Source organism: Sphingobium sp. VMM, assembly GCF_056790315.1.
On record NZ_JBXGSI010000016.1, the window covers coordinates 56447 to 112526 of the forward strand.

General features: G+C 58.8%; 57 protein-coding genes and 1 pseudogene (1 of these 58 only partly in view). 25 read left to right on the forward strand and 33 right to left on the reverse strand.

Translation table 11 applies throughout. From position 1 onward, the window contains the following. The first annotated feature begins 276 nt into the window (after nt 1–276). The 4 genes from ACUCV3_RS19240 (at nt 277) to ACUCV3_RS19255 (ending at nt 6374) form a co-directional block, all read left to right on the forward strand. Complete coding sequence (locus tag ACUCV3_RS19240) at nt 277–777, forward strand: RNA polymerase sigma factor (RefSeq protein ID WP_081215309.1); 501 nt, start codon at nt 277–279, stop codon at nt 775–777. Then, complete coding sequence (locus ACUCV3_RS19245; RefSeq protein ID WP_063141907.1) at nt 761–1699, forward strand: FecR family protein; 939 nt, start codon at nt 761–763, stop codon at nt 1697–1699. The genes ACUCV3_RS19240 and ACUCV3_RS19245 overlap by 17 nt, the downstream gene beginning before the upstream one ends. Before the next feature lie 128 nt (nt 1700–1827). Then, nucleotides 1828–4737, forward strand: a complete 2910-nt coding sequence (locus ACUCV3_RS19250) for a TonB-dependent receptor (RefSeq protein WP_482240993.1) — start codon at nt 1828–1830, stop codon at nt 4735–4737. Between the two features lie 29 nt (nt 4738–4766). After that, nucleotides 4767–6374, forward strand: a complete 1608-nt coding sequence (locus ACUCV3_RS19255; RefSeq protein ID WP_482240994.1) for an FAD-dependent oxidoreductase — start codon at nt 4767–4769, stop codon at nt 6372–6374. A gap of 71 nt (nt 6375–6445) precedes the next feature. Here the strand turns inward: ACUCV3_RS19255 and ACUCV3_RS19260 are convergent, their stop codons facing one another. Then, nucleotides 6446–7933 (reverse strand): phytoene desaturase, encoded by a 1488-nt coding sequence (locus ACUCV3_RS19260; protein ID WP_482241009.1) that lies wholly within the window; start codon nt 7931–7933, stop codon nt 6446–6448. A gap of 136 nt (nt 7934–8069) precedes the next feature. Here ACUCV3_RS19260 and ispH point away from each other — a divergent pair, with 136 nt between their 5' ends. Further along, nucleotides 8070–9938: a 4-hydroxy-3-methylbut-2-enyl diphosphate reductase gene (gene ispH, locus ACUCV3_RS19265; RefSeq protein WP_482240995.1), complete on the forward strand. Its 1869-nt coding sequence runs from the start codon at nt 8070–8072 to the stop codon at nt 9936–9938. Here ispH and ACUCV3_RS19270 read toward each other — a convergent pair. Continuing rightward, complete coding sequence (locus tag ACUCV3_RS19270; protein WP_434404213.1) at nt 9935–10549, reverse strand: response regulator transcription factor; 615 nt, start codon at nt 10547–10549, stop codon at nt 9935–9937. The genes ispH and ACUCV3_RS19270 overlap by 4 nt on opposite strands. Before the next feature lie 83 nt (nt 10550–10632). On the opposite strand from ACUCV3_RS19270, the gene folE reads away from it, so the two are divergent. The 7 genes and pseudogenes from folE (at nt 10633) to ACUCV3_RS19305 (ending at nt 14663) form a co-directional block, all read left to right on the forward strand. Next, the gene (gene folE, locus ACUCV3_RS19275) at nt 10633–11265 is read left to right on the forward strand and encodes a GTP cyclohydrolase I FolE (protein ID WP_287003281.1); all 633 of its coding nucleotides are present in this window, start codon (nt 10633–10635) and stop codon (nt 11263–11265) included. Between the two features lies 1 nt (nt 11266). Continuing rightward, nucleotides 11267–11455, forward strand: a pseudogene (locus ACUCV3_RS19280) (NAD(P)-binding protein); the annotation flags it as partial. An 87-nt stretch (nt 11456–11542) separates the two neighbouring features. Then, a complete protein-coding gene (locus ACUCV3_RS19285; RefSeq protein ID WP_235654631.1) occupies nt 11543–12226 on the forward strand; it encodes an NAD(P)/FAD-dependent oxidoreductase in 684 nt (227 codons plus the stop codon). Next, nucleotides 12223–12981 carry an SDR family NAD(P)-dependent oxidoreductase gene (locus ACUCV3_RS19290; RefSeq protein ID WP_434404211.1) on the forward strand — a complete coding sequence of 253 codons (759 nt, stop codon included), beginning with the start codon at nt 12223–12225 and terminating at the stop codon, nt 12979–12981. Before ACUCV3_RS19285 ends, ACUCV3_RS19290 begins: the two co-directional genes overlap by 4 nt. Before the next feature lie 91 nt (nt 12982–13072). Next, nucleotides 13073–13612, forward strand: a complete 540-nt coding sequence (locus ACUCV3_RS19295) for a lipocalin family protein (protein ID WP_080993714.1) — start codon at nt 13073–13075, stop codon at nt 13610–13612. Nucleotides 13613–13738: 126 nt separating this feature from the next. After that, entirely contained in the window at nt 13739–14140 is a 402-nt protein-coding gene (gene uraH / locus ACUCV3_RS19300; protein ID WP_063141890.1) for a hydroxyisourate hydrolase, read from the forward strand. A 355-nt stretch (nt 14141–14495) separates the two neighbouring features. Then, the gene (locus ACUCV3_RS19305) at nt 14496–14663 is read left to right on the forward strand and encodes a DUF6771 family protein (RefSeq protein ID WP_163000302.1); all 168 of its coding nucleotides are present in this window, start codon (nt 14496–14498) and stop codon (nt 14661–14663) included. Between the two features lie 15 nt (nt 14664–14678). Here the strand turns inward: ACUCV3_RS19305 and ACUCV3_RS19310 are convergent, their stop codons facing one another. From ACUCV3_RS19310 to ACUCV3_RS19335, 6 genes are all read right to left on the reverse strand, one after another. Continuing rightward, nucleotides 14679–15608 carry a HEPN domain-containing protein gene (locus ACUCV3_RS19310; protein WP_037509646.1) on the reverse strand — a complete coding sequence of 310 codons (930 nt, stop codon included), beginning with the start codon at nt 15606–15608 and terminating at the stop codon, nt 14679–14681. 54 nt (nt 15609–15662) lie between these two features. Further along, complete coding sequence (locus ACUCV3_RS19315; RefSeq protein ID WP_482240996.1) at nt 15663–16010, reverse strand: MarR family transcriptional regulator; 348 nt, start codon at nt 16008–16010, stop codon at nt 15663–15665. 88 nt (nt 16011–16098) lie between these two features. Further along, on the reverse strand, nt 16099–16668 hold the full coding sequence (locus ACUCV3_RS19320; protein WP_313039207.1) for a helix-turn-helix domain-containing protein: 570 nt from the start codon (nt 16666–16668) through the stop codon (nt 16099–16101). Nucleotides 16669–16827: 159 nt separating this feature from the next. Continuing rightward, nucleotides 16828–17250: a hypothetical protein gene (locus tag ACUCV3_RS19325; RefSeq protein WP_482240997.1), complete on the reverse strand. Its 423-nt coding sequence runs from the start codon at nt 17248–17250 to the stop codon at nt 16828–16830. Further along, nucleotides 17247–17873, reverse strand: a complete 627-nt coding sequence (locus ACUCV3_RS19330; protein ID WP_097385148.1) for an acyl-homoserine-lactone synthase — start codon at nt 17871–17873, stop codon at nt 17247–17249. Before ACUCV3_RS19330 ends, ACUCV3_RS19325 begins: the two co-directional genes overlap by 4 nt. Nucleotides 17874–17987: 114 nt before the next feature. Further along, on the reverse strand, nt 17988–18665 hold the full coding sequence (locus ACUCV3_RS19335; protein WP_235654842.1) for a helix-turn-helix transcriptional regulator: 678 nt from the start codon (nt 18663–18665) through the stop codon (nt 17988–17990). Here ACUCV3_RS19335 and ACUCV3_RS19340 point away from each other — a divergent pair. Then, complete coding sequence (locus ACUCV3_RS19340) at nt 18594–18902, forward strand: hypothetical protein (RefSeq protein WP_482241010.1); 309 nt, start codon at nt 18594–18596, stop codon at nt 18900–18902. The two genes, ACUCV3_RS19335 and ACUCV3_RS19340, sit on opposite strands and share 72 nt — an antisense overlap. Nucleotides 18903–20064: 1162 nt before the next feature. Here ACUCV3_RS19340 and ACUCV3_RS19345 read toward each other — a convergent pair. The 3 genes from ACUCV3_RS19345 to ACUCV3_RS19355 all read right to left on the reverse strand — a co-directional run bounded on the left by ACUCV3_RS19345 (nt 20065) and on the right by ACUCV3_RS19355 (nt 21297). Further along, nucleotides 20065–20382, reverse strand: a complete 318-nt coding sequence (locus ACUCV3_RS19345) for an HU family DNA-binding protein (RefSeq protein WP_164488933.1) — start codon at nt 20380–20382, stop codon at nt 20065–20067. Between the two features lie 54 nt (nt 20383–20436). Next, nucleotides 20437–20616: a hypothetical protein gene (locus ACUCV3_RS19350; protein ID WP_235654630.1), complete on the reverse strand. Its 180-nt coding sequence runs from the start codon at nt 20614–20616 to the stop codon at nt 20437–20439. Nucleotides 20617–20862: 246 nt separating this feature from the next. After that, a complete protein-coding gene (locus tag ACUCV3_RS19355) occupies nt 20863–21297 on the reverse strand; it encodes a DUF488 domain-containing protein (protein ID WP_482240998.1) in 435 nt (144 codons plus the stop codon). Between the two features lie 432 nt (nt 21298–21729). On the opposite strand from ACUCV3_RS19355, the gene ACUCV3_RS19360 reads away from it, so the two are divergent. Further along, entirely contained in the window at nt 21730–22338 is a 609-nt protein-coding gene (locus ACUCV3_RS19360; protein WP_063141878.1) for a DUF4142 domain-containing protein, read from the forward strand. Between the two features lie 291 nt (nt 22339–22629). Here the strand turns inward: ACUCV3_RS19360 and trxC are convergent, their stop codons facing one another. Together trxC and ACUCV3_RS19370 are read right to left on the reverse strand one after the other, a co-directional pair. Further along, nucleotides 22630–23085 (reverse strand): thioredoxin TrxC, encoded by a 456-nt coding sequence (gene trxC, locus ACUCV3_RS19365; protein ID WP_080604481.1) that lies wholly within the window; start codon nt 23083–23085, stop codon nt 22630–22632. Between the two features lie 2 nt (nt 23086–23087). Further along, on the reverse strand, nt 23088–23270 hold the full coding sequence (locus ACUCV3_RS19370) for a DUF3008 family protein (RefSeq protein WP_004209625.1): 183 nt from the start codon (nt 23268–23270) through the stop codon (nt 23088–23090). Between the two features lie 354 nt (nt 23271–23624). On the opposite strand from ACUCV3_RS19370, the gene ACUCV3_RS19375 reads away from it, so the two are divergent. The 3 genes from ACUCV3_RS19375 (at nt 23625) to ACUCV3_RS19385 (ending at nt 27114) form a co-directional block, all read left to right on the forward strand. After that, entirely contained in the window at nt 23625–24002 is a 378-nt protein-coding gene (locus ACUCV3_RS19375; RefSeq protein ID WP_482240999.1) for a DUF736 domain-containing protein, read from the forward strand. After that, complete coding sequence (locus ACUCV3_RS19380) at nt 23999–25735, forward strand: ATP-dependent DNA helicase (protein WP_482241000.1); 1737 nt, start codon at nt 23999–24001, stop codon at nt 25733–25735. The genes ACUCV3_RS19375 and ACUCV3_RS19380 overlap by 4 nt, the downstream gene beginning before the upstream one ends. Nucleotides 25736–26430: 695 nt before the next feature. After that, complete coding sequence (locus ACUCV3_RS19385; RefSeq protein WP_063141852.1) at nt 26431–27114, forward strand: CDP-alcohol phosphatidyltransferase family protein; 684 nt, start codon at nt 26431–26433, stop codon at nt 27112–27114. A 183-nt stretch (nt 27115–27297) separates the two neighbouring features. Here the strand turns inward: ACUCV3_RS19385 and ACUCV3_RS19390 are convergent, their stop codons facing one another. Then, nucleotides 27298–28191: an SDR family oxidoreductase gene (locus ACUCV3_RS19390; RefSeq protein ID WP_063141850.1), complete on the reverse strand. Its 894-nt coding sequence runs from the start codon at nt 28189–28191 to the stop codon at nt 27298–27300. 394 nt (nt 28192–28585) lie between these two features. Here ACUCV3_RS19390 and ACUCV3_RS19395 point away from each other — a divergent pair, with 394 nt between their 5' ends. Further along, a complete protein-coding gene (locus ACUCV3_RS19395; RefSeq protein ID WP_072895469.1) occupies nt 28586–30277 on the forward strand; it encodes an FAD/NAD(P)-binding protein in 1692 nt (563 codons plus the stop codon). Nucleotides 30278–30294: 17 nt separating this feature from the next. Then, nucleotides 30295–30774 carry a DUF1543 domain-containing protein gene (locus ACUCV3_RS19400; protein WP_234831485.1) on the forward strand — a complete coding sequence of 160 codons (480 nt, stop codon included), beginning with the start codon at nt 30295–30297 and terminating at the stop codon, nt 30772–30774. Between the two features lie 60 nt (nt 30775–30834). On the opposite strand, the gene ACUCV3_RS19405 is transcribed toward ACUCV3_RS19400, so the two are convergent. The 3 genes from ACUCV3_RS19405 to ACUCV3_RS19415 form a co-directional block, all read right to left on the reverse strand. Further along, nucleotides 30835–31011 carry a hypothetical protein gene (locus ACUCV3_RS19405; protein WP_482241001.1) on the reverse strand — a complete coding sequence of 59 codons (177 nt, stop codon included), beginning with the start codon at nt 31009–31011 and terminating at the stop codon, nt 30835–30837. A 169-nt stretch (nt 31012–31180) separates the two neighbouring features. Next, complete coding sequence (locus ACUCV3_RS19410; protein WP_072895472.1) at nt 31181–32377, reverse strand: DUF2252 family protein; 1197 nt, start codon at nt 32375–32377, stop codon at nt 31181–31183. Nucleotides 32378–32567: 190 nt separating this feature from the next. Further along, nucleotides 32568–32822 carry a hypothetical protein gene (locus ACUCV3_RS19415; RefSeq protein WP_063141512.1) on the reverse strand — a complete coding sequence of 85 codons (255 nt, stop codon included), beginning with the start codon at nt 32820–32822 and terminating at the stop codon, nt 32568–32570. 201 nt (nt 32823–33023) lie between these two features. On the opposite strand from ACUCV3_RS19415, the gene ACUCV3_RS19420 reads away from it, so the two are divergent. The 4 genes from ACUCV3_RS19420 (at nt 33024) to ACUCV3_RS19435 (ending at nt 37998) form a co-directional block, all read left to right on the forward strand. Beyond that, a complete protein-coding gene (locus tag ACUCV3_RS19420; protein WP_201038990.1) occupies nt 33024–33299 on the forward strand; it encodes a PadR family transcriptional regulator in 276 nt (91 codons plus the stop codon). Between the two features lie 20 nt (nt 33300–33319). Continuing rightward, nucleotides 33320–34474 carry a hypothetical protein gene (locus ACUCV3_RS19425; RefSeq protein ID WP_313336540.1) on the forward strand — a complete coding sequence of 385 codons (1155 nt, stop codon included), beginning with the start codon at nt 33320–33322 and terminating at the stop codon, nt 34472–34474. Between the two features lie 177 nt (nt 34475–34651). Next, nucleotides 34652–36361: a thiamine pyrophosphate-dependent enzyme gene (locus tag ACUCV3_RS19430; RefSeq protein ID WP_072895478.1), complete on the forward strand. Its 1710-nt coding sequence runs from the start codon at nt 34652–34654 to the stop codon at nt 36359–36361. Then, nucleotides 36358–37998, forward strand: a complete 1641-nt coding sequence (locus tag ACUCV3_RS19435) for an FMN-binding glutamate synthase family protein (RefSeq protein WP_482241002.1) — start codon at nt 36358–36360, stop codon at nt 37996–37998. The genes ACUCV3_RS19430 and ACUCV3_RS19435 overlap by 4 nt, the downstream gene beginning before the upstream one ends. Before the next feature lie 868 nt (nt 37999–38866). On the opposite strand, the gene ACUCV3_RS19440 is transcribed toward ACUCV3_RS19435, so the two are convergent. The 10 genes from ACUCV3_RS19440 to ACUCV3_RS19485 all read right to left on the reverse strand — a co-directional run bounded on the left by ACUCV3_RS19440 (nt 38867) and on the right by ACUCV3_RS19485 (nt 47393). Beyond that, complete coding sequence (locus tag ACUCV3_RS19440; protein ID WP_004209597.1) at nt 38867–39013, reverse strand: lmo0937 family membrane protein; 147 nt, start codon at nt 39011–39013, stop codon at nt 38867–38869. Between the two features lie 396 nt (nt 39014–39409). Next, entirely contained in the window at nt 39410–39895 is a 486-nt protein-coding gene (locus tag ACUCV3_RS19445; protein ID WP_004209592.1) for a hypothetical protein, read from the reverse strand. A 268-nt stretch (nt 39896–40163) separates the two neighbouring features. Next, nucleotides 40164–40352, reverse strand: a complete 189-nt coding sequence (locus ACUCV3_RS19450; protein ID WP_234780521.1) for a hypothetical protein — start codon at nt 40350–40352, stop codon at nt 40164–40166. Nucleotides 40353–40467: 115 nt separating this feature from the next. Further along, entirely contained in the window at nt 40468–41532 is a 1065-nt protein-coding gene (locus ACUCV3_RS19455) for an AI-2E family transporter (RefSeq protein WP_063141498.1), read from the reverse strand. Nucleotides 41533–41647: 115 nt separating this feature from the next. Then, nucleotides 41648–43867 carry an amylo-alpha-1,6-glucosidase gene (locus ACUCV3_RS19460; protein ID WP_482241003.1) on the reverse strand — a complete coding sequence of 740 codons (2220 nt, stop codon included), beginning with the start codon at nt 43865–43867 and terminating at the stop codon, nt 41648–41650. A gap of 8 nt (nt 43868–43875) precedes the next feature. Beyond that, entirely contained in the window at nt 43876–44970 is a 1095-nt protein-coding gene (locus ACUCV3_RS19465; RefSeq protein ID WP_313039196.1) for a glycosyltransferase family 4 protein, read from the reverse strand. Nucleotides 44971–45130: 160 nt separating this feature from the next. Beyond that, on the reverse strand, nt 45131–45331 hold the full coding sequence (locus ACUCV3_RS19470; RefSeq protein ID WP_072894357.1) for a hypothetical protein: 201 nt from the start codon (nt 45329–45331) through the stop codon (nt 45131–45133). Nucleotides 45332–45388: 57 nt separating this feature from the next. Continuing rightward, the gene (locus tag ACUCV3_RS19475; protein ID WP_010337907.1) at nt 45389–46105 is read right to left on the reverse strand and encodes a Crp/Fnr family transcriptional regulator; all 717 of its coding nucleotides are present in this window, start codon (nt 46103–46105) and stop codon (nt 45389–45391) included. A gap of 387 nt (nt 46106–46492) precedes the next feature. Beyond that, nucleotides 46493–46783, reverse strand: a complete 291-nt coding sequence (locus ACUCV3_RS19480) for a hypothetical protein (RefSeq protein WP_010337908.1) — start codon at nt 46781–46783, stop codon at nt 46493–46495. Between the two features lie 58 nt (nt 46784–46841). Beyond that, complete coding sequence (locus ACUCV3_RS19485) at nt 46842–47393, reverse strand: type 1 glutamine amidotransferase domain-containing protein (RefSeq protein ID WP_010337909.1); 552 nt, start codon at nt 47391–47393, stop codon at nt 46842–46844. A gap of 229 nt (nt 47394–47622) precedes the next feature. Between ACUCV3_RS19485 and ACUCV3_RS19490 the strand changes: the two genes are divergently transcribed. Then, nucleotides 47623–48273 carry a sigma-70 family RNA polymerase sigma factor gene (locus tag ACUCV3_RS19490; RefSeq protein ID WP_010337910.1) on the forward strand — a complete coding sequence of 217 codons (651 nt, stop codon included), beginning with the start codon at nt 47623–47625 and terminating at the stop codon, nt 48271–48273. 204 nt (nt 48274–48477) lie between these two features. Here the strand turns inward: ACUCV3_RS19490 and amyA are convergent, their stop codons facing one another. Beyond that, on the reverse strand, nt 48478–49956 hold the full coding sequence (gene amyA, locus ACUCV3_RS19495; protein WP_029547756.1) for an alpha-amylase: 1479 nt from the start codon (nt 49954–49956) through the stop codon (nt 48478–48480). Nucleotides 49957–50198: 242 nt separating this feature from the next. Between amyA and ACUCV3_RS19500 the strand changes: the two genes are divergently transcribed. Then, nucleotides 50199–50459, forward strand: a complete 261-nt coding sequence (locus ACUCV3_RS19500) for a hypothetical protein (RefSeq protein WP_004209582.1) — start codon at nt 50199–50201, stop codon at nt 50457–50459. Nucleotides 50460–50553: 94 nt separating this feature from the next. On the opposite strand, the gene ACUCV3_RS19505 is transcribed toward ACUCV3_RS19500, so the two are convergent. The 5 genes from ACUCV3_RS19505 to ACUCV3_RS19525 all read right to left on the reverse strand — a co-directional run. Continuing rightward, nucleotides 50554–50907 carry a response regulator gene (locus ACUCV3_RS19505; RefSeq protein ID WP_004209581.1) on the reverse strand — a complete coding sequence of 118 codons (354 nt, stop codon included), beginning with the start codon at nt 50905–50907 and terminating at the stop codon, nt 50554–50556. Continuing rightward, nucleotides 50900–54325, reverse strand: coding sequence for a chemotaxis protein CheB (locus tag ACUCV3_RS19510; RefSeq protein ID WP_268801464.1), 3426 nt, complete (start codon nt 54323–54325; stop codon nt 50900–50902). The genes ACUCV3_RS19505 and ACUCV3_RS19510 overlap by 8 nt, the downstream gene beginning before the upstream one ends. Then, nucleotides 54322–54879, reverse strand: coding sequence for a PAS domain-containing protein (locus ACUCV3_RS19515; protein WP_010336618.1), 558 nt, complete (start codon nt 54877–54879; stop codon nt 54322–54324). Before ACUCV3_RS19515 ends, ACUCV3_RS19510 begins: the two co-directional genes overlap by 4 nt. 130 nt (nt 54880–55009) lie before the next feature. Further along, nucleotides 55010–55504, reverse strand: coding sequence for a nucleoside deaminase (locus ACUCV3_RS19520; protein WP_004209576.1), 495 nt, complete (start codon nt 55502–55504; stop codon nt 55010–55012). A gap of 182 nt (nt 55505–55686) precedes the next feature. Beyond that, nucleotides 55687–56080 carry the 3' portion of a catalase gene (locus ACUCV3_RS19525; RefSeq protein ID WP_029547549.1) on the reverse strand. 1751 nt of this gene lie beyond the right edge of the window, so the window shows 394 of its 2145 coding nt (coding positions 1752–2145); the start codon falls outside the window, past its right edge; it ends in the stop codon at nt 55687–55689.

Consider the following 56080-nt stretch of genomic DNA (forward strand, 5'->3'; position numbering starts at 1 on the left):
ATCTCACATGAGCGTTTGGAACCTACAATCCGCTGAAAGAAGCGAAAAAATCCCATCGGGTGGCAGCGAAGGATCGGGATAGTCAGTCAGTTTTTGCGGAGATTGTTCGAGTATGTGCACCTATCGGCGCGTATCCGTTTCTCCGCCACAAAATTGCTTTAACCGTGACGGAAATGCCTCTTCCATGGCTCTTGGCAACGAGAGAGGAGAGAAATTACGGAACGCGACGCGCTTGCCAGATGGGTAGCACGGGAAATTCTGCCCCATGAACGTGACCTGCGGAGCTGGTTGCGGCGGCGTGTGCTTGCGGCGGCCGATGTGGAGGATATCGTGCAGGAATGCTATTGTCGTCTGGCCCAACTGCCTGATGTCGCGCATGTTGCCGTGCCTCGCGCCTATCTTTTCACGGTGGCGCGACACATATTGCAACGACAGGTGGAGCGGGCGCGGGTGGTTCGCATCGAGACTGCGTCCGGCATTGATGGTTGGGAAGAGGAAGGTGATCCTCTGACGCCCGAGCGCTTCGTGCAGGGACGCCAGGAATTGGCCAGGGTACAGGCGGCGCTCGCACAGCTGTCCGATCGTGCCCGCCGTATCTTCATCATGCGCAGGGTCGAGGGCTTGAGCCAGAAGATGATTGCCCAGACGCTGGGCGTCAGCGAAACCATTGTCGAGAATGAGGCGAGCCGCGGCTTGAGAACCATTCTTCGCACATTGACCGAGCCCGAACAGGAACAGCCTTCGAGCAGCGGAGGTGTCCATGCGCGAAAGCATTGACGAGGCAGCTGCCAACTGGGCCATGCGCCATCCCTTGGATGCGCATCAGCAGGCCGCTCTTGACGCATGGCTCGCACAGGACCGGCTCCATGCCGGGGCGCTGCTGCGTGCGCAGGCTGCCCTGGCCCTGGTGGAGGAAGCGCTTGTTGCCGACGCCAGGCCGGAGCACGGCTCCCATTGGACGCGGCGTCGATGGATGGCGGCCGGGGTCGGTGGTGCCATGGCGGCGGCGATTGCAGGCATGGTCGGGTTTTCGCGCTGGACGGGGGAGCATATCGCGACCGAGCGCGGTGAAATTCGGCGTCTTCCGCTCGAGGATGGTTCGGTCGCAACGATCGACAGTGGTAGCGACCTGCGGGTTGCCCTTGACGAGGAAAGCCGGCGCGTCACGCTGGCAAAAGGCCAGGCCTGGTTTCAGGTTGCAAAGGACCGGCGGCGTCCCTTCATCGTTGATGCCGGCATCGCGCAGGCAAGGGCGATCGGCACGGCCTTTTCCGTCAGTCGGACAGAAAATGGCGTGCAGATTGCCGTGACCGAGGGGATCGTGGCAACCTGGGCCCGTAACGGGGCAGGGGCGATGACCATCCTCAAGGCCGGGGATTTTGCGACCTTCGAGCGGGGTGCGCTGGTTCCCGCCACTGGCAATTCACCGCAGGCGATAGAGAGGTCGCTCGCCTGGCGAGCGGGTGAAATCGCGCTCGAAGGGGACACATTGTCTGACGCCATTGCCCGGTTCAACCGCTACAACAAGCAGCAACTGGTGCTGTCCGACCCGAGCCTGGCCAATGAGAAGCTGGTCGGCCTGTTCCGGATCGATAATCCGGCAGGTTTTGCGCGGACCCTGGCCATTTCCCTCGATATTTCGGTAAGTATGACGGCCGAGGAAATTCGCCTTTCGCGAAAAAAGATCGCAGGCAGCTGACGGAAAACCGACCGGGCCGTCTCTTGATGGTCGAGAGCGCACCAGAAAACAGGGCGCCAGACAGGGGAGGATGTATGAGAGCTTCGCGCGCCCATTTTCTGTTGGCTTCAGCCAGCCTGGCGTGGACCATGGCTTCGCCTGCGGAGGCGGCGGCCCAGGTCCGGCGATTCGATATCCCGGCGCAACCGGCGCGCACCGGCATCCCGCTCTTTGCCAGACAGGCGGGGATCGAAATATTGGTGTCGGCCCCCACAGCTGAGGGGGTTACCATTTCCGGCGTCAAAGGCGCGATGGATGTGTCGCAGGCGCTTGAGCGCCTGCTTGCAGGCACGGATCTCGTCATGGTGAGGGTCGGCAGCGCCATCGTGCTCAAGCGAGGCAAGGTCGGTCCGACCCCGGCAGCCGCTTTCACCATGATGCCGGCCGGTGAGCCCGATCCACAGGAGCATGAAACGGCGAGCGCTGCACCAGATGACATTGTCTCTTCCGACAATCAGGCGGCGCAGGACATCATCGTCACCGGCATTCGCGGCTCGCTGCAGCAGTCGATCAATGTGAAGCGTCGCGCCAGCAACATCGTAGATGTCATCACGGCGCAGGATATCGGCAAGCTGCCTGACCAGAATGTCGCCGAATCCATGAGCCGCATCACCGGCGTCCAGATCACCCGGCGCGAAGGCGACGGTTCCAACTTCACCGTCCGCGGCATTTCCCAGAACCGTCTGGAAATCAACGGCCGCACCTTCCTGGGGCCGGGTGCAGGTGGCAGTGCGTCGCTTGAATCGATCAGTCCGGAAATCATCGGCAGCATCGTCGTCTCTAAGTCTCCCACCGCCGACATGCCCGAAGGGGCGCTCGGCGCCACCGTGAACCTCAAGACCAAGCGTCCGCTCGACCTTGACGACCTTGTCATCAGCGGGCGGCTGCAGGGTGCCTATACCGACCAGGCCGATCATCTTGGCTACCGAGGCTCTGCCCTTGTCTCGAAGAATTTCGACGATCGCTTCGGCGTCCTTGCCAGCATCGCCTATTCCAACACGCATACCCAGGGACAGTCATTCGATTCCGGCGGCTGGACCCGTACCGATGCCATCGACGGCGATGGTGACGGCGTCGACGATCCCGGCCTCTTCCGGCCGAATCGTTTCATGGCGCGCATCTATGATCGGCGGGAGCAGCGCCTGACGCTCAACAGTTCGCTGCAGTTTCGTCCTGCCGACAATTGGGAGATCATTCTCGACGGCACTTATTCCCGGCTGAAACGGGAACGCAACAGCGCCAATTACCAGATTCTCTTCAATAATAATGACGTCGATGCCGTTGCTGACGAACATGGCACCGTCGTCAGCGGCACCTTCACCGGCGTGACGCTGCGGCCGCTCATCTATGACGAGCCGACCGAGTTCCGATCCACCAATCTTGGTTTCTCGACCAAATATGATGGTGATGTCGTGACGATGTCGGCGGACGCTTCCTACAGCAAGGGCAAGGGCACGGATGGTGGCCCTGGCGCATCTTTCACCTATGTGGTGGTCCCGCGTGCCGGCAATGTCACCAACGCAAGCTATGATTTCTCGAGTGGTGGCCCGGTGCCCAACCTCTCGCTCGACACCAATTTCGACCGTAATGATCCGGCGCAATATCAGCTGGCATCGATCTTCGATGGCGACAATATCACTAACAACAGCGGCTATGACGGCCGTGTCGATTTCGACATCCGCACCGATTGGGGCTTGCTCAGCTCGATCCAGGTTGGCTCGCGCTACGAGAAGATCAAATTTTATTCGGAATCGCCACAGAGCGTCCCCTCTGCGGCAAGCCTGCTGGCCGTTGGTGACAAGAATGGCGATGGCATCATCACCGTCGATGAGATGCCGGGGCTCAATTATGACAATAGCATGAGCAGCTTCTTTCCCGGAGCCTCGGGCGATTTTCCACGCGACTTGCTGACCGGGACCGTGGACAAGGATGTTGCACGCGATGCATTTGGCCTGCCGATCCCTCGTGCCGACACGATCCCGCTTGGTCGCGTGTCGATCCGCGACGTGGATCAGGACACGCTCGCCTTCTATGTCCGGGCAAATTTCAAGAGCGAGGTCGGATCAATGCCGATCACCGGCAATGCGGGGGTGCGCTATATCAGTATCGAGCGCATATCCTCGGGCTATCTGTCGGATACACAGGCAACCGCGTCGAAATCGCGCTTCGACTATTGGTTGCCGAGCGCCAACCTCTCGCTCGAGCTGTCTCCCAGCCTCATGTTCCGCGCTGCCGCTGCCAAGGTGGTCGCGCGTCCCAGCCTCAACGATGTCGGGGTGAGCTTCATTCCATTCATCGTCGCCCGCACGGGATCGCGTGGCAATCCCGCCCTGCGGCCGTTCCAGGCAACGCAATATGATGCGACACTGGAATGGTATTTTGCGCCGTCCAGTGCGCTGACGCTGGCGGGATTCTACAAGGACGTCAGTTCCTTCACCATCAACACGACCCGGCCCGAATTCGTGCCCGGCCTGTCGACGGGGCCGGACGACCTGTTCCAGATTACCCAGCCGGTCAATGGCAAGTCGGGTACCATCAAGGGATTCGAACTGGCCTATCAGCACGCGCTGCGTTTCCTGCCGGCGCCCTTCGACAATCTCGGCATCCAGGCCAATTATACCTTCGTCGACAGCAAGACGCCGCTGGTAGACGAGGCGACCCAACTCGGCCTGCCATTGCCGGGCCTGTCGAAGCATAGCTATAATCTCATCGGCTATTATGAGGACGAGTTGCTGTCCTTCCGGGTCGCCTATATCCACCGAAGCAAATATCTGCAGGGGCAGGGCAGCGCCGCATCGGGCGGCAGTTCCTATATGCAGGCCAGGGGGCAACTCGACGCTTCGGCCCAGATCAACCTCACCAAGACCGTCCGCCTGACGGCTGAGGCCATCAATCTCACCCGGTCCGTCGAACGGCAATATCTCCAGGATCCGGCGCGCCTGCTCAGTTCGCTGCGAGAGGACCGCCGTTTCTTCTTCGGCGTGGCGGCGACTTTCTGATGGCTGGCAGGATCAAGGCGCTTCGCCCCATGCTCGCCGCGGCCCTTCTGCTGGCCGGCGCGGCCGACGCCAGCACGGTTGCACAAACACCGGCGGATATCGTGATATATGGCTGCACCTCGGCCGGCGTCATTGCGGCGGTCGAGGCACGGCGGCTGGGCCGGTCGGTGCTTCTCGTCTGTCGCGACGCCTATGTCGGCGGCATGACGACCAATGGCCTGGGCTGGTCCGACACCGGCAATCATCGCGCCATTGGTGGCCTCTCGCTCGAATTTTATCGGCGGGTGAAGCGTCATTATGATGATCCGGCTGCCTGGACCTTTGCCAGGCGTCCGGAGAACGCCGAGAATTTCGTCAATGACGATGCGATGTGGCAATTCGAGCCCAAGGTGGCTGAGGAGATTTACGAGGCCTGGCTGAAGGAGGCCGGTGTTAATGTCGTTCGATCCCAGCCGATCGATCGGCGGGACGGGGCCGTGGAGGTGCGAGCCGGTCGGGTTGTCGCCTTCCGTTCCGGGACCGGTCGTCGTTTTGCCGGGCATGTCTTTATTGATGCCAGCTATGAAGGCGATCTGATGGCAGGGGCAGGGGTGGGCTTTGCGGTCGGGCGCGAAGCCAATGCCACCTATGGCGAGACGCTGAACGGTGTCCAGATGGCCAACACGACCAACCATCAATTCACCCTGGACGTCGATCCCTATGTCGTCCCCGGCAAGCCCGACAGCGGCCTGTTGCCGCGGGTAACGGCAGATCAGATCGCACCGGACGGCACGGGCGACCATCGCATACAGGCCTATACATTCCGTATGTGCCTGACCGACGTGCCAGCCAACCGCACGCCTTTTCCCAGGCCGCGCCATTATGATCCGCGCCAATATGCGTTGCTCAAACGCTATATGGATGCGGGCTATCGGGATTTCTTCCGCAAATTCGACCGCATCCCAAACGGCAAGACCGACACCAACAATTTCGGTGCCTTCTCCTTCGATGATATCGGCATGAATTACCGCTATCCCGAGGGGACCGACACCGAACGGGCTGCCATCATCCAGGAGCATGTGGACTATCAGCAGGGACTGCTGTGGTTCATGGCAAACGATCCTGGCGTGCCGGCCGAGACGCGCACGGAAATGTCGCGCTGGGGCCTGTGCAAGGATGAATTCACGGCCAATGGCAACTGGCCGCGGGAAGTTTATGTGCGCGAAGCGCGGCGCATGGTTTCGGACTTTGTCATGGCCGAACCGCATCTGCGCGGCACGAAGGCGACGCCCCGGCCGGTCGGCATGGGATCATATAATATGGACTCGCACAATGTCCGGCGGATCGTCGATGCAAGAGGCTTTGCGCGCAACGAAGGGAATATCGAGGTCAGCCCGGAACGCGCCTATCCGATCAGCTATGATGCGATCATCCCGAAGCGCCAGGAAGCGACCAATCTACTGGTCCCGGTCGCCTTGTCGGCATCGCACATTGCCTATGGCTCGATCCGAATGGAGCCCGTCTTCATGATCCTTGGCCAATCGGCCGCTGCTGCGGCATCCATCGCGATCCGGGAGGGCAGGAACGTGCAGGATGTCGATTACGGGATGCTGAAACAGCAATTATTGTCCGAGCAGCAGATCTTGGCGCTGGACTGATAACGGATCATCCATAGAGCCTGAGCGATAGAGCTCTGTAGGCCTATAGAACAGCAATGTTCATACGGGCCTCAGGGCCTCCCGGTTTGCATCATGAGCCCTGCAGTCGCTTTGGCACTTCCGACAACGCCCGGGATGCCCGCGCCGGGATGGGTACCTGCTCCTACCAGGAAAAGATTTTCAAATCGGTCATCACGATTATGTGCTCGAAACCAGGCGCTCTGCGTCAGCACCGGTTCCAGACTGAACGCGCTACCAAGATGAGCGTCCAAATCCCTTTGGAAATCTTCCGGCGTATAGTGAAAGCAGATTTCGATCCGATCCTCGATATCGGGGATCAACAGGTCGCGAATGCGGCCTATGATGATTTGGCGATAGCGGTCGCCCTCCTCCGCCCAATCGACTGGCGCAGCGCCCAAATGAGGCACAGGGGCGAGCGCGTACAAGACCGATTTGCCGGCAGGAGCCACGCTTGCGTCACTGCCTCCGGGATTATGCAAATAGATTGACGGGTCCTTCGGCAAGCGGCCCCCCTTGTAAATGTCGTCCAATAAGGGACCGTAGCGATCGGAAAATAGAATCGAGTGGTGCGCGATTTTCGGAAAATTTCCCTTAATTCCCATATGTAAAACAAAAAGACTGGGAGAAAATCGCTTAGCTTCGAGTGAATGCCTTTTCCTCAATGCGTGAGAAGACCCGACGATCATTTTATAGGTGCTGACAACATCCGCGTTGGAGGCGATCTGATCTGCATGAATGCGACGTCCAGCCTGCGTGATCACGCCAGTTACGCGACGCCCTTCATGTAAAATTTCCCGTACCGGTTCATTCAGCATGAGCGTTCCGCCCAATCGCTCAAAAAGCGCCACCATCCCATCGACGAGTGCGTTGGTGCCGCCAGTCGTCCACCATATTCCTCCCTCCCGCTCCAAGTGGTGGATGAGGGCGTAGATGCCACTCGTGCTCATCGGATTTCCCCCGACCAGCAAAGTGTGGAATGACAGGGCCTGGCGTAGCTTTTCGTTCCCCACGAAGCTCGATACGATTGCATAGACAGACCGCCATGCTTTGTGCCGGGCAAGGGCGGGTGCCGCTTTCAACATGCTCTTGAAATCAAGAAATGGGACAGCACCCAGCTTTACGTAGCCCTCCTGGTAAACTGACCGCGCATAGTCCAGAAACCGGCGGTAGCCTTCGATGTCTTTCGCATCGAGCTTGGCAATCTCTTTTTCCAACAGCGCGTCATCATTGGAATAATCGAACTGTGTGCCATCGTTCCAGACAAGCCTATAAAAGGGGCTCACCGGCTTGAGGGTCACATCCTCATCCATTCGATTGCCTGAAAGCATCCATAATTCTTCCAGGCAGGCCGGATCGGTAATCACGGTCGGACCGGCGTCGAATATGTAACCTTCTCTTTCCCAGCGATAGGCTCGCCCGCCTGGGCGATCGCGTGCCTCAATAAGCGTCGTGCCGATACCGGCACTTTGCAAGCGGATTGCAAGCGCAAGTCCCCCAAAGCCTGATCCGATGACGATTGCAGAAGGCTTTGATGACATCATGTATCGCCTTGGTTTGAGGAATGCTGGTTCAAGGCATCGCTATGGAATTGGTGGAGTGCCACAACCTGTCCAAAGGGGAGTATGGTATTCAAAGCCAAAAACTGAAAATATGTCAGATAGATAGGATGAGGCGATGATCAGCGCACCAGACGATAGAGAAGATCAGGCTTTTTCTCCTGGCCCCAGACGGGTGCTGTTGGCCAATCCGCGTGGCTTTTGCGCTGGCGTACGACGTGCGATTGCAGCCGTTGAGGACGCGCTGCATGTCCATGGTGCTCCTGTCTATGTGCGCCATGCGATCGTGCACAACCGAAGGGTGCTAAAGCAGCTTGAGGAATTAGGCGCCGTTTTTGTCGAGGATGTGAGCGAAATCCCTCAAGGCGCGGTCACGATATTGTCCGCGCATGGAAGTGCAGCCGCCGTGAAAGCGCAGGCGGATCAACGTGGTTTGCGCGTCGTGGATGCCATTTGCCCTTTGGTCGCAAAAATTCATTCCGAGGTCGCTCAGTGGAATTCGCAAGGCCGCCACGTCTTGCTCATCGGCCATGCGGACCATCCCGAGATAATCGGAACCACTGGACAATTGCCCCGTGACGCCATTTCGATAGTAGCGGATCTGGCCAGTGTCAGCGCCCTCCCCCTGCCAGATGAAACGCCAGTAGCTTACGCCGTCCAGACGACCTTTTCAGTCGCCGATTCAGCACGATTGATCGAGGCGATAGAGGCTCGATTCTCCAATTGCGTCGGTCCGCGTTCAAGCGATATCTGCTATGCAACCACAAACCGGCAATCTGCTGTGACGCAAATAGCGCCGCGTTGCGATATCATGTTGATTGTTGGAGATCCCACATCTTCGAATGCGCGCCGACTGGTCGAAGCGGCGCTGGCGGCTGATTGTCCGCAGGCATTTCTGATCGAAAATGCTGAAGATTTGGCTCATATTCCTCTGGCGAAAGCCTCTACAATAGGGTTGAGCGCAGCCGCATCCGCCCCGGACGAGGCGATTGAAGAAATATGTTCCTGGCTCGATGGCCTTGGCTTCTTGCGCGAGGAAATGGCTGGACCGGAAGAATCAATCCGATTTCGACCCATTTCAGTGGTAACGACCGAGCAAGCCCCTCCGCATCTGCCCAAGATTCTGGCTGATGATCGTGCAGCAGTCGACACGGTGCTGATGGATGCGATCGGTGACTGTCCCACACGCAATATTCGTCTCGCCGACGCGATGCGCTACGCTGCTACGGCAGGAGGAAAGCGTTTTAGAGCCGCTCTTGCCCTGGCTGTGGCTGAAATGTTGGGGGGTGACCGGGGTTCGGCACTGCGTGTCGCTGCGGCAATTGAGTGCGTACATGCTCAGTCCCTTGTCCACGACGATTTGCCCTGCATGGACGATGACGATCTTCGGCGAGGACGACCTACCGTTCATCGTCGGTTCGACGAGGCCACAGCGGTCCTGGCGGGCGATGCTCTGCTGGCACTGGCCTTTGAAATTCTCTCTGATCCGCGCACCCATGCCGATGCGGCTGTGCGCAGCGAACTTGTTCTGGGCCTTGCGAAATGCATCGGTCAGGATGGACTTGCCGGCGGTCAGATGATGGATCTGTACCCCGAAGCAGATCTTTCACGAGAAGGGCTCATCGATTGCCTCAATCGGAAAACTGGCGCACTTGTGCAGTTCGCAGTGGAAGCAGGCATGTTGCTAAGCCGAAGCAATGCGCAAACGCGCAGCGCGTTAAAGTCCTATGCTACTGACCTCGGCCTTCTTTTCCAGCTCAGGGACGACCTCCTCGATTCTGAGGGCGATGCAGCCATTGTCGGAAAGGCCGTAAACAAGGACAAAGATAAAAGCCGGGAGACCGGCGTCACGGTCCTGGGGGCAGAAACTACAGCTCTTGAAGTGGAAGCGCTCCTGCGCGCATGCGATAGCGCTCTGGAGCCGTTTGGCATAAGCGCTGCCCGATTGAGGACTTTGGCCCGGTTCGCTGCGCGGCGCGACCTCTAGAGGCCAGCTTCTATCGCAATCCGGATTGCCTCTGCCACCGACCGCACTTCCAAAGTTCGAAGAACGGCAGCGCGGTGCATCTTAACCGTCCGCTCGGTAACCCCCAGCTCGAACGCGATTTGTTTATTGAGGCGCCCTTGGGCAAGCGCCTCGATTATTTGACGCTGACGGCCACTAAGATTTTCAATTCGCATGCGTGCCTGCTGATGGCGGCTGACCGGCCGATCGTCGATGGCCATCTGAGAACCCAGAAAGAATTCCAGTTCGCCTTCGTCATCGAAAAGCGGCGCAACCATTACAGCGTTGCGAAAAGGGGTGCCGTTTTTACGGTAATTAATCAGTTCGACCATGACAGGTCGCACCTGGGCTACAGCGTCGCGCAACATCTCCGTCTGCTCGGCCTCGGTTCCGGCACCGCGCAGGAACCGGCAGTTTCGGCCTATGACCTCATCTTGGGAGTAGCCCGTCAACTCAACAAAGGCAGGATTGCAGGCCACGATAGGATTGTCCGCGCGCCGAGGATCGCTGACCACGGCCGCTACCTGGCTGTTGCAAATCAGAGAATTGGGATCCGATATTCTGGTCACTGCAACTCCTTCCCATTTGGTCATATCGCAGAGCCCTGTTCAGTTGACTAGCATGTCCTCTTCGCATCGCTTGCAAGGGGCAGGCGGCCAGTTATTCGAGAGCTGTCATGAATTTCGTTACTGCCGGGTTCGTCCCTATCGATGAGGATAGCTCGAAAAGCGGTCCAGAGCCTCTCTCAGCTCCCCAAGAAGTTCACGATGCTATCCGAACGCTTCTGCGATGGACGGGCGACGATCCTGATCGTGAAGGCCTTCGAGATACGCCTGCGCGCGTGACGCGTGCATGGAAAGAATATTGCAACGGATATGAGATCGATCCAGCCACCTATCTTTCTCGCACGTTCGATGAGGTAGGAGGATATGATGAAATAGTCCTCTTGCGTGACATTCCTTTCCAGTCCCACTGTGAGCATCATCTTGCGCCAATCACGGGAACCGCCTCGATAGCCTACCTTCCCAAGGACAGGGTCGTGGGCATATCCAAATTGGCCCGTGTTCTGAACGGATATGCCCGGCGCCTCCAGGTCCAGGAGCGCCTTACCGCTCAAATTGCGGACTGTATCTGGAACAATCTCAAGCCCCATGGGGTCGCTGTCATCATCAACGCAAGTCATGGTTGCATGACCGGCCGCGGTGTACGTACCCATGGCGTAACGATGACGACGAGCAAGATGCTCGGCTGCTTCCGCGATGCTCCCACAAGCCGTAGGGAGATCATGACACTCATGCAGTCTCAATAAAATGCCTCGCATTGGCATCATCGGGGCTGGCATTGCAGGATTGGCCTGCGCAGGACGGCTGCGTCATTGCGGTGAAATCATGCTCGTCGACAAGGGGCATCGTCCCGGTGGCAGGCTCACAACGGTCGCAATTGGATCATCATCATGGGATTTAGGAGCGCCTTGGTTCACGGCAAGGGATCCCCGATTCCGAACTGAAGTCGGGCGTTGGCGAAAGGCTGGCTGGGCCTCGCGTTGGAGCGACGGCCCAGGGAATGCGATGGTAGGCGTGCCTGCAATGGCCACCTTGGTTCGCGAGCAAAGCCGGCGTTTTGACGTCCATTTTGAGTTCCGGGTTCAATCTCTTGTCAGGGAAGATGCCGGTTGGATGATCCAGGCAGAGGGAGATTGCGTAGGTCCATTCGACACGGTGGTGATCGCCGTTCCGGCTGAGCAGGCGGCACCACTGCTGTCTCTTCACGATCTCGAAGCTGCGCGCGAGGCCGCGTCTGTTAGATCCTCACCTTGCTGGGCGGTTATGGTCGAATTTCCGCATCAACTGGATGTACCAACGCCGTTCGCTACCAACGTCGATATTTTCTCGATGGTTGCGTGCAACAGGTCCAAACCTGAAAGGGGTGATGGTGAATGTTGGATATTGCACGCCAACAGCCACTGGTCCCAGGATCATCTGGAATGGTCGCCGCCTGAGGTTGCCGCGTATCTTCTCGACGCCTTTGCGCGACTTTTCCAGATCAGGCTCCCTGCCCCCACATTTTTGAAGGCCCATCGCTGGCGGTTCTCGCAGCCCTATGCGCAGTCGAGCAGGATCATCTGGAATCCAGGCATAGGCTTGGGCGCCTGTGGAGACTGGTGTCATTCACCGACGGTCGAGGGCGCATGGCTTTCGGGCGTCCTGCTCGCTGACGCAATGCTGTCGCAACCGATCGATGCTAGCGTCAATGGAGCCGTCGAACGATGAGCGCTTTGCAAAATGAGACAGGCAAATTTCTGGCCCGGCCCGCAACGGCGGCGATATTCGGCGCGAGTGGCGCGATCGGCCAGGCCGTTGCGCTCAGTCTCGCGCAAGGTGGTCGGTTCAGTTCGGTCCACACCGGCTCGCGAAAAGGTCGATCTGTTCCAGCCCCGAACTGCGTGCCCTTCAGCTTCGACCTGGAGAGTGAGGCGTCGATTGTGGCGGCAGCAGCAACTCTGCCAAGCTCGCTCGACCTGATATTTGTCTGCACCGGCATGTTGCACGATCAGGCGGCGGCAATCGCTCCGGAAAAGACGATGCGTGCCTTGGACGCCAAAGCACTCGCGCGAAGCTATTTGATAAATGCTATCGGCCCCGCTCTCATCGCCAAACATGTCCTGCCACGGCTTGCGAAAGATCGACGCGCCATCTTCGCTGTGCTTTCAGCAAAGGTCGGGTCGATCGGCGATAACCGGCTTGGCGGTTGGCATGCCTATCGGGCAAGCAAGGCAGCACTGAACATGATGATCCGAAATTTCGCGATCGAGATGGGTCGGACACATCCCCAGGCCATCGCCGCTGCCCTCCATCCCGGCACCGTAAGGAGCGCCCTTTCCGCTCCCTTCACCGCCCGCATTTCGACCGGAAAAATCTTCACGCCGGAATATGCTGCGGAGCGGCTGCTCGATGTGCTCGATGGGCTTACACCGCAAGACAGTGGCGGGCTGTTCGCGTGGAACGGAGTCCGGCTGCCAGACTAAAGTGGTACGAGCGGCGCGTCTCCCTCCTTCACGGAAACATCCAACATTCGGTGCGTATAGCAGGCAAATTCCAACATATCGTGAAAGCAAGATGCATAGAAAATTGATTATCGGCAGCCTGCTGGCTGCCACGACTCTACTAGGCGCATGCGCGCTCATCCAGCGGCCCGGACCAGTCGGTAACGTTAATGTACCCGCCCCCGCCAAAGCCGTCGACCTCGCACAGTATATGGGGCTCTGGTTCGAGCAATTCAGATATGAGGCACCTTTTCAGAAGGACATGGACGGCGTCACAGCCAACTATGTGATGAATCCGGACGGCACCGTCCGGGTCGTCAACCGTGGACGCCGGGGATCGAAATGGAAGGAATCTGTCGGCAAGGCCAAGCTGGTCGAGGGTAGCGGCAACGCCAAGCTCAAGGTATCATTCTTCGGCCCATTCTATGGCAACTATTGGGTGCTGGATCATGGCGATGACTATAGCTGGTCTATCGTCGGAGAACCCAGCGGCCGCTATCTGTGGGTACTGACCCGTGACCAACATCCTTCGGACCAGATGAAAACCGAGCTTGCCGAGCGCGTCAAACGGTTGGGATATGACTGGAATCTGGTACGCATCACCCGCCAATGATGGCGCGTTTCGGCATTTCTCATAGCGGGAACTGGACGCACTCAGCCCGCTTTGAGCATCGGGCGGGAGGACGTGAGCCAAATGGACGTATGTTGGAAAAGAGCATCGCTTTTCGGGGAGGTCACCATGAAACTAGCTACCTTGGTCGTATTCGCCTCAATCTATGGGTGCAGCGTCTTCCCGGCCACCGCCGCTGAAATTTCCACGCATGTGCTCGACCTTGCACGTGGCACCGGCGGCAAGGGCGTGCCTGTTGCACTGTCCAAGCGCTCGGCGGATGGCGTCTGGCAGCAAGTGGCCAAATCAACGACGGATGCCAATGGTCGTGTTCGTAGCTTCGACGATGGCGGCCTGTTCGACACGGGCGTCTACCGCCTTGAATTCGATATGTCGAAATATCCCGATGCGTCTGCAAATCCCTTCTTTCCTGAAATTGTCCTGACCTTCCGCGTTGCCGACAAAGAGGGCCATTATCATGTCCCGGTGGTAGTCAGCCCTTATGGATACTCGACTTACCGGGGCAACTAATGTGCAGGGAGCGAAGCTCTTGAGATCCGCGGTCGAAGCCAGTTGGCCAAACCGTCGATGATGTGCAGCTGAGGGTTTGAGAGCCAGTACCTATCGGCCTGCGCTTTCTCTCAGTCGCCAATTGGCTAGCGCAAAGGACAGCCAATCGGCGCATATTGAGTGCAATCTTCTTTCCGCTGCAGGGACATGACGTTGAGACATCGGGGATAGCAAAGGCAAGAAGCGCGGTATCCGTGTCCGGCGGCGGCCCACTCACTATAGTGGATCATGTTTTTTGCACCCGCATCGCCGCGCCGCACGGATGTGTGAGACCGATGCGTTGCCTCGATAGCCAAGGCCCGGCATAGGCGCGCATATGAGTGAATTCGTACAGGCCGCCATTCTCGCCGTGATCAAACGCGCCCCGATCTGGATCCGGCAGGATCTGACATCGAAGGATTTAGGCGCCCGTGTCCGTGCGGAGGAGTCGCTCGCCATGATCATTGCCGACGCCATCCGCAAGCAAGGCGAACAGCCCGAATGATCAGGTCCTGGATGTTCAGGCGATAACGCCGGCAGTCCGTTTCAACTCGGCTATCCGTTCAGCGCAGACTTCATGCACCACACGGCCCAGATCCTCGACCTGTCTGCCAAGCCAGCTGAGTTCCGCCTCGCTGATCTTGTAATGCTTGGAATAGCGGGCCTTCACATAAGCCTCTTTGAGCTTTTCCCAGCGTGCCTGATCGATGCGCCGCTCGCGCGGCCAGACATCGACCAGCCGGCGATCCAGCCGCTCCGCCTGTGTGCGCAGGAATCCGATATTATGGACATGGGGCGTGTAGAAAGTCGTGACCAGAAGGATGCAGTGGTATAGCCGTTCTGTGGCCTGATGAAGGTCAAAAGCAGCATCCTTGGTGTAGCCCTGATTGAGATAGAAGTTGGCTCCCTCGAAGCGCTTCATTGCGGCCGGAAACCACTCCTCGAAATATTCCTGTGCCATGGCAAGCGCCTGGTCGGGCGTCTTTGGCTTGGGAACATGGAGCTCGCTGTCTTCAACCTGATAGAGCGCGATGCCGTCTTCGCGCACGTCCATGAAGAAATAGCGGCCATGGGCCAGACCGTCATTCACCTCCTGCAGCGTATGGACGATGAAGTTGACCGGGGTACGGATCGCGTGGGTGATCGCCAGTTCGCGGTTGAAGCGGTCCTCGAGCTTGAGCCAATAATCGACCCGCTCGGTCAGCCGCTTGTCATTGACGATGATGAGGATGTCATAGTCGGACTGATAGCCCTTGGCGGTGTGCGGTTCGTCGACCCATCCGCCCCTGGCATAGCTGCCATAAAGAATGATCTTCTCGATCCGGCCGCGCTTCTTCCAGCCATGGTTGGCGAGCGCCAGCGCATCCTCGAATTCCTCGAAGATGATCCGCACGACCCGTTCGAGCTCGCGCTGTTTGTCGCCGGGCAAATGATCCAGATCGGTCCGCATCATCCTATCCTAGCTTAGTCCGCAGGGCGGCTGCAATCAGGGGCCGGCCGTTCGTCACGATGGCTCTTCACGACGTACGATCTGTTCCAAGATCGCGCGCGCTTCAGTTTGCCAATGGTGCATAGCCGCCAGCGCTGCCGGGGATAGCCTCACCAGCTTGCGGCGGCGATCACGGGGATCGGCAAGCCTTTCAATGACGCCGAGCGCTGCCAGCTTCTTGATCCATCTCTGCGCGGTTGCCGGCGCAATCCCTGCGGCAATTCCTACCGCCGTGACAGAGAGGTCGATCCTTTCAATTGCGCAGGCATAGATGTCGAGCATGATATCCCATGCCGGTTCAGCCGATTGGGCAAGCGCGGCATGATCAGCGCGGCGACGGCGCATCTCAATGATTGCCACCATGGAGCGGATGGTCGGTCGGCTTGGACATGCGCATTCTCCTCGCGCCAGTATCGTGGCGCACCTGCTGTGATGCCGGTGTGGGGAAGGCTCAGTGGGAGAGGCGGCGAAGAAAATCGGCAATGCTGAATAGCATGCCTAGGCCAGCGCTGATCGCGAAGAAGCAGAAGCCGATCGCGATCGCGACCGCTAGAGTGAGAAGCGACCGCGTAACCAGCGTCATCCCGTCCGGTCTCGTTCCATCGAGAATTTCCCGCACGAGCAGGCCGAGATTGACCTGCCCGCGAGGCGGGGTGACGGACCGCCTCTCGCCCTCAAGACCATCCTCCGGCCTGGACCGATCGATGGCGTTCTGGGCGTGTGGCACAGCTGCTGCAGGATCGGCCTGATCGGCTAGACCTATCAAATCGCCCCCTATTTTCTCGGGGGCGCTAGTGGTAGATGGCGGCACGATCCGGGACAGATGCTCGGCATAGAGCAGGGCCGCATGCCGGCGGTCGCGCGCGCCCAGCTTGACGACCGCGTCGCGGATATAGGTGTTGACGGTGCCGGGCCTGATATTGAGGGCGCGGGCAATATCCTCCGAGCTTTTGAGATCGCGCACCATCAGCAGGCATTGGCACTCGCGAGGCGTCAGCCGATCAAATTGCGTCTCGGTCATGCGTGCGTCTGGAACCTCTCGGCCTTCGGGGTGGGGGCATCTTCCCTCAGGCGATATTGCGTTGCAATTCCAAACGCTTTTCCAGCGATGATCGGCGTCGGGATTGGAGACGCGAGGATGATCGTGCCGGCCTTGACCTTGGCCCCGTCGATTGCGCGATCAGCTGTCGCGAACCGCCTGGGCCAATTGCGACGCGATCGCGCGCCGGCGCTCATGATAATGCTCCAGGAGCGCCTTGAGCGCCTGCCATCTCCCGGCGCGCGCAAATTGGTCGATCCGCTCGATTTCGGCTGGGGCGTCGGCCAGCAATTCGGTTTCCATACGGCGATAGGGGCCAAGCCGCGCCGCCGCATTGAGGACGAGCGCCTGCGCGTGGCGCGAGCGCTTGAGCAGGCCGCCAAAACGCCTGGTCCTCTCGCCATAGAAGCGTCCCTGGCAGAGCGGGGTGGCGGCAAAACTGGGTTCAAGATCTGCATTGAGCGCATGGATGACGTCTGGCGGCAGCGCATCCTCGATGACGCAGTAGCCGTCTCGCAGCAGCGTCTCGCGCATGCTAATGTCGCAAGCCTGTAGGCGCATCATGCGCGCCTCCCATGGCGTGGGGCGCTCAGCTGATATTGAAGCGAGGCATGGATCCCCGCCCGTTCAAGCATGGACGGCGTGCTTGCATCGATATGGATGTGCAGGGCGACGAGTAATTGATCTCGATGCCGAACCGGCTGGCCCAGCGCTTCGCATCGCCAGCCGAATGTCGCGACCTGCGCGAACCAGGAGCGCTCGGCGACGCCGGTGTAGGAGCCGATGCCATTGGCCAGGGCATGATCGACAAGCGCGATCACGAGCTGGTTGCGCGCGTCAAGCCGCTCAGCGGCCCTGAGGTCGCGATCAAGGCAGAAACGGGTGATCTCCCGGACATGGTCGCCGGTCGGGACCGGACCAGCGCACAGATGCGGGAAGATGTCCGCGAGGATATGGGGCCGGTTTGTCTGCAGCAGCCGTGTCGAGGCGCGATGATGCAATTCCGTATCGGTCAGCACCAGATATTGCGCGTCTGGCGTGTCGAAATGGTCAACCTCATAGCGGTCGGCCAGGACCGGAAGATCCCATTTGAGCAGGTCGATGAAGACCCGCTTGCGCGCTTCGAACATGGCGCGGAGCACCATATCCTGGTCGATATGCGGGCCCTGGATGATCGGGGATGGCATGTGCTTTTCCTGTCATGATTGAACATGCACGCATAACATCATCGCAGCCCGACCCCGCCTATACCCAGAAAGGGGGATGGCACCGCCGCGCGCATCGCGCGGCGGTGCGGTCGATCAGACCCGCTCGCGCCAGCGGAATATGTCGGAAAAGCTGATCAGCCCGTCGAACAGGGCATAAAGGATGAGCGAGGCGCGGTTGCTCGTATCATAGCGGTCGCGCGCTTCCTTAAGATGCTGGATCACCGTCTCCTTGCTGATGCCCAATATCCGACCGATCTCCCAGTTGGTCTTGCCCCGCGCCGCCCAGAGCACGCAGTCGCGTTGCCGATCGGTGAGGCGCGGTTTCTTGATGGGGCGCCGCCACCCCGACAACCGGCTCGCCTGGGCGATGGCAATGGCGCCCAATATGTCAGCGATGATGAGCATCCTCTCAGGGAGCGGGCGTTCTGTGGCGGTGACGAACGTGCAACTGCCTGTGACCGTACCGGGCAGGTGACGCGGGACGGTGAAGCCGTCGACCATGCCATGTTTGCGCCCGGTCTCGAAGGTGACCCGCTCGATCGGCGTAATCGGTATGAGATGTTCGATTTCGCGCCATCGAAAGCCCGACAAACTGCTTTCGCCGGCTCTTCGGACCGGATCGGTCTGGGCGAGGTTGAAGCCGATATAGATATCCGCCCAGCTGGCCGGGTAGCTGTGCACAAGCATTGATGTGCCCGAATGTCCGCCAAGGCCGACGTCGACGCTGAGGGCAAAGCGGTCAAACCCCAGCGCTATGGCGATCCTGTCCATCGCCTCATGAAGGGCGTCTGCGGACAGGGCACGAAGAATGGTCTTGCTGAGCGACTCTATCTGTTCCTGATTCATGACTTGGGATCTGCGCCCATGCCGGCGGGCCCAACCCGTTACGTCATGAAGGCGCCCTTTTCCTGGCTCGGGCCGTTGGCGACGTCCCTCACGCCGCGCCGCGAGCGTTTCTGTCTGCCTTTGGCTGCAACCTCTGTTCCCGAAGCGGGAGGACTCTCCTGATCCGTGGCGCAACTCTGCCCGAATGACCGCCGGTTTCAAGATGCTTTGTGACAATGATGTGACAGGCGATCGATGGCGGCTCGGCCATCGCCGGCCAAGCTTCATTTCGCTTTCCCGATCTCGAGCCAGATCTCATGCCTCGCGGTCACGATCCCGGTGGCAAGGAAAGGGGGCTGCGGACGCCGCGCCTGCGCGGCGGCGTAGGTCTGGCCGCTTCCTCTCAAAATCGGGAGTGGCCGGCGCTACCTGCTAGGCGCGTCGCGACCGGTGGCAACCTGCTGCGCAGCTGCTCCATTGCCATTGCGCCCTGACGGTGCCGACGCCCGCTCGAGCGCGCCTTTCCGCTCGCACCCTGCCGCCCCCCCTAATTCCCGCCCTGCCGGTGGTTTGGGCGGGATCAGCACGGCGCGTCACGGCGCCTGAAAGGTCGAGTCGCCTGCCGCTCGTCCAAGATCGACGGCCAGCACAGCCTGATCAAATGGCCATGGGCAGCAAAAACGCTGCCCATGGCTTGACGCGCCCAGAAAAAATCGCGGCCGCCGCGCGCGGCGGCCTTCCCTCAAGCCATTCTGTTCCCGACCTGATCCCGCATATTTCGCCTTTCCCGACTCGGGCCAGCTATGGTGGCAAAGCACATCGCGGATAAATTTCGATTGCGTCATTATTTCGTGGAAACAATGATCGACCAAGCAGTTATCCCCCTGCAAGTCTCCGCGGCTTGCGCGACCCGACTGGCCCTGCATCAACCGGTGCAGGGTTTTTCGACCCTCTCGGTTGACCTCAGCCTGCCTGCAGTGGGTGGCCGGCTGAGGTTGACTCGATGGCCTCAGGCCATTGCAGATTTTATTCAGATTTTGCTGTTAACAGTCAAATCTATCCAACGGGGCGGCAAGGACTGCGCCAATCTGCTGGATGCCCCGCCTGCCTTTCAGAGCGAAGCGACCTGCCTCAAGGCTGGCGGGGCAAGACCTTATCCCGCTCCAGCCGGAACTGCCCTTGCCTCGCCTCTTGCGAGGTCCAACCTCATCCAGCGCGCGCTGGAACCAGCATTGCCAGCCTTTCGCCGGAAGTCCTATCAGTACGTGCCGATACAGGGCGCGCCGCGATCATCGATTACGGACGAAAACTGTCACGCCGCTTCAAAATGCCGGGGCGCCTGCTATCAGCTGTTGACCTTGTCCTTGAGCGCCTTGGCCGGTTGGAAACCGACCTTGCGCGATGCCGGGATCGTCATCGGCTCGCCCGTCCGGGGATTCTTGCCCTCTCGGGCCGCGCTCTGCTTCACCTTGAACTTGCCGAAGCCTGCAATCGAGACATCTTCGCCCTTGGCTGCTGCGTCCGCAATAACGGCCAAGGCTGCGTCGATAATCTTCTTCACCTCCGATTTGGTGACGCCCTGCTGGACAGCAACGGCTTCGATCAGTTCATTTCCGGTCATGGCATCCTCTTTCGCTGGGGGAGGGAGCGTTTTGCCAAACATGCCAGCGGTGGTCGAGCGCACTTCATACTGATTGCAAAAAATACCGCCGCACTCTCATTTTCTAGCGGGCCGCGCCAATCGCCGCCGATTCTTGCGAACCGCCTTGCGATAATGGGTAACTGATGCGCTCATCATCGCAGGGGCCGAGGCGCCAAGGCTACCGGTCATGAACTTCCACTGGAGCAGCGCTGCTGCCTCCATCTTCTCTCTGACCATCAACTGCGCTTCGGCCATGGCTGAAGCGTTTCCGGACATCAGGCGGGGAAGCCGCATGCCAATGACGGACCAAGCCTCAAGCCCAAGGCTCCAGCAATCAAATGTCAGGGACAGGGATGATGCGGTGCGCATGCCACTATAAGGTCGCCCGTCCGCTGGGGTTCCCGAAATCGAGTAGGATAATCTCTAAAATTCGGCGCCGCACCGGGCCGCCGGAGCTTACGCCACATCGCGCCGGCGGGGTTCTCGCAGCAGATCCGGCCATCAGCCCGGATAGAGGTCGACACGATCAGCCTGTGGCAGGACGGCATCGAGCAGCAAGGTCCGATGGCAGCCTGCCGGATCGCGCTCGAAGCAGAGCAAGGCGGTAGGACGCCCCTTTGTCAGTTCGACCAGTTGCGCTGCCTGGACAATTGCCTCGGGCAGTTCGAGCTGACCTGAATAGATTTCCGCCAGCCGCGCGTGCTGCCTCTTGCGCGCCGCTTCGCGACCTGCCGCAGGGGTCCCAAGTGCCTTGAAACCAACATAGTCGATGCCAGCCTCTCGCAGACCGGCCGCTAGGATATTCTTCGAAAATCCCGGGCGGCGCGACAGGGGTAGGGCCCGTACATCTGCCAGGACTTCAACGCCAGCCGCTCTCAGCGCGTCGATCAGTTGCTCCTGGGTCACCCCCTCATAGCCGATGGTGAAAATCTTCATGGTAGGGAAGCCTCAGCCTTGCCACTATTGAGCGCATCAATTGATCTTGGGACCGGCAAGTTCCTGGCGCATCGCTGGGAGCGCCGTTTTCCTGCAAGGCGGGCTGACGCATGAAAGACAAGCATTCCCTAACGGAAAGTATCCAAGACTTGTCGGATTCCTACAAGGCGACTCGCTTGCAAGCTTGTATCTGCTCATGAGCGACCCGAGGCTTTTAGCCTGCTACTGCCCGCCCGGCGCAAACCGGGCGGGCTTTTATTTTGTCGCGCCATTGAACATGGCATTATCTCTGCTTCGCCTCGGTCTCTTCGTCGGTGAAGCAGTGAGCAGATCGATTTTCCGGGATTTTCAGAACATGCTTTGAATCGCCCCCGTCAGCGGAACGGCGGTCGGCTATCGGACGTTCGAGCGACATCCAAAGAGGAGGATGTCATGAAAAATCATCTGTGGATGAGCGTCGCACCGATAGCGGCCCTCGCGCTTGGTGCTTGCAGCGCGAAAGTGGAAGAAAAGGCCGACAACGCATTGAACGATACCGGCGCCGCCGTTTCAGGGGCCGTCAATTCCACCGGCAACGCAATCGACAATGCCCAGCAGGCTCTCATGCCGACGCCGACGGGCCAGGAATTTGCGGACGCGGCCGCCAAGAGCGACGCCTTCGAGATCGAAGCCGCAAAGCTGGCGGCAACAAATGCCCAATCTCCTGAGGTGAAGGAATTTGCCAGGATGATGGTCGCCGCCCACTCGGATTCGACCGCCAAGATCAAGGCCGCAGCCAAGACGGCCAGTCCCGCGATAACGCCCAATGCCACGCTGACCAAAGATCAGTCGGAGGATCTCGCGGAGTTGAAGGCACTCAAGGGCACTGAGTTCGACAAGGAATATATTGATGGCCAAGTCGATGCCCATGAAGACGCTCTTGAGCTGATGCGCAAATATGCTGCGGACGGCACGATCGCCTCGCTCAAGCAGGCAGCTGGGGAAATAGCGCCTGTGGTCGAAAAGCATCTCTCGAGTGCCAAGGCGCTCGACAAGGACTGACGTGATGCCGCCTTCGCACGCCGTGCATATCTTTTCGGACAATGAAGAGATGGAGTAGCGACATCTCTCCATGGCCTGGGCCTCATGGCCCCTGCCAGCATGTCTGGCGGGGGCCTATTGACGGGGCACAGGACAGGCCCTCGGTAGCAGACATCTACACGGAAGAAATCGGGCGCTGCCGGCTTTGCGTCCAGGCTCTGACCGAGCTGCAGTTTTGTCGACTTTACCCGCCATCAATATCTTCGCCCGCACGGTCTTTATGATAACCGAGGCACAAGTGGATCGCGCCTGTCAGCCCGGACGCAAAGCTTGCCGTGCCCATTGGACAATTGCCTGTACCGGCATTGCGCCTGATTCTCGGGCAATCTCCTTGCCCTTTTTCAAAATCAGCATTGTCGGGATCGTCCGGATAGCATAGCGCGCCGCAATTGCCTGGTCGGCCTGCGTATCGAGCTTGCCGAGCCGCAACCAGGGCTCCAGTTGCGGAGCGGCCGCAGCAAAGGCTGGCGCCATCTGCCGGCAAGGTCCGCACCAGTCTGCCCAGAAATCCACCAGCAACGGGATATCGGATCGCAAGGCGTGCGCATCGAAATTACTGGTGCTTAGTGCGACCGGCGCCGCCGCGAAGAGATCGCCACCGCATTTGCCGCATTTCCCGCCGACACCCAATTTTGACGATGGCACGCGATTGAGCACCGCGCACATCGGGCAGGCAATGATCAGCGCCTGGTTGTCGTTACCGGCCAATGTCAGCCTTTCTTGGCGGGCAGCTTCTTGCGAGCTATGCTCGCAAATTCCTCGAGCTGCTTCTCGGTCATCGATTCTTCCATTTGCTTTGAAGCGCCGCGCAACTTCGATTTGGGTTGATCGCCGCGCTTGGCGGCAAGAGCGGCACCGGCCGCCTTTTGCTGCGCCTTGGAGGTTGCAGGCATATCCTCATCTCCCAACATCAGATAGCCCAGAAACGCATCATCCCTGCATTGGTGCCAGCATGCCGCCCTCCTGTCCCAACAGTCGAACCAGGTCCACTCGCGGGTTCTCAGGACTGCTGTGAGAGTGCCACAGGCTGTGGATCTTGGCTCGGAGCATGGTGAAGGCAGACCTGACGCCATCTGTCTGCCCAGCCCCATTCTCCCTCATCCTGGCCTTGGAGCAGCGTGATTACCTCATGCCGTCAACCCCGCGAGGAGGTTCCCGGATGCCATAGCCATCCGTGACGTCGGTAATCAGCTGCCCCCTGGGCTTGGACATCGGGAATGGTCCCGAGCAGACAAGGAGATCACATCATGGCTACCATCGTCGCGAACCTCATCGTCAAGGGCGATAGCCTTGAAGGCACGCTCGCCACCCTGACCATCAGTGCCCCCATCACCGTTGTGCCCAACGCCCGCAAATCGAAGGAGGCGGAGCCCGATTACCGGATCATCAGCCGCAGCAATGGTTTCGAGCTCGGTGCTGGCTGGAGGAAATTCGCCCAGTCGACCGGTGCCGAATATGTCTCGGTCGTTCTCTCGGCCCCGGAATTCGGGACCAGGCCAGAATGGCCGATCCTTCTCATCGCGCCAGGATGGCGTTTGAGGGCGAGAATGGCGCAGCCCGCGCTGTCGCCCATGCCGCCGCCAGTCTGGGAGAGCGGCAGTCGCTATTTTCCGAGGCCACGTTGAGACAGGAGGCTGGACGGATCGGGCTGGGCCGGATCGGCTACGAGCAGATCGGGGCCGCAATCGATTTGGCCACGAAGAAGGGGGATTTGCTGGAACGTGTCTATATCGACCGGCGCGGCGCCGAATTTTCCGGGTTCACCACCCGGCAGAATGTCGAGACCGAAACCAGGATGCTGCGGATCGAAGCGGACGGGCGTGGGGGACTTGCCCCAATCGCATCCCCACTTGCGGCCGCAAAGGCGGTTGCCAACGCTGCAGCGCAAGCCGAGCGCGCAGGTTTCGGCTGGAACCCCGATCAGCGCTCTGCCACCCAGAACCTCCTGAACAGTTGCAACCGGATCACGGCTCTGCAGGGCTATGCCGGCACGGCCAAAACCACGACTGTACTGGCGACCTTTGCCTGTGAGGCTGCGGCGCGAGGCGTGTCGATCACCGCACTTGCGCCCACCGCATCAGCGGCGATGGTGCTTGGGCAGGCGCTGGGCACAAATGGCGATACCGTGGCCCGACACCTGTTATCACCGCAGCGTGGCGATATTGGTCGACCTGCCGCGTGGATCGTGGATGAAGCATCCCTGTTGTCGGCTCACGATATGGCGCGACTGTTCGAGCTTGCAGCCAAGCATGATGCCCGCATCCTGCTTGTCGGGGATGTAAAGCAGTTGGGTTCAGTCGAGGCAGGCGCGGCCTTTGCCCAATTGCAGGACGCTGGCATGGAGACCGCCAGGCTGGCCGAGATTGTGCGACAGACCAATGGTGCCACCAAGGAAGCGGTGCTGGCGTCGATCGATGGGGATGCCAGAAAAGCCATGGCAGCGCTGGATCGAGGTGGCGGGCAGGTCATAGAAAACGCGGATCGGAATGAGCGCTTTGCTGCCATCGCCCAGCGATATGCCGCGCTCGACAAGACAGGACGTGCCCGCACCATCATCATCGAGCCGTCGCGCGAAGGGCGCGATGTGCTGACCGCAGACATTCGCACCGCCCTCGCTCGATCGGAGATATTGACCGGTCCCGCCGTTGCCGTGGAAAGCCTCACCAACAAGGGGCTCACCCGAGCCGATGCGCGCGCTCCGCTGAGTTACGACAAGGGCGACGTCGTCAGCTTCACTCGTGACTATGCCGATAAGGGGGTGGCGCGGGGAGAAGCCTATCGCGTCGAGAGCATAGATCCGGTCAAGGCTGCCATCACGCTCAGGGCCGAGGATGGGCGCGCGGTGGACTGGCGCCTGCGGCAATGGGGGGCAGGTCATGCTCAGGCTTTCTTGGCCCAGTCGATCGACCTCAAGGCCGGCGATACGATCCGGTTCACCCGCAATGACCGCGAGACGGGGCGGGTGAATGGCGCCCGTGCGCAAGTCCTTGCGGTTGATCAAGAGGCGCGCACCGCCACGGTCCAGACTGGACGTGGGAAGATCGAAACGCTCCATCTCGATTCCGCCCGCGACCGGCATATTGCCCATGCCTATGTCGATACCGCCTTTGCGGCGCAGGGCAGGACCGCCGACCACGTCATCATCCATGCCGACAGCAGAGCGACCAACCTGGTCGATCAGAAGTCCTTCTATGTAGGGATCTCCCGAGCAAAGCTGTCCGCCACCATATACACTAATGATCGCGACAGGCTCGTGGCTGCGATCGGTGAGCGGACCGGCCAAGTTCAGACGGCCATATTTCAGGCCAAGGCCCCGGCACTTGCAGCTGGCGCTAGGAAAGACGCTGGTCTGGGATGAGGCTGGGCCTTCATCCTGGCAGGGTAAAAAGTGGCGGCATCAAACAATTCGATTGGTTCGCGCCGGGCAGCGTTCCCGCCTAGAAGTGGACCAACCGCTGTAGGGGGCCGGCGCCGGGCGCCCCGGCAAACAGCGATCGACGGTCGGGAGCGGACGGTCGGAGATCAGTGTCGCCTCGATCGTGAAACCAATTGCGCGCGCGCTTTGTTTGTTTCGACGATGAGTCGAAAAAGGATATCGATGATGCCCACGACACCTAAAACTACCGACGGTCCAGAGGACACCGGCGCTGGCGAGCGCACCAACCGGAAGGCCGCCCAGAAGGTCTCGCCGGGAGATAGTAGCGCAACGATCGCTGGGGAAGGGCTCGGAAGCCCTGCCATACGTACCACAGACATCGACGAGCCCGACGCCCCGGCTCCGACTAGTGATCGTCCAGATAGAGGTCCGAGCGGTGCCGCGACAGCAGGAAGATTCCCAGATAATTTGCCCAAAAAGTCGCGAAGCTAAACCCGAGCGTGATTGCAGTGACGGGTAGATAGCGGACTGTTTCCAATTCTCCCTAAGCAAACTTGAAGAGGCGCTGGGAACAACGGAATCGGTCGCAAGCTGCCATCAGGCATATGCCTTGGAAGTGACGGGAGGTATCGCCATTCTCACATTGCCCAGTGAGGCTCATGGCTTCATAAGGGACTATGACAATTCCCCTAAAGAATTTAGCCGCCCTTTCCCGCATCCAAGAGAATTGGCTTGCCGCGAAAGAGCGGAAATTGCTGAACTGGTTATGCGCTCAAATGCCGCAGTACGTCACCCCCGATCGCCTGACGGCCTTGGGCATGTTCGGTGCATGTTTGATTTTCATAGGCTATGTGGCAAGCAATCTACACACATCGTGGCTGTCGCTCGCCATTGTTGGTTATGTCGTCCAATGGTTTGGGGATTCAATGGACGGGAGCATCGCTCGCTTTCGCCGCATTGAGCGTCCTTCCTATGGCTATTTCATCGATCATAGTTGCGATGGGCTTGCGACCCTACTCATCCTTGCCGGCATCGGCCTCAGTCCGTTCGTCACCATGGACATCGCGATGGTGGCGCTTGCTGGATATTTGCTGCTCTCGATCCACGCTTATCTTGCTGCGCGCGTGCTAGGAGAGTTCAAGCTGTCATATCTCGCAGCGGGCCCGACCGAATTGAGATTGATGCTTATCGCGCTCACGCTGATGATGATGGTTTTGGGTTCTGGTCCAGGATATTTTGGGCGCCTGTCGGGCTTCGACCTGTTTGTCGGGGCAGCAGGCTTTATTCTTATTCTTCTTTTCGTCATTCAGACCTTGACCACGGGCCGGCGGCTGGCGCGCTCCGAGCGCTGGGAAGGGTGAAAAGCAGCGTCTCAGGGGCGATGGCGGATTGCAGATTTAGAAACCGTAGCATGAACGACGCAAATGGTCGCTTCCCTTCCAGCTGGTTTCCGGCAACGCCCAGGGCAATTCATTCCCTTAAGGCACGTTCCCGGATATTCACTGCCATAACGGCCCCACAGTGATGCGGGGCCGTTATTTGCATCACGCGATACCGGCGCCTCCCGTCACACCATAGACTTCGCCCGTGATATAACTGCCCTCCTGCGAGGCAAGCAGCACATAAACGGGCGCAATCTCGACTGGCTGGCCAGGACGACCGAACTGGCTCTGCTCGCCGAACTGTCTGACCTTTTCCTGCGGCTGCCCCCCGCTGGGCTGCAGCACGGTCCAGAATGGACCGGGCGCCACCACATTGGCGCGGATGCCCTTCTCGATCAGCTGCTTTGCCAGCGCCTTGGTATAGGCGACGATGCCGGCTTTGGTCGTGGCATAGTCCAGGAGAATGGCCGACGGCTCATAGGCTTGCACCGAGGCGGTGGTGATCACGGATGCGCCAGCAGGTAGATGAGGAACCGCCGCCTGCGTGATCCAATGCATGGCATAGAGATTGGTCTTGAGCGTACGGTCGAAATCTTCCGAGCTCACGGCTGTCACATCATCGCGATATTGTTGATGACCAGCATTGATGACGAGGATGTCGAGGCCGCCTAGGCCAGAGAGCGTTTCATCGACAAGTTTGCGGCACCAGCTCTCATCGGTGATGTCGCCCGGTAGCGCCACGGCCGTGCGCCCTTCAGCCTCGATGAGGGCGACCACTGCCTTTGCGTCAGCTTCTTCACTTGGAAGATAGGAGATGGCGACATCGGCGCCTTCTCGCGCAAAGGCAATGGCTGCAGCCCGGCCGATGCCGCTATCGCCACCGGTAACGAGCGCCTTGCGGCCCTTGAGCTTTCCTGAACCGACATAGCTGTCCTCGCCATGATCAGGCTTTGGATCCATGTTTGCTGCGATGCCGGGGACCGGTTGCGGCTGCTCTGGAAATGGCGGCTTGGGATATTGCGCGCGCGGGTCCTGCATGGTGAGACGCTCTGCCATGTTCGCTCCTTGCTGAGTGGAATGATGGACATTGTCCGGGTTGCCTCCTGAGGCGACAGGGCAATTTACGAGCCGCAAGGGCATCTGGTTCCAGTGAATGAGCTGCGTAGACCGATCGGCGGGAGCAGTTGCGATGGCGGCGGCGCGCGCCTTTAAACGATGGTAGAGTTCATATCGGCGCAAGACGCGCATGCTAGATGCATCATCCGTGGTGAAAACGGCGTTCAGCTGAGGCGATCTGTCGTGGCGGAGGGCGGGAGGCCGGGCTTTGAGGTCCTGTTCTGCGAGCTCATACGGTGCCGATACCGCGTGGCGCTAACAGGAAAAGAGCTTAATTCGCATCAACTATGGCAGTTACCATGGCACTCAATGGCGCCACGGGAATTGCACTGACATGGCTACCGCAATCGCTTTCGTCGGCGCAGGTCCGACCACCATCTATACGTTGAACGCGCTGATTGAAGCCCTAGGCAATTTACCAGGCCGGCCTGACGCCAATATCACCATATTTGAACTGCAATCTCAGCCAGGTCTGGGCACCCCATATCGGCCAGGCTGGAATGATCCCGCCATGCTGTCCAACATTGCGAGCGTCGAAATTCCGCCTCTGGCAGAAACGTTGATCGATTGGCTCGGCCGCCAGGATGAGGATCGGCTTCGTGCACTCGGCATTGATCGATCAGGCGTCGACGAACGGGCTTTTTACCCGCGGGTAGCGCTCGGCCGGTTCTTTCTCGACCAGTTCACCCAACTGGTCGAGCGCGCCCGTTTGAAGGGGATCGACGTTCATGTCCGCGCGCGAACCAAGGTAGTCGACATTGAAGTTGAAGGAGACAGCCTGAAGCTGATGATCGCCCCTGCCCGCTTGCCCCAGTCAATCGAGTGGTTTGATTATGTCGTCCTGGCGACTGGGCATCAGTGGCCCGAAGAGCCCGAAGTGCGACCCGGCTATTATCTGAGCCCATGGCCGGCAAGCGCGCTGCAGCGAATTTCCGCTACAAAGGTTGGGCTGCGCGGAAGCTCACTGACGGCCATTGATGCCGCGGTGGCTCTGGCTGTCGCCCACGGTCAGTTCGAATGCCGGAACGGCGGAGCTTTGACATATCGGTCAAAGCCCGGCCATGAAAAGCTTCAGATAACGATGATGTCGCGCAAGGGCCTGCTTCCGGAAGCTGATTTCTACCATACCATCCCCTACATACCGCTTTCGATCTGCACGGAAGCAGCGATCACAAGCCTGATCGAGGATGGAGAAGGCGATATTCTCCGTCGAGCCTACGCGCTTTTCCGGCAGGAGCTGCAGGAGGCTGACCCGGATTATGCGAAACGCATCATGCTTGCAGACCTCGCGCCCGAACAGTTTTCGGATCGCTATTTTGGAGAGCGCGCCAACGTCGATCCATTTGAGTGGGCAGCGACCAACCTGGCAGAAGCCAAGCGCAACTTCGCCAAGGAAGTCACCGTTCCATGGCGCTATGCCATCTTGCGGATGCATGAGGTGATGGCACTGATCGTTCCGCACCTTGATGAAGATGAACTCGAGCGGTTTGACCGCTTTCTAAAGCCGATATTCATCGACGACTATGCAACAGTGCCACACCTTTCCATCGAACGCCTGATAGCACTACATCAGGCAAAAAAATTGGATGTGAAGGCATTGGGAGAAAATTACAGAATCGATAGTCATCAAGCCGATTCCGGTGTGCATGTGTTGATTGATGGCGAAGATGACCATTACCCTGTGTTCATCGAAGCAACCGGACAGCGTCCACTCGATGTTGACGCATTCCCCTTCCCAACCTTGATCGAACAAGAAATCGTCCAAAATGCCGCAGACACGCAAGGCTGCAGCGTCAAAGGTGTCGCAATCGACGAGCGCTATCATCCTGTCTCTGACGACCCGGCGGCGCGACGCATATTCTGTCTAAGCCTGCCTTTCATTCTTGGTCGCCATCCCTTTGTCCAGGGCATCACCAGCTCCCATGAAATGGGGATGGTAGTCGGCGCCGACCTGGCTTGCGCGATCGCGATACGCCCATCGCGATCGCCTGTACGACCCGAGCACCAGCCCGGAGCACTGATATGAAGCTTTTTGCGATATATGTGGGCGGCGAACATCCCAGGGCCCATATCGAAATCCACGATATGCGGTTTGTCGTCGCTGATACGATCACGGACACCCATGCAGCATTGCGGGAGCAATGGTGGGGCACGCCAGGCACGCTGCACATAGACTGCTGGGCTGTGATCGATCATGCCGATGGCTACAATGTCACTTTGCGCCCCGAGCGATGGACGGGCGCCGAGAGGCTATATTATGTCAATCTGGGAGGGTATGACCCGACCGACTTCGCGGAGCAGCATCGCAACATGTTCGTCGTGGCAACCAGCCTGTCGCGGGCGAAGGCAAAGGCGATCGAGGCCGTGGCTGGATGGAAGGACGCCCATCGTGACGACATGTATGAGGCGGAGCAGGCTTTCGCGCTCGACACGATGGTCGGGGAGCAGCTCCACATCCATTTGACGCCGAGCCTGCCAGCCCGCCCGTTAAAATTCAAATGCAGCTACAAACCGCTAAAATAGAGGCACTCCAATGAAAATCGCCGCCCCTGCCCGGGGCGGCGATTTTCGCGCGGAGGACCGTCAGGCGCCGGTGCCGGGCTTGTCGGTCTTGGGTGGCTTGCCATCTTCCATCCTACCTTCGTTGCGAAGGTCGCGACCCTCCTGGGCCTTCTTCTGGCTTTCAGGCGATTTGCCATGCTCGAAAGCTTCTTCCTTCACGTAGCCGGCGGCTTCCTTGGCCTTGCCTTCAATGCTCATGATACTCTCCAATCTGCTCGAGACAAATATTGTCCCGCCAGAAGGACAATCCCTAGCCAAGAGGGGCGTTCCCGGTCGCCGCTGTCGCTTTAATCTCGATCAGTGTGATTTTACTGAGCGCAGTCGGCACGTCCGCACGGCTGAGCATCCTTCCCAGGCTAAAGATGTCTCAGCGCGCCAGCGCATAAATGCGACAATGGTCGAGATAGCCTGCTTCATGTCGCGCCGCCAAGGCAACTACGGCCCGCCACAACCAGGATGGCGCGTCCATGCCTTTTGACCGGCCGTTGCGCAAAGTCGTGAGCCATGTGCGGCGTGTCGCTTTGTCCATTTGTCGAGCATGGGCTTTTCCCACAACGAAGGCGAGATATCGCGCGGCTTTTAGGGCCTCGCCCCGAGAAAATTGTTCTGCCTCGATCTTGAGGTCTTGCGGCATCAGTTCGCGAACGAAGATCGAATGTCCAAGCATCCTTGCTGTGGCCATGCGCTCGCCCAGATGCGGAGACAAGGCGCGTGCTGCTGCCAGCACGCGTTCAGCAGGATCATCCGGCATGCAGGCTCCGGACGCGATCGGCGCGACAGGTTGAACAGCTTCCTTGAGATCGACCAGCGCATGATCGGTGCGCTTTTTTCCTTCCAAGGTGACGACCGCGGCAAACCGCAGAAGGCCAAGCGAACTGCAACCCTTCATCCAATAGGCAGCGTCCGCCATGATAGGTGTGCGTTCTTTCCCGCGATGATCGAGAGACAGGATCATCGCGCTGACAGGCGGATGGATCACGACATCGCGCAGGGCCGCATATTCCTTTTCATCGAGCGGCCAAAATCGCTTGCCAAGAGGAATACAGGGTTCAATCGCCTCCAGCCGCTCTTTGGCCAGATGACGCCATTTGCGGTTGAGAGCACGGCGGCGAACCGTGCGCACCGCATCAGGTTCCTGCTGGGCCTCCCGCTCGTCCTGGTCCGGGTCGGAAAAGGCTTCGGCGTAGCCCGCAATCATCTCTTCCAGCATGCGAGCGGTGATTACGCCTGGAAGATCGGAACCGCGCGCCGCAGTCGCAAGTGACAGACCAAGGCGGATGAGATCATGAGCGGGATTGCCGATGACTGCCTGATCAAGATCGCGTATCTGGATCGCGACATTGCCGTCGCTATCCGCTAACGGACCAAGATTGCCAAGATGGCAGTCCCCGCAGATCCAGATCGCGGGCCCTTCCGGGACGATCCGGGCAAGCCTGCTATCTTCCAGCCATTCGTAGAAACGTGCAGTGTTGCCCCGCACATAAGCATGGGCCGACCGTGCCATTTTGAGGTCACGACGGGCATGGAGATAGGGAATGCGTTCTGCAGGTGCGAATGGCTTCATTGAGACATGAACGAGCAACAATTTGTGCCGTTCCGTTAGCTTTTGCGATGGGCTTTTCAAGCTGGGCCGGTGACTGGCATGAGGGCTGTAACATGCCTTGCTGCACAAAATGATGGATCGGATGCTGCTCTGGCCAAGCTCTCCGGAAACCTGGTCAGCCGCAGCGACAGGTCTTTTGCGAGGCCGGCGATCAGCAGCCCGACTTGCGCGCGAAAGCGAGGAGCGTTTCTGCGACAATCATGCGCGCGTCACCTTCTATTGCCAGGCTTTTCGGGTCGAGGCTGTGATTCAGTTCACAATTGAGATGCGCTTGGGCAGCGCCTTCCAAATCGAGGGACAATCCCTGCAATCGCGCCATGTTGATGGCAAATTCAAGCGTAGTCTGCGCCAGCTTGGTGGCGGCGACGGATTGCAGTCTGAGCGCGTAAGCTTCTTCTTCCGTCATGCCTTTTCCTGCTCAGATGGTGCGAAAAGCCTGTCATCAATTCCGTTTGGAGAACCTAGTGGGACGATTGGCAATCGGTCAATCTCAAGCAACATTATGGTGTGCTTCCATGCTACATTCCGATGGAAGCTTGACAATAAATCTATATAGGTAGATTTATTCATCATGCCTCGAACACGTTCCTTGTCCTCTCACGCCCGGATGGTACTTGCCGTCCTGCTCGATGCCGATGGCCAATGGTCGCACGGTTATGAATTGGCGCGCCGCGCTGATGTGAAATCCGGCACACTCTATCCGCTCCTCATCCGCCTGGAAGCTCAGGGACATCTGGAAGCAGAATGGCAGCAGCCAGTTGAAGCGGGCCGCCCGCCACGGCACGCCTACCGGTTGACGGCGAGCGGTGTGCAGCTTGCCCGCGCCAATCCTCCCGGTCATCCGGTCACAACTGCCGTGCGCAGCCGGCAGGCAACCATATGAGCATAGGGCTTCGTCGCCGCTTGATCGATCTGGCCTGTCGTGCGCTGCAAGCTACGCTGCCCACGCCTTTGCAGCCATGGGGATGGGCGATCCGTTGCGAAGCCGCTGCCATCCCGGATGACAGCGAGGCTCTCTTATTCACGCTCGGTAGCCTATGTGGGCTCATGCCGCGTGCGGTCGCATCCCGCCTGCTGACCATCTTCGCCTCGCCTGTTGGTGACCATGTTTCCCGTCCGGAAGGATTGATCATCATGCATATCGTCAACGCCGCTACACGTCGTCCCCGTGCGCTGGGCATCGTCTGTCTGACCAGCGCTGTCCTGCTCGGCACTGCCTATATGGCGATCGCCGGCGCGCCGATGCGCTATCTTGGGGTGAATCTGGGCGCCTTGATCATCGGCTTGACTCTGCTGCTGCTGCTGGAACGCGCGGCCCGATCGGGGCAAGGTTGGACGGACGGGGCAAACCTCATGATGGCAGGCGCATTGTTGGCAACAGCTCTTTTCGGCTCCCAAGCCGATGGAATAGCGCGCTGGGTTTATTGGGGAGGATTGGCGATGCAGCCAAGTCTGATCCTCTTGCCGACAATGCTCGTCGCATTTTCGCGTTTTCGAAACGTCCCCGCGACTGTCAGCATCGTCGCGGCTGCGGTCGCAATGGCGCTTCAGCCCGATCGCGCGATGGCGGCGATGCTCGTGATCTGCCTAACCGCGCTTGCAGTCATGCGCCCCGATCGACATGTGTGCACCGCACTTGCTGCCAGCGCCGCGAGCTTTGCGGCAACGCTGATCCGTGCCGACAGACTGCCCGCAGTACCCTATGTCGATCAGATTCTCTATTCATCGTTCGACCTTCATGCCGTTGCGGGACTGGCGGTATTGGGCGGCTTGATGCTGCTCGTCGTCCCTTCAGTCATTGGTTGGCGCCGGGCTGCCCAGAGCCGCGCAATCTATGTCGCATTCGGCGCCGTCTGGTTCGCCGCGATCCTGGCGGCTGCCCTGGGCAATTATCCGACGCCGGTTGTGGGCTATGGCGGTAGCGCCATCATCGGCTATGCGCTGAGCCTGCTGGCGCTGCCGAAATTCTCCAGTGCCAACGCCCTGGCTACTGCCCCCAAGTGCGGCGCTATCGATGATATGCCCACGGATGGCCCGTTGAGCGTCGCGCTTGCCTGATGGCGTGTGGCGCTTCTATCGGCTCGCAGCTGACGAGGGGCAGCCCGTTGTAACGGAAAGAGGTGCCAGGCAGCCACCAGACGACCGAGCGCCGTTCAACATAACTCATTTGTAACGGAACATGGGTGCCGCTCGCCGCTTACCCCTGCATCTCAAGATGCTATCGGGGAACAGTTCATGACCACAGTGGCGCAGGTAATCGTGGAGACGCTCGCGGCAGCCGGGGCTAGGCGATGCTACGGCGTCCCGGGCGACACCCTCAACCATGTGACTGATGCCATCCGCAAAAGCGACATTCGCTGGGTTCATGTGCGCCACGAGGAGGCGGGCGGATTTGCAGCGGGGGCAGACTCGATGCTGACCGGCGAATTGGCCCTGTGTGCGGGCTCCTGCGGCCCCGGCAGTCTCCACTTCATCAATGGCCTGTTCGAATCCCACCGCAATCGCGCGCCCGTGGTCCTGATTGCCAGCCAGATCGTTCGCGATGAGCTGGGCTTCGACTTCCCACAGGAGGTCGACTTCCGGTCAATCTACCAGAGCTGCAGCGTATTCTGTGAAGAGATCAGGACGCCCGCACAGGCACGGCGCAAGACCGCGATGGCAGCCCAGGCCGCTCTGGCGAAGAAAGGGGTGGCGGTACTGATCGTGCCTGCGGATGTCTCGAGCGCCAAGGCCCCCGACGAGCCACCCTTTGCGGTTCATCCCGCCCGTCCGCTCATACGCCCGACCGATGCGGATATCGACCGCATCGCCGCTAAGATCGCCAAGGGCAAGAAGATCGCCATCTACGGTGGATCGGGTTGCGAGGGCGCCCATGATCAGATCATTGCCTTGGCGCAAGCGCTCCAGGCACCGGTCGCCCATACCTCGCGCGCCAAGGATTTCCTGGAGCATGACAATGCATTCAATGTCGGGATGACCGGCATATTCGGCGGTGAGGCGGGCTATCATGCGCTGATGGCCTGCGACACGCTGCTGCTGCTGGGCTGCGATTTTGCCTGGCGGCAATTTTATCCCGAAAAGGCAACTATCATCCAGGTCGACATAGATGGTAGCCATCTGGGACGACGCCATCCTGTCGACCTTGGCGTCGTGGGCGATGTTGCTGCAACGATCGAAGCGCTGCTGCCACGCATAGCATCGCGTAGCGAACGCGCGTTTCTCAACGAATGCCTAGCTCATCGTGCCCGAACGGTTGAGGATGAGGCCAAGCATGCGACCATCGGCAAAGGTGGGGCAATTCATCCCCAATATCTCACCGAGATGATTTCACGGCATGCGCCCGCCGACAGCATCTACACCGCCGATGGTGGATCGCCGATGGTATGGTGCCTGCGCCATGTCGCGGCCACCGGGCACAATCGCACCGTCATCAGCCTGAGCCATGGCACAATGGCCAATGCGATGCCTCAGGCCCTGGGCGCCAAGGCGGCGTTCCCCGACCGGACCGTGATATCCTTGTCGGGCGATGGCGGCATCGCCATGCTGTTGGGCGACCTGCTGACCGCAGTGCAGGAGAAGCTGCCGATCAAGGTCGCGGTGTTCAATAATGGTGCACTCGATTTCGTCGAAATCGAGCAGAAGGTGGAAGGCCTGCTGGAGGCCTATACCGACCTCGTCAATCCTGATTTTGCGCGCGTGGCCGAGGCGATGGGTCTATGGGGCCGGCGCGTTGAACAAGCCGACCAGCTTGAAGGGGCCGTAAAGGACTGGCTCGCCGCGCCCGGACCGGCTCTGCTGGATGTGGTCACGGATCGGTTCGAACTGGTCATGCCGCCCAAGGTCGAAGTGGGGCAAGTTGCGGGCATGGCGCTCTATTCGGCCAAGGCGGTGCTGAACGGACGCGGTCGCGATGTGGTCGGGCTGATCCGAAATCTTCTCTCGTGAGCGAAAGACCCAATCTGGTCGCGGCATTGACCCGCGACCGTCCGCTGTCCCGAAACCTGCTGCTGCTGATCGGGCTAGTCGGCACGATTGGAGCGCTGGCCATTGGCTGGCATCATCGCCATGCGCTGTGGCTGTTGCTTGTGCTCGCGCCGATCCTGGTCCTGGCGTTGACCGATCTGTTCCAGTCGCATCATAGTCTGCGTCGAAACTATCCCGCCTCCGCCCGCTTCCGCTGGTTCTTCGAATGGTTGCGTCCATTTGCCAGGGCCTATTTCGCCGAAAGCGATCTGGATGGGCGACCCTACAGCCATGATGAACGGGCGCTCGTCTACGCTCGCGCCAAGGGCGAGGTGGATGCCCATCCATTCGGCACCGAACTCGACGTCTATTCCGACGAATATGAGTGGCTCGCTCATTCGATCGCACCGTCGCGTGACGCCCCCAGAGAGACGCGGGTCCATGTCGGCACGGATCAATGCAGTCGGCCTTATCAGGCGGCGCGCCTCAATATTTCGGCAATGAGCTTCGGCGCACTCGGCAGCAATGCTATCGAGGCGCTCAACCTCGGCGCAAAGATCGGTGCTTTCTATCACGACACTGGAGAAGGCGGCCTGTCGCCCTATCATCTCAAACATGGCGGTGACATCGTCTGGGAAATAGGGTCGGGCTATTTCGGCTGCCGAGACCGACAAGGCCAGTTTGATCCAAGCCATTTCGCTGATAGGGCCGCCCATGACGCAGTGAAGATGACGGAGATCAAGCTGAGCCAGGGCGCCAAGCCCGGTCATGGCGGACTATTGCCAGCGGCCAAGGTGACGCGCGAAATCGCCGAGACCCGCGACGTGCCCATGGGCGAAGATTGCCTCTCCCCCGCTGGGCACAGCGCCTTTTCTACGCCGATCCAGCTCGTCGAATTTGCTGGAAGGATGCGCGAACTTTCTTGCGGCAAACCGGTCGGGATCAAATTGTGCGTAGGCTATCCCCATGAACTTTTCGCTGTGGTGAAGGCGATGATCGAGACCGGCATCCTGATCGACTTCATCGTGATTGACGGCGCCGAGGGTGGCACGGGGGCAGCTCCCACCGAATTGTCGGACCGGGTCGGCATGCCGCTGCGCGAGGGACTGATGCTTGCGCGCAATGCACTTGTCGGCACCAATCTCAAGGGAAAGATCAGACTGGCGGCGTCAGGCAAGGTCAGTTCGGGTGCGGGGATCGCGATGAATGCGGCTCTGGGCGCAGATTGGTGCAATGCGGCGCGAGCCTTTATGTTCTCGCTCGGCTGCGTCCAGTCCATGCGCTGCCATACCGACACCTGTCCAACCGGCGTGGCGACGCAGTCACCGGCCCGTCAGAGAGGTCTGGTGATTCCCGAGAAGGCGGAACGTGTCGCCCGGTTCCAGCAATCCACCCTGTCGGCACTGCATGACATCGTCGTCGCATGCGGCCTCGATTCTCCCGACGAGTTTACGCCGGACGGATTGCGCCAGCGGATCAGTGCCGTTGAGATGCGTTCCTTCGATGAACTTTATCCCTTCGTTGAGCCTGGGGAACTGCTCGATGGCGCTCGCGATCCGCGTCTTGCGCGCTGGTGGGCACAGGCTGATGCAACCTCGTTCAAGAGGCAAATAGACTGATCGATGGTCGGCAAGCCCGGCTCGGTCTGGCCTTGGATTGAGTTCACCCGAAAGCATTCGCCCGCGGCTGCACGAGCCACTATTTCCGGTGTCTCGCGCTGATCGTCGACGGACGAAACATATCCGCGAAAGCCGAGAAAGAAGCGAAGTCTAGCAAAAGCGAGCTACCCAACCGGGAGGGCTTTCCACAAGCTGGGTAGACTAAGCGAGGCGTCAGCGCGCATATGTCAGTTTAGAGAGCGCGGAAGACGACCCGGCAGCCTATCGATCGCTATCTTCTTAAAACTGAGTAATCGACTCATTGATTGCGGCTTGAGCCATCGAAAAATGGAGTATATTCTTTGCCTTGCAACCGCATGGGCAATGGATTGTTATGAAGAAAATATCTGGAAAAAGAAGGTAGGCATGCCACACAAGGATGTTCAAGTCAGGAAGGCTGATAACGGATTGGCGAATATTGCGAAATCCGATCCTGCGCCAGGCCTTGATCGTGCCGCTGAGAAATCATGCGCTACTTCCAAGCCCGCGCGCCGAATTCTGACACTGCCGTTCGCAACGAATTAGCAACGGAGCGGCCTGTCCAGGTACTGCACGCAGACATCATCTGGCATGATCCGGCCATCGAAATGCCGGCAGCACGCTGTCGGGTTAGCTGCTAGCTCTCAGGTAGCAAGCACTTGTGTAGAACTGACCATGCAGAGAAATGATAGATCGGCGTCATTATGGCCAAGCTTTCCGATCGGTCAGAGAATATTGGTGATTGGGCCTCCTGCCGTTGATGAATGTTGGGGGGCGTCGGTTGCTCGCACCTAGCCCCACCAACATTCCGCTGGTTCACATCGCTGATTTTGAGCGCCCGGCTTTCCAATCAGGCTCGTCTTCCGGTCACGAACTGATAGACCAGAACGATTACGGCCAGAACCAGGAGTAGATGGATCAGGCCACCGCCGACCGGAATGACGAACGCGCCCAGAACCCAGAGAACGAGAAGGACTAGAAGAATTGTCCACAACATAGAGGCGTTCCTTTTTTATCGAGCAGAAAATTTCCAACCAGAAATCATCTTAGCCCACGCGCGAACAGGAGAGCCGTTAACAGAATGGCGCCACCCATGGCGACATGTTGGCCGGTTAAAGCTCGGGAAGAAATATTGTCGTCCGACCGCTGCAGTTCTTCGGCGTCCGCGAAAATGGCCAGGTGCGGCAATGGAGTGGGTCGCGCCTCAACAAAGTGCATTAAGGGGGAAAATTGCATCAGGCCTGTCTCCTCGACGCAATGAACGCTCAAAGATCTGAAATGGTCCAATCCGTTAGCAAACTTCGTAACGGTGAAGGATGTCAGGCTACAGACAGATGATGTGCCGATTTGCTCTGGTCTCTTGGCATTGCACGTTGCGGTGAGGAGCCGCCTTTTACGGTGAATATATTCTGCTGCCGGTGACCGGATCATATTCGGGCGGCGGCAGGCTGCTGATTCGATCCAGCATGCTCTGACTTGGCGAGACGCAACAAATATCCCAGATCTGCCCGACAGGATAAGCGCCTACCGCGAGGAAATCCCGACTCTGCTTGACTGCGCGGTGGCCGGTTCCGGCCGGCAGCATCAGCGCATCGCCGGCCGCCACCGCAATTTCAAATCCGGCCGATCCTCCAAGCGCGAGAGTGGCATGACCCGAGGCCATTCCAAGCACTTCATGCGCAGTCGAGTGATAATGATCATAATCATAGATCTTGTCACGCCACTCAGGCAGCCAGCCATGGCTCGCAAATCGTGCCTCGAAGGCTTTGGCCAGATCCGTCCTCTCGCTTGGCTCCACGCCGAGGTACAGCCCGACCGGGATGGCGGAATTATTGGGCACCCAACCATCTCGCGAGAAAAGGATCGACTTAAAGATCATGCCTTTTCCTTGATGTTTTCAATGGACGAGTTCGACCGACAATGGCTCATATCGCAGCCCCCTCCCAAACTGCGGCGACGGGTTGCACAGTCGCGCTGCGAGGGGCCTGCATCCAATGGCTTTGCAAGCCGTAATATTCATCTCGTTGGCGATCGATATGGCCGCAGATTTCGGTTCAAGTTTTTTCCGCGATTCGCGTCTGCAAGGACAGCATCGCGAACGACCGGAGCATGCGGGAGAGAGAGATCGTGGCAGGCTTCCAGTCGCCTCAAAGGGCCATCTCGACAATATCCAGGCGATTGTCCTGCGCGTAGATCATCGCAGCCTGCAGGGCGTCCATGCGCGAGGCATAACCTCTGTTGTCGAGATTGAGGACTGGATCGCCAGGTCGCCCGCTCTCAGCGGTGATATGCCAGCGGCCCTTTTCCTGCCTGATCGCAACATATTTGAACATCATCGAAGATCCTGCAAGGCGCGCCATTGGTTCGCCGACAATGCGGCAATCGCCGTTTCGTTCCCCCCGGGTCGATCTTGCGTTCATGGAGGCTATGCGGAATCCAACAATTCCCTGTTCAGTCTTGCGTGGAAGCGGCTTTCTGCTCTGCCAATATATCCCATCCCGTCAGGAAGAAGGCCGCAGCAATCGGCCCAACCACGATGCCGCTGAGCCCAAGTGTTTCGATACCGCCGAGGGTTGTCACCAATATGAGCCAATCCGGCAGACCGGTATCTCGACCTACGAGCATGGGCCGTAGGAGATTGTCGACAAGACCGATCACAAAGACGCCGGAAGCAACCACGATGACGGCCTGCCAAAAATCGCCCGTAGCAAGGAGATAGGTCGCTACCGGCAGCCATATTATCGCAGGTCCGATCGCTGGTAGCAGGGCGGCAATCGCCATCAGCACCCCCCATAGAAGGGCGGCAGGCATGCCTACTATCCAGAAAGTTGCTGCGCCCAGCATGCCTTGCGCCAGGGCGACAATTCCCGATCCCTTTATGGTCGCGCGCACGACGATCACGAAGCGGGTTGCAATCCGATGGGCAATGGTCGGTTCAAGTGGCAGTCTTGTGATGATCTGCGATGCTAACGCCTCCCCATCGCGCAGGAGAAAGAAACTCACATAGAGACCCACCCCAAAGGAAAGCACGAAAGCTGCTGCGTCCGCGCCTATGGTCAATGCGCGCCGCGTCAATATGCTCGCGCTGTTGCTCAATGCCTGAGAGATCTTGGCTTGTGCCCGCTCAAACGTGCCAAAACCGGCGTTCTCCACCCAATGCTGTAACCGCATCGGCAAAGCAGCATGCACCTGACCGAAATAGGTCGCAAAGTCGATCTGGCCACTTCTGATCTTTGCGTAGACGCCGCTTGCCTGCTCGATCACGAGACTCCCGATTATCAAGGCCGGCATGATGACAGCTATGATAATGATGAGCAGCGTCAACGCCGCCGCCATGTTGCGTCGCCCGCGACAGTCGAACAGGATACGTCTGTAAAGCGGCTGAAAGAGCAAGGCCGCCAGAGCAGCCCACAATAATGCCGAGATGAAACCGGAAACAATCAGACCCAGCCCGAGCGTCGAGATGGCGATGAAGAGGATCAATCCTCCATTGTCGATACGCTCGCGCGAAATCATCCAAATTCCGATCGTTTATTGCTGATGTGCTGAGCGGGACCAGCGCCCTGTGCGTGGATGCAATAGTCGGCCGCTGCTATCCGGCTCAGCTGTGCGCGGTCCCAGGACTGGCTCATCACGCTATACTGACGATCCTCACCTGATTGTTCCGATGCTGCGGTTTGACGACCACCGTATCTCCCAGCCGCTCAAGCATGATATCCGCCTCAGCCAGGCCCAATGGCAACGCCTTTATGAAAAGGCGGTCGAGAAATGTCGGCAAGGTGGGTTGGCGGAAAATGATTCCGCTGGACGAGACGTCGAACGACAGTCCAAGACTGGCCTGGATCAGCGATAGCGGGGCCGCCGCCGACCATGCCTGGGGGCTGCAAGCGACCGGATAAAAGGTCGGCCCTTGGGAGCGTCGTCGCGGGAAACCGCAGAACAGTTCAGGCAGCCGCATGAGATCGACATAGGTTGCAGCGGCGAAGAGCCCCTCGAATATCTGCGCCGCCTGACGCTGAAAGCCATATCGCGAAAAGCCTGCGGCAATCAGCGCATTGTCGTGCGGCCAGATGGAGCCATTATGATAGCTCATGGGATTGTAGCGTTTTTCGGTCGACGCGATCGTCCTGACGCCCCAGCCGGAAAATGAGGCGGGCGCCATCAAGGTTGCCACCACCATGGGCGCGCGCTCTGGCCGAGCCAGGCCCGTGTAAAGGACATGGCCTGCGTTGGAGGAACGAACCCGACAGGGCTGCTTTTGTCCATCGAGCGCGAGCACATATGTTCCCAGTTCCGCGTCGAAGAACGACGCGTCGAAACGCTGCTGGAGATCGACAGCCCGGGCAAGATAGGTTTCCGAGCGATCCTGATCGCCCATCGCACGATAGATGAGGCTTGCCGCTTGCCACGCGCCATAAACATAGGCTTGAACTTCAGCCAAAGCGATCGGGCCTCTGGCGATGCTGCCATCGGCATGGAAGATGGAATCATGGCTGTCCTTCCAGCCTTGGTTCTGCAGGCCCTGATCCGTCAGGCGTCCATATTCAACGAAGCCGTCGCCATCGCGATCGCCATGAGTGTCGATCCATCGCAATCCAGCCTCGATATTGGGTAACAACCCAGCGAGATATTCAAGGTCCCCGGTGCGCTCCAGATAGGCGCCGGCCAGCATGACGAAAAGCGGCGTGGAATCGATGCTGCCATAATAATGACGGAAAGGCACCTCCCCCAGCTCGGCCATTTCGCCGTGACGCACTTCGTGCAGAATCTTGCCTGGCTCGGCATCAGCGGCCGGGTCGAAATCCGTCGCTTGATGCGCAGCGAGATATCCCAGCACGCCTCGGCTGATGGCCGGGTCCATCCAGATCGTCTGAAGGGCGGTGATCAGGGCATCCCTGCCGAAAACTGTGCTGAACCAAGGGATGCCCGCATAGGGATAAGGCCCAAATTCTGTATCGGTGGAGAGCATCGAGATGTCGGAAACCGAACGCCGCGAAACGGCATTGAACAGGTCATTGGACGATTGCATCGAAGCACCCCGGCGTCGTGCATGCTGAAGCGCACGCATGGCCTCGCGCAGGGATTTTAGAAACAGCTTGGGCAGGGGTTGATCGACCTCATTCTTATGTTCGCAGGAGATACGCGCGAATAATGTGGATCGACTGCCTGGGGCAACAGTGACTTCAAATAGCGCCTGCTCCGCCGTTAGTTGCGCAGGTGCGGGATCAAAATGGAGATGTGTCGAGCGTTCAAGGTCATCGCGTCCTCGATAGCCCAGCAGGACATCGGCGTCTCCTACCTGCGGCTCGTGCATGGTGCCGCGGCGCAATCTGGTCATGCCACGTATCTCGAACAGATCCGCGAAATCGGAAGCGAAGGACAGACCCACCGACACCCGCCGCTCTACAATGTCGAAATTGCGCACAATGATGCGTTCATAGATTGCGCCGTCCCATAGAAAGCGGCTGCGACGCAGGTGGATCAGGTCATGCTCCACCTCTACGCGGCCGTCCTCTCCAAGGAAGTCCGGGTTGGCCAGATCACAGGTCAACATCGCATTGTCGTCCCGCAGCGCCGAACTCAGCAGGATCGGGCGCATGCCATTGACCGTCAGGAATAAGTGCGAAAGATGGCGCGTATCGCGATGGTAGAAACCCTCGGGACTACCAGGCCCGGATATGGCGTCGCCGCTATGATCAAAGACAGCAAAACTGTCTCCATGCTTGAGTGTGCGTGGGCGACGTTCATGCAACGAGGCGGTCGCAGGAATGAAGAACTGGGTTTGCGCCTGCGACAACGCCTGTCCCCCTGCAATGCCCGAAACCCCTGGCTGCGGTTGGGTCTGCGACATGGCGGCTCCTATGCGACGATCTGCAATTCCGATTCTTCGCCGCGCCGGCGACGCAGCCAGGCTGCGTCGGTGCGCGCACCGGGCAGTCGATGATATAACGCGGCATAATCGGCAGCCATCCTGTCAGCCGTGAACCGTGCGTCGAATACGCCGCGCACCATTTTGCGCTCGAGGTGACGAATTTGTTTCACCGCTTCGACAGCCTCGTCTTCGCTGTCGACGATGAAACCCGAGCGCCCATCCTCTATGACCTCCGGAACCGATCCGCAGCGGAAGGCGATGACCGGCGTTCCGCAAGCCATGGCTTCGATCATCACCAATCCAAAAGGCTCAGGCCAGTCGATCGGAAACAGCAAGGCGCTCGCACCACCGAGGAAATCGGCTTTCTGTCGCTCGTTGATCTCACCGATGAAGCGAATATTGGGATATAGTTTGACGAGAGGCGCGATCTCTTCCTCCCAATAGCCGCGATCGACCGCGTCGATTTTCGCCGCAATTCGCAACTCCATGCCGGCTCGGGCTGCGATGCGAATAGCGCGGTCCGGTCTCTTCTCGGGCGAGATACGCCCGAGAAAGGCGAGATAACCTTCATTTTCGCCAAGGCTGGGGGTGAGAAGGTTGGCCGGGAGACCGTGGTAGATGGTCGCGCCCCAATTGACCGGGGGCATGGGTTGCCGTTGATGATCAGAGATCGAAACCAGGCAGTGATCGCCAAAGCAGCGATAGAATGGCGGCAGATCAGGCAGGTCCAGCCGACCATGTAATGTCGTCACGGTGCGTCCAATAAAATCCTGGATCATTGGCAGATGCAGAAGATCTATATGGAAATGGAGCGCATCAAACTCGTCCGCCCGTTGCCGCACTGCATCAAGCATCATCATATGATAGGGGATCGTGTCGACGATGCCCGGGGTCAGTCGCAGCGCCGCCGGCGTGATCGGAACAAGCTCGGCCGAAGTCTGCGAATCGCCGCTGGCGAACAGGGTCACGTCGTGCCCCTGATCCACCAAAGCTTCGGTGAGATAGGAGACGATCCGTTCGGTACCCCCGTAAAGCTTGGGCGGTACACTTTCAGCCAGGGGAGCGATTTGAGCGATCTTCATGCGGCTATCCTCTAACGGAGATAGGCCTCGTCCCCCCCTCAGCACACGAGCCGCAAAGTAAAGCCGCATGGATGGTTAAAGTTGCATTGCGGAAACAATAAAATAAAGAGCAAACCCGAAACGATATGAAATATTGATCTAAATTAATAAGATTTTATCTTTAGTCTTCCGCAAAATCTTCAGTTTGTCCTTTTTCCAGCTGTTCGCGTGCCAGTTCTGCGGCCCGCAACAGGGAATGACCCGTCCCCTCCGCTGCACTGGCTGTCAGCGTTATTGCGATGCCGTTAGGACCATCCAGCATGATCAATCCAGCGTGGGCTGAGGCAATGCCAGCTTCTTCATGAATACCCGGGGTTGGCATATCTTCTTCGCTCCTTCTCCAGGCCCCGACAACGACAGGCTGGCAAGGGCGGTTCCGTCAATTCTGCTCTTCGAGGAAAAGGTAAGCAGGATCAAATTCGCCCAACCGCTCCAGGCCTTTTCGATCGCGAATTTCAACATCATGGCGATGCATCGCCAGGAGGTTGCGGTCTTTGAGATCCCGCAGCATCCGGTTCATATGAACGGACGTAATGCCGCACGCCTCTCCCAGATCGGCCTGCGTCATCGGAAGGGTGAAATGCGATCCATCGCTTCGACCGATCGCGCGCAATCTCGCTTCCGTCTCGCAGAAGAAATGGCTGACCCTCGCGATCGCGTCGAGACGGCCGAGGCGAAATATCCATTCGCGATGCATCGCAGCATCAAGGAGCGTGCTGAACCAAAGCAATTTCGTGAGCGCCGGGCGCGTCGCAACAAGGTGATCGAGCGCAACATGGGGCACCAACGCTACCCGACAGGCGGTCAAGGTCGCGAGGTCATGATCAAGATGACCAAGCGGGTAGCCATGAAGGTCGACGAAGTCGCCGGCCACATGCACTGCAACAAGCTGCCGTTCTCCCTGCCGGTCATCCATGTATCGGCACATCACGCCTTCGAGGAGATAGGTGCTTGTGGTGATATTTTGATCGCGAGAGATGAAGGTCTTGCGAGGAGGCAGGTTTCGCACGTCAGCTACCGCAGCTTCAAGCGCTTCGAGATCCTGGGCACTCAGGAGGTCACGCCTTCGACCTCGCAGAAAGTCGGCAAACACCATCATCATGTCCAGCATTGCAAAAATGGATGAGCAACGCATTCGCACATCACCCGACAAGGGTCGAGTGCTAAGCATCACTCACGCTTCGCACAAGCGATCCTGCCGATATCCGAGCGAACCGGATCGCTGTCGCCGCGGTCAAAAGGTCACCGGTGCATCACGCGGGAGTCGCATCGAAAGCCAGACACTAAAAACCCTGCATCTTTCGATGCAGGGCTAGGGGGGCCGCAAGTCAATGACTTACCGCATGATAACTTCTCAATGTCCGATTTGTATCCGAAGAAATGCGCTCACTCGAAATTTTCTGGTCAAGCTGCACGCAGGCAGTCACACCTTCCCTAAAGATCGCGCTGCCTTGGTCATTCGCAAGCTCCAGCGCGTCTCTCTTCAGGAGGCGTCCGGACTCCCGCTATCAGTCCGCTTTCGCGTATGTTTGTAGCTCACCGCAGGGCTATTCGTCGCCATGGATGGTTTTGTCCTGCAGGCAGATTGCGCATTTTGCGCCACCGTTTTTTCGAAGGTCCGCTTGAGCAGCCAACCCACCGCAAAGGTGACTGTCGCAGTGACAGCGGCACGCGCTGCGGTTTCCGCAATTCCGATCTTCACCGCGTCCTGCATCGCCTCATCACGGGACTGGCCAAATGCCCGACCCTGAATGGCCTTTTTACGAAAAATCATCGACCCTCACCCTGTTGAAAAATTGGCGGCCGCTGTCCGCCGCCGTTCCAGAAAACGTTCAACGCGATGACGCGTTTGCAAATGCGTCGACGAGTGCAGCACAAAATGCCGGCAGATCATCAGGACTGCGACTGGTGATACACTGACCGTCGATCACGACTTCCTCATCCACCCAATGACCGCCGGCATTTTCGATGTCCGTCCTGATCGAAGGATAAGAGGTAAGCGAATGACCGGGGGCTATCTTGGCTTCGATCAAAAGCCAGGGCGCATGACAAATAGCCCCGATCGGTTTGCCCGCATCGAAAATTGCCTCGACAAAGGATATCGCTTCGCGGCTGGCACGCAATTTGTCAGCACCCACACTGCCACCGGGAATGACCAGGCCATCGAAAGATGCAGGATCTGCTTCAGAGAAGGTCATGTCGACGGCATATTCGCCACCCGGATCAAGATCATGAACATTGGTGCGTGCCTGGCCAGATTGAAGGCCGATCACTTGAACGCGCGCACCCGCCCTCTTCAAGGCGTTCATCGGCTCCAGAAATTCGACTTCTTCCGTACCGCGCGGAGCGATGAGAAGGGCGATCGTGCGGTCGCTGAGCGACATGGCGACTCCTTTGGAAATAGTTTTTCTGACTGGGTTAGATGAGGGGGTAACGGCCAGAGGCCCTGCAGGATCCGATCGCCCCGTAAACATGCGCTTCGCACCGGCTTGCCATGGCCGACAGGCGGCTGGCGCAGAGGCGGACAGGTCTTCGCCCGCCGACCCCAGCGGAACAGATCGTCAACCACCCCGTTATCAGACACAGCGCTACATCATCGTCACGAAGGGTCTTATGACGGCAACGCAAATCGCCGAGACTCCGCACAAGCTGACTGACACAGCATTCAAGCGGGAACTCACGCTGGTCCTGCCGCAACTCAGAGCTTTTGCCCGCAGTCTGTGTGGCGATCGCGATCTTGCCGACGACCTGGTTCAGGAAACCATGCTGAAATCCTGGAACGCGCGGGGGCGGTTCATACCCGGCACCAATTTTCGCGCATGGACGTTCACTATCCTTCGCAATCACTATTTCAGCCTCAGCCGGCGCAGCAAATTTGTCGGGGCGTGGGACGATCTTGTCGCAGACAGACTACTTGCCGCGCCCGCGGAACAGTTGCAGATTGTCGAGCTATCCGATGTCGTGCGCGCTCTTGCGCAGGTTCCCGTCCCTCAACGTGAGGCACTCATATTGGTCGGGGCGGGTGGCTTTTCCTACGAGGAAGCCGCGACCATCATGGGCACTGCGATCGGCACGGTCAAAAGCCGCGTTGCTCGTGCTCGCACGGCGCTCGAAGCTTTGATCAACGATGGCCAATTAGCCCAGTCCCGATCGGAATTCGAAGCTGATGAGAATGTGACAAACCTGTTTTCTGTCATCGATGCCATTGAAGATCGGCAGCCGGCTGGAGAGCCGGGTGAGGCTATGACCCGTCTCGTTGCCTGAAGGGCTGCATTCACTTGGCCGGGCGATGCAGAACGCGCTTATCCGTCTGCGACGACTCGCCAGAGTTACGCTGACCGCCATCGCGCCAATCCTGAACCGGCGCCGCCAGCCTCTCGGTTCGTTCGAGATGCACCTTGTCCTGTATTTAAAGAAATAGGCTGCCAGAAGAGCCGAAGGCCAAGAAGGCAAATTCCGGAAATTGCGTTATGTGCGAACCCAAAGACTGATCGAGCCGCCGGGCACCTTAAGGATGATGCTTCCCTTTTCATCAGCGATTATCTCTTCACCATGATGGCCCAGAAAATCATGGAAAGATGCCCCTGCATGCTCCGGTCCGAGCTGGACCGATTTGCTCGCCTCTTCGCCATTTGACACAAGCAGGACACATCCTGGCTGATCCTGGGTGCCACGGCGTATGACACCGACACAATGTGGATCATCAAACAGATCGCTTTGCGGTCCATGGGCATAGAGTTGCCGTGCTCTGAGCAACTGAGGCAGACATGCCACCGGCTCGATGACGATCTCATGCGCGTGCCCATCGCCACCTTGATCGGCATATCGTGCGCCGAAAAGATCGGGATAGAAGATGCATGGGGTGCCCTGTTCGCGGATCAGGATCAAGGCATAGGCCAGGGGTTTGAACCAATCCTCCACGGGTGCTTCAAGAGCCTGGAGCGGTTGGGTGTCGTGATTGCCGACGATCGTTACCGCATGATCCGGGGCGGCATGCAGCAGCGAACCATCGAAGATCGTTCGCAGGTCAAAATCGCCGCCGGCTCGGGCCGCATCGTGAAAACGATGGAGAAGGCCGACATCGAAAAGCATGAGTTGTCGATCGACCATGTCCAGATATGCTTGCAGGACCGTCATGTCGGGATGCCAATATTCGGCGACGACAAACAGCGCGTCGCCGACGCTTTCGCGCATGTGCCCTACCCAATCGCGGAAAAACCATGCAGGGATATGCTTGGCTGCATCGAGACGGAATCCGTCACAAGGCAGTTGATCAGCCAGCCATCTGCCCCAATATTTGAGCTCTTCATAGACCGCCCGGTTCCGAAACTCGACGTCTGATCCCATCAGATAGTCAAAATTGCCCTTTTCGTCGTCGACCTCGATATTCCATTCCCCATCACCATATTCATTGACGAGCCGGAACACGCCATCTTCATCCGGTTCTTCAATATGGTCGACGCCGGTGAAGCATCTGGCATCCCAGACAAACTCTGAATAGCGCCCCTGGCGTCCAGGGAAAACGTAGCGGGTCCAGGCGCGAGCCTGGAATGCTTGGTCTTCCACTTCGTCCCGATTATCGGGATTGGCCCTGCGAACATGGACCGTTTCCATCTCGTCCGCGCCCATTTTATGATTGAAGACAACGTCATGAATGACGCCAAGGCCAACGTCGTGCAGCGCATGCGCCGCCCGTTCCAGCGCGGCGCGATCACCATATTTGGTGGCTATGGATCCTTTTTGATCGAATTCGCCCAGGTCAAAAAGATCATAGCTGTCATAGCCTACGGAATAGCCGCCTGCAGCCCCTTTATAGGCCGGGGGTAGCCAGACGTCCGTCACACCCAACTCCTTGAGATCCTCCGCTTTTTGAGCGACCTCGTCCCAGAGCTGGCCTCCATCAGGATAGTACCAGTGGAAAAACTGAAGCAGCGTGCGTCCGGCCATGAAAGCTCCCGTTCCAACATAAGTCGCTGCCGCTAAACGAGCGCATGGGACAGGAGTTGCAGAGTCCTAATTGCTTGCCGATTTTGCGCGGGGCGCTTCGCGACGGCTGCACAAATTCGAGCCATAGAAAGCGTGTGCCGCTTGCTCATGATTCCCGTTTGGGGGCTGCAAGAGGAGAAAATCCGGAACCACGTCGCTCCACGGGAGATTAGAGCGACTATGGAGAAGTGAGAGGAAGCATCATGTGGATATTCATCCTGGCTATCGCGGCAGCCGCGCAGCCGCAGGCCACGACTATGCAAGGCAATGGTCACCACGCGAATGATGCGCGGCGCACGCAGGAGGAGCAGTCCAAAAACCAGCCGATCCACGGTCAGGAGGCGCAGCCCGACGACCGCGCCCTGGGCGAACGGTCGGGACCTGAGGAGGATCGGAATGCTGACGGAGCCTTGATGCCCGGCGCGCCAGGAACGAACAATCCGACCATCCCCGACGACGCCTGAAAATCTCCGCCTTCAGGGACATCTTGCGACGGCCTGAGGCGCGTGGTCAGGTGCTGCGCGGAAATGGTGGCGGAGCGCTACGCAAAAATTGGGCTCATTCGGCGAGCAGCTCGAGTATCGTATCTCTCAGGGCCGCGGGCGAACAGGGCTTCTCGCACACCGCAGCCTTGGAATAGCGCCGCTTGAGATCCGAGGCGTCGGCATGCCCGGAATGGAATATGATTGGAACGCCCGCTTTTTCGAGCAAATCAGCCGCCGGAAAGACCTCGCCATCCTGCAAACGCACGTCGAGCACAGCGCAGGACGGCAGTTGCGCAGTGACCGCCGCGACAGCATCCTTAACAGAGATGTAGGGGCCGTCGACCGAAAAGCCCTGAGCTTCAATGATGTCCTGTACATCGAAGGCAACCAGGAGCTCGTCTTCAACCAGCATGATCGTCTTAGGCATCGGCCAGAACCTTGTCCGGCAGGGTAAGGCTTATCGTGAACATGTCGTCGCTAATATCTCTCTCCACATGCCCGCCCAATTGTCGGGATGATGTCTGGACCAGCAGGGTGCCAAATCCGCTCCCAACGTCGCCATCCTCGCTCAGTGCGTCCCGGCGCGTTTCGCTCCACGTCAACTGGAGATCATGGTCAAGTTTCCAAACGATGTTCAATCTCCCATCGGAGGCCCCCAGAGCCCCATATTTGACCGAATTGGTCGCCCATTCATGCAGCATCAACGCCAGGGACGAGAGGCAGGAACGCGCGATGAGGATTTCAGGTCCACTGATCGAGATTGCTGCATGATCCCGATAGGGTTCGATGGTTGTCCGAACCAACTCTTCCAGATTGATGGCCTGTACTTCCCCCGTTGGCGAAGCAAGGGAATGCGCACGTCCCAAGGCTGCAATACGCTCCCTCAGATCGGCGGCGTAGGCACGCACATCATCATGAATCCGCGCCCCAGCGGAGACCATTCCGCCCACGATCGCGAAAAGATTCTTCACGCGATGATTCATTTCGCGCAGCATCAGTTCACGCGTCTCGGCGAGCATATATTCCGACGTTACATCGATAGAGACGCCGACCAGATGACGGACTGAGCCATCGCTCACGATCCTGCCGAAACTCTTGATGCGACGCGTTTGGCCGTTCTCGACGACGCGATAGCTCGCTTCGAAATCGCCCCCTTGCGCGACAACTTCCGCCAATGCTGCATCGAAAGCTTCACGGTCGTCGGGATGCAGTCGCGCCAGGCGCCGGTCACCATCGGTCGAAGCGATGTCGGGCGCTATTCCCAGGATGGAACGCCCATGGTCGTCGATGATCGCCTCACCCGTGTCGACATTATATTCCCATGTTGCAACGCCGCCGGCCCGAATGGCCATACCAAGGCGCTCACGTTCGGCCGCAAGATCGCGCTCGAGAGACAATGCGTCAGTGATGTCCGTAAGGACGAGCGTCGCGCCGTCCGTTGATCCGCTCTGGGTTCTGTAAGGCAATGTTCGAAGCGAAAGGGTTCTCGCGCCATCGCGGGTCGTGACACGCCTCTGGATCACAGGATGCCCCTCTGACACGGACCGTGCATCATCAAGATAGAGCGTCCCTGCAAGGCGTGACGTGACATCCTCCAATGGTCGTCCGCGGTCGCTGGGCTGAAGCGGGAAAAGCGCCGTCGCAGCTTCGGTATAGCTTCTGATCTGAAGTTTTCCATCGAGCACAATCACTGCCAGATCGGTCGACTCGAAGAAATTTCGAAGGTCGGAATTTGCAACAGTCAGCTGGTCAACTTTTGATTTCAGCTCATCATTTACGGTTGTGAGCTCCTCGTTGGTGGACTGAAGCTCCTCATTCATCGACATCATTTCTTCGTTGGAACTTTTCAGTTCCTCATTCGCCGTCTCCAATTCTTCGACAGCGGTACGCAGGCGGTGCCGCGTGACACGAAGCTCGTCCTCCAATGCATCGAGATGATCATCGCTTGCGTCCAGTTCGCCGACATCCTGATCAAGCGCCGGGCGGAAAGGTGCGGTGTCGCGGAAAACGAAAAGTAGCGTGCCATCGGTCAGTGGATCGCAGATGACATCGATCTGCTGCATGCCATATTCGGACATGACCTCCACATCACGCGCAACGACCCGCTTTCGACTGTCGCGCGCCTCGCGCAGTAGCGGCCCAAGAACGTTGCGAAGCCCAGCACGGGCAAGACCAATCGCGCTCGAGCCTCCCGTCCGTGTGACCGGAAAATCAAAATAGCGGCCGAGCCGACCATAGGCAGAGATTATGGCGCCATCCTGATCTAGCACGAGACTAGCGGGCGTATAACGCTCGACGAGGCGACGGACCGCTATGGTCTCATCGCTTGCCGACCGACCCGACGGCCTGTTGCCGGAACCTGTTGCGGGTTGATCGCGAAGCCTGCCGCCACCCGGCAGATCGATCGGATAATTGGGTGGCCCAGGCGCGCGTTGGAAAAGGCGCGCCTGTTGATCGATCGCGGGGAAGAGATGCTCGAATCTCCCGACACTTTCGGACGGTCCAAGAAACAGATATCCATTTGGCCGAACAGCATAATGCAGGATCGGCATGACCGTCTGCTGCAGCCGATCATCGAAATAGATGAGAAGATTGCGACAGGAGACCAGATCGATGCGCGAGAAGGGCGGATCCTTGACCAGGCTATGACTGGAGAAGCGGATCATGTCCCGCAATTGGGGAACGATCGTGAACCTTTCTGCGTGAGGGATCGCATATTGCTCGCGCAGCGCCAGCGGAATATCTGCAAGCGCAGACGCAGGATATACTCCTTCGCGCGCAATCTGCAGCATCTGCTCATCAATATCCGTAGCGAAGATCTGCACGGATGCCGGCAGAATATTTCGTTTGCGAGCAGCTTCGGCGAAGAGCATCGCAATGCTGTAGGCTTCCTCGCCAGAGGAGCAGCCTGGAACCCATACCCTGATTTCCTCGCCATCGGCCTGATCGACCAGCGGCTCGATAACCGTGATCCTCAGACGCTCGAACAGATCTGCGTCCCGGAAAAATCGGGTGACGTTGATCAGGAGATCACGAAACAGCGCTTCACATTCGTCCCTGTCGCTTTTTATCCGCGAAAGATAGCTGTGGCCCGACGTGATCCCCAGCACATGCATGCGCCGTTCGACCCTCCTGATAAGGGTCGTGCGCTTGTAACCCGAAAAATCATGGCCCACCGCAGTCCGCAAGGTCTTGCACAGATCATCGACATGATCGGCGACCAGCGCAGCTTCCCGTTCGGGTGCTTCGGCCGTGGCACGGTGCTGGAAAAATCCTTCCAGACATTGAATTATCTCGCTTGGACGTTTGACGAAATCGACCAGTCCGGTTCCCACAGCAGACAGCGGCATGCCATCATATTTTGCCGTTTCAGGATCCTGCACGACACACAGCCCGCCATTTTCCTTCACGGCACGCAAGCCCATGGTCCCGTCAGCGCCGGTACCTGAAAGTATGACGCAGGCGGCGTCCGCCTGCTTGTCCGACGCCAGGGAGATGAAGAAATCATCTATCGGTCTGCGAAGACCGCGAGGCTGCGCGAAGTCGGTCAGTTCCAACATGCCCTGCCGTATGACCAGGCCGCGACCGGGAGGGATGATGTAAACCTTGTCCGCCTCTATCTGCTCACCACCCTCGCACTGGAGAACTTCCAGGGTCGTGTGGCGGTCCAGCAATTGCGCCAGCATGCTCTCATGATTGGGATCAAGATGCTGAACGATGACGAAGGACATGCCGGTCTGGCCACGGGCTGACGCCAGCATTTCGCGCAGGGCCTCAAGCCCGCCCGCCGAAGCGCCGATGCCCACGATCGGCAACCGGCTGGGGTTAGCTGTCTCACCGCTCAAAGGAAATCGCCATTGTCCAGATCGGACAATATGAGCTTGGCCTGCGCTATGGTGGCCACCGTATTCGCGATTGTCATCAGCGAACCTTCAACCACGATCCCGCTTTCCGCGAGGACCGGACTCAATCGGTCAAGCGTACGCTCAAGGTCGAGATCATAATCCGCCAGTCGATCCGGCTGGGTGCGACTGACATCGAATTGAGACGCAAAAATATAGCGCACCTGGCCCGACTGAGCGCGAAGTTTCGTCATGTAGAGAAGATTGACGAAGGGGCGCCCGTCCTTCCGGAAATTGACGATGGACGTCCGCACGTTCGCCTGCCCATCGTCCTGGAGGAAAGACCGTATCTGCGCGCGGGCCTCTTCATTCCGGCTGCGTCCCTGCAAGAACCTGCAATTGCGGCCGACGATCTTGCTCGTCGCATAGCCGGTAAGGTTTCTGAAGCCCTCATTCGTCAACAGCAGCTCATGATCGCCCTCTGCGCGGCCGAGCGACAAAGCCACAGGCGAGCTGTCAAAATAGGTTGCCAGCTGCTCTGGGAGGATTGCGCGCATCAGAACTCCATAAGTTGATCCGCACGCACAACGCCCGGCCCTTTCATCGGCTCCGCGATACCCTTGGCTTATCGTCGAAACAAGCCGACCCGATTGAGCCATGCCGCCATCTGGGCAGAAAATGATGATGTTATAGGTTGGCCTGTTCCTCCTCCGAAAGATCTGCGTCAGGCGGGTAGTAAAGTTCAGCGCATTCCGCGCGCAGGCATCCCCCCTCTATCGAGATATCATCGCGATAGGCTTCTGCTACGAAATCCAGCGTGTCGACATGCCTTGCCTCGAAATACATCTGATGAACATCATGCCTTCCAGCGCCGTAAACGACCCTTCCGACCTTTGCCCAGATCGATGCCATCGTGCACATTCCACATGGCTGAAGCGTCGAATAAAGCGTTGCGCCGCGCAGCTCCATGTCACCGCTATTCTCGCAACCGCGTCTGATCGCCATCATTTCTGCATGGGCTGTCGCGTCGGGCAACTCCTGAGTCTGATTGCGTTCGCCGGCTATCATCCTCCCATCCAGCACGATCACGCAGCCCAGAGGGGAGGTTGAAGGATCAGACCCTTTTGAACGCGCAATCGCGATAGCCTCGCGCATCCATGCTTCGTCTTCGGGCTGAATCATTTGGTCCTCCTCGTCCTGACGCGTTCCTCAGCACTGCTAAGATGTTGGCGCCGCGCACCGACCTCATGTCGGCGCCAGCTGCTTTGGATGTGCCAACGAAATGAATCTGTCGTCCCGGACAGCTCAGCACAGAATTGTCCGCATGCGCACTAATGGAGCGCATGCGGACTTATTAGCTGATCTCAGGCGAGATCGCGGATTTTCGGCTCTCGCGCCCAGTGCCGCTTGGGGCCCTTGTCCAGCAGCATCTCGTTTGGAATGACGCCGTCGTCCTTTTCCACCCCCGCTTTGTCGAGGATGATCTGCGTGCCGGGGCAATGGGCGATGGTCTTGCAGTGGCCATAGGCGTCCATGAACCATTGGACCGCAGCGCCTTGCTTCGACAATATTTCCGCGCTTTGCGGCATCAGCACGGAGGCAATCGCATCGAACAGCACGGAGGGCGAGCCATCGAGCTTGCCGTCCGCTTCGAGCGTTCCGCCCTTGACCTTGAGGGGACCAATTTTGGGCGCAACCAGAAAGACGCTGCCGCCTGCTTTCTCCACGCCCGTCTTGAGCTTCTCTACCATCGCCTTG

What these genes read in the sequence shown, in the direction of transcription:
- ACUCV3_RS19245 (WP_063141907.1), top strand. Translation starts at nt 761, where the DNA reads ATGCGCGAAAGCATTGACGAGGCAGCTGCCAACTGGGCCATGCGCCAT.
- ACUCV3_RS19250 (WP_482240993.1), top strand. Translation starts at nt 1,828, where the DNA reads ATGGCTTCGCCTGCGGAGGCGGCGGCCCAGGTCCGGCGATTCGATATC.
- ACUCV3_RS19255 (WP_482240994.1), top strand. Translation starts at nt 4,767, where the DNA reads ATGCTCGCCGCGGCCCTTCTGCTGGCCGGCGCGGCCGACGCCAGCACG.
- ACUCV3_RS19260 (WP_482241009.1), bottom strand. Translation starts at nt 7,933, where the DNA reads ATGTCATCAAAGCCTTCTGCAATCGTCATCGGATCAGGCTTTGGGGGA.
- ispH (WP_482240995.1), top strand. Translation starts at nt 8,070, where the DNA reads ATGATCAGCGCACCAGACGATAGAGAAGATCAGGCTTTTTCTCCTGGC.
- ACUCV3_RS19270 (WP_434404213.1), bottom strand. Translation starts at nt 10,549, where the DNA reads ATGACCAAATGGGAAGGAGTTGCAGTGACCAGAATATCGGATCCCAAT.
- folE (WP_287003281.1), top strand. Translation starts at nt 10,633, where the DNA reads ATGAATTTCGTTACTGCCGGGTTCGTCCCTATCGATGAGGATAGCTCG.
- ACUCV3_RS19285 (WP_235654631.1), top strand. Translation starts at nt 11,543, where the DNA reads ATGGCCACCTTGGTTCGCGAGCAAAGCCGGCGTTTTGACGTCCATTTT.
- ACUCV3_RS19290 (WP_434404211.1), top strand. Translation starts at nt 12,223, where the DNA reads ATGAGCGCTTTGCAAAATGAGACAGGCAAATTTCTGGCCCGGCCCGCA.
- ACUCV3_RS19295 (WP_080993714.1), top strand. Translation starts at nt 13,073, where the DNA reads ATGCATAGAAAATTGATTATCGGCAGCCTGCTGGCTGCCACGACTCTA.
- uraH (WP_063141890.1), top strand. Translation starts at nt 13,739, where the DNA reads ATGAAACTAGCTACCTTGGTCGTATTCGCCTCAATCTATGGGTGCAGC.
- ACUCV3_RS19305 (WP_163000302.1), top strand. Translation starts at nt 14,496, where the DNA reads ATGAGTGAATTCGTACAGGCCGCCATTCTCGCCGTGATCAAACGCGCC.
- ACUCV3_RS19310 (WP_037509646.1), bottom strand. Translation starts at nt 15,608, where the DNA reads ATGCGGACCGATCTGGATCATTTGCCCGGCGACAAACAGCGCGAGCTC.
- ACUCV3_RS19315 (WP_482240996.1), bottom strand. Translation starts at nt 16,010, where the DNA reads ATGGTGGCAATCATTGAGATGCGCCGTCGCCGCGCTGATCATGCCGCG.
- ACUCV3_RS19320 (WP_313039207.1), bottom strand. Translation starts at nt 16,668, where the DNA reads ATGACCGAGACGCAATTTGATCGGCTGACGCCTCGCGAGTGCCAATGC.
- ACUCV3_RS19325 (WP_482240997.1), bottom strand. Translation starts at nt 17,250, where the DNA reads ATGATGCGCCTACAGGCTTGCGACATTAGCATGCGCGAGACGCTGCTG.
- ACUCV3_RS19330 (WP_097385148.1), bottom strand. Translation starts at nt 17,873, where the DNA reads ATGCCATCCCCGATCATCCAGGGCCCGCATATCGACCAGGATATGGTG.
- ACUCV3_RS19340 (WP_482241010.1), top strand. Translation starts at nt 18,594, where the DNA reads ATGTCCGCCAAGGCCGACGTCGACGCTGAGGGCAAAGCGGTCAAACCC.
- ACUCV3_RS19335 (WP_235654842.1), bottom strand. Translation starts at nt 18,665, where the DNA reads ATGGACAGGATCGCCATAGCGCTGGGGTTTGACCGCTTTGCCCTCAGC.
- ACUCV3_RS19345 (WP_164488933.1), bottom strand. Translation starts at nt 20,382, where the DNA reads ATGTTTGGCAAAACGCTCCCTCCCCCAGCGAAAGAGGATGCCATGACC.
- ACUCV3_RS19350 (WP_235654630.1), bottom strand. Translation starts at nt 20,616, where the DNA reads ATGGCCGAAGCGCAGTTGATGGTCAGAGAGAAGATGGAGGCAGCAGCG.
- ACUCV3_RS19355 (WP_482240998.1), bottom strand. Translation starts at nt 21,297, where the DNA reads ATGAAGATTTTCACCATCGGCTATGAGGGGGTGACCCAGGAGCAACTG.
- ACUCV3_RS19360 (WP_063141878.1), top strand. Translation starts at nt 21,730, where the DNA reads ATGAAAAATCATCTGTGGATGAGCGTCGCACCGATAGCGGCCCTCGCG.
- ACUCV3_RS19370 (WP_004209625.1), bottom strand. Translation starts at nt 23,270, where the DNA reads ATGCCTGCAACCTCCAAGGCGCAGCAAAAGGCGGCCGGTGCCGCTCTT.
- ACUCV3_RS19375 (WP_482240999.1), top strand. Translation starts at nt 23,625, where the DNA reads ATGGCTACCATCGTCGCGAACCTCATCGTCAAGGGCGATAGCCTTGAA.
- ACUCV3_RS19385 (WP_063141852.1), top strand. Translation starts at nt 26,431, where the DNA reads ATGACAATTCCCCTAAAGAATTTAGCCGCCCTTTCCCGCATCCAAGAG.
- ACUCV3_RS19390 (WP_063141850.1), bottom strand. Translation starts at nt 28,191, where the DNA reads ATGGCAGAGCGTCTCACCATGCAGGACCCGCGCGCGCAATATCCCAAG.
- ACUCV3_RS19395 (WP_072895469.1), top strand. Translation starts at nt 28,586, where the DNA reads ATGGCTACCGCAATCGCTTTCGTCGGCGCAGGTCCGACCACCATCTAT.
- ACUCV3_RS19405 (WP_482241001.1), bottom strand. Translation starts at nt 31,011, where the DNA reads ATGAGCATTGAAGGCAAGGCCAAGGAAGCCGCCGGCTACGTGAAGGAA.
- ACUCV3_RS19410 (WP_072895472.1), bottom strand. Translation starts at nt 32,377, where the DNA reads ATGAAGCCATTCGCACCTGCAGAACGCATTCCCTATCTCCATGCCCGT.
- ACUCV3_RS19415 (WP_063141512.1), bottom strand. Translation starts at nt 32,822, where the DNA reads ATGACGGAAGAAGAAGCTTACGCGCTCAGACTGCAATCCGTCGCCGCC.
- ACUCV3_RS19420 (WP_201038990.1), top strand. Translation starts at nt 33,024, where the DNA reads ATGGTACTTGCCGTCCTGCTCGATGCCGATGGCCAATGGTCGCACGGT.
- ACUCV3_RS19430 (WP_072895478.1), top strand. Translation starts at nt 34,652, where the DNA reads ATGACCACAGTGGCGCAGGTAATCGTGGAGACGCTCGCGGCAGCCGGG.
- ACUCV3_RS19440 (WP_004209597.1), bottom strand. Translation starts at nt 39,013, where the DNA reads ATGTTGTGGACAATTCTTCTAGTCCTTCTCGTTCTCTGGGTTCTGGGC.
- ACUCV3_RS19445 (WP_004209592.1), bottom strand. Translation starts at nt 39,895, where the DNA reads ATGATCTTTAAGTCGATCCTTTTCTCGCGAGATGGTTGGGTGCCCAAT.
- ACUCV3_RS19450 (WP_234780521.1), bottom strand. Translation starts at nt 40,352, where the DNA reads ATGATGTTCAAATATGTTGCGATCAGGCAGGAAAAGGGCCGCTGGCAT.
- ACUCV3_RS19455 (WP_063141498.1), bottom strand. Translation starts at nt 41,532, where the DNA reads ATGATTTCGCGCGAGCGTATCGACAATGGAGGATTGATCCTCTTCATC.
- ACUCV3_RS19460 (WP_482241003.1), bottom strand. Translation starts at nt 43,867, where the DNA reads ATGTCGCAGACCCAACCGCAGCCAGGGGTTTCGGGCATTGCAGGGGGA.
- ACUCV3_RS19465 (WP_313039196.1), bottom strand. Translation starts at nt 44,970, where the DNA reads ATGAAGATCGCTCAAATCGCTCCCCTGGCTGAAAGTGTACCGCCCAAG.
- ACUCV3_RS19470 (WP_072894357.1), bottom strand. Translation starts at nt 45,331, where the DNA reads ATGCCAACCCCGGGTATTCATGAAGAAGCTGGCATTGCCTCAGCCCAC.
- ACUCV3_RS19475 (WP_010337907.1), bottom strand. Translation starts at nt 46,105, where the DNA reads ATGGTGTTTGCCGACTTTCTGCGAGGTCGAAGGCGTGACCTCCTGAGT.
- ACUCV3_RS19480 (WP_010337908.1), bottom strand. Translation starts at nt 46,783, where the DNA reads ATGATTTTTCGTAAAAAGGCCATTCAGGGTCGGGCATTTGGCCAGTCC.
- ACUCV3_RS19485 (WP_010337909.1), bottom strand. Translation starts at nt 47,393, where the DNA reads ATGTCGCTCAGCGACCGCACGATCGCCCTTCTCATCGCTCCGCGCGGT.
- ACUCV3_RS19490 (WP_010337910.1), top strand. Translation starts at nt 47,623, where the DNA reads ATGACGGCAACGCAAATCGCCGAGACTCCGCACAAGCTGACTGACACA.
- amyA (WP_029547756.1), bottom strand. Translation starts at nt 49,956, where the DNA reads ATGGCCGGACGCACGCTGCTTCAGTTTTTCCACTGGTACTATCCTGAT.
- ACUCV3_RS19500 (WP_004209582.1), top strand. Translation starts at nt 50,199, where the DNA reads ATGTGGATATTCATCCTGGCTATCGCGGCAGCCGCGCAGCCGCAGGCC.
- ACUCV3_RS19505 (WP_004209581.1), bottom strand. Translation starts at nt 50,907, where the DNA reads ATGCCTAAGACGATCATGCTGGTTGAAGACGAGCTCCTGGTTGCCTTC.
- ACUCV3_RS19515 (WP_010336618.1), bottom strand. Translation starts at nt 54,879, where the DNA reads ATGCGCGCAATCCTCCCAGAGCAGCTGGCAACCTATTTTGACAGCTCG.
- ACUCV3_RS19520 (WP_004209576.1), bottom strand. Translation starts at nt 55,504, where the DNA reads ATGATTCAGCCCGAAGACGAAGCATGGATGCGCGAGGCTATCGCGATT.